This is a genomic window from Klebsiella sp. MISC125 (genome assembly GCF_051131775.1).
In the GTDB taxonomy this organism is placed as follows: Bacteria; Pseudomonadota; Gammaproteobacteria; order Enterobacterales; family Enterobacteriaceae; genus Klebsiella.
In genome coordinates this window covers 4,930,773-4,988,075 of sequence record NZ_CP180448.1, presented here as the reverse complement: position 1 = coordinate 4,988,075, position 57,303 = coordinate 4,930,773, and the positions used below count along the sequence as shown (strand labels likewise).

The following is a 57,303-nucleotide window of genomic DNA, read 5'->3' as shown; positions in this document are numbered from 1 at the left end:
GGTTCCCAGGTTACTTCTTGATCGTTATGGAGTTTATCCAGTGGTCGAAAGATAACGGCGTGCCGGTAGGTCCTGGGCGAGGCTCCGGTGCGGGTTCGCTGGTGGCCTATGCGCTGAAAATTACCGACCTGGACCCGCTAGAGTTTGACCTGCTGTTCGAACGTTTCCTTAACCCGGAACGTGTTTCAATGCCCGACTTCGACGTTGACTTCTGTATGGAGAAACGTGACAGGGTTATCGAACATGTGGCGGAGATGTACGGTCGTGACGCGGTCTCGCAGATTATTACCTTTGGTACGATGGCGGCGAAAGCGGTTATCCGCGACGTGGGCCGCGTGCTGGGACATCCATACGGGTTTGTTGACCGCATATCCAAGCTAGTGCCGCCCGATCCGGGTATGACCCTGGCAAAAGCTTTTGAGGCTGAACCACAGCTTCCGGAAATTTACGAAGCCGATGAAGAAGTCAAAGCACTGATCGATATGGCGCGTAAGCTGGAAGGGGTCACGCGTAACGCGGGTAAACATGCCGGTGGTGTCGTTATCGCGCCGACTAAAATTACCGATTTCGCTCCGCTATATTGCGACGATCAGGGGCAAAACCCGGTTACTCAGTTCGATAAAAACGACGTGGAATACGCGGGGCTGGTGAAGTTCGACTTCCTTGGCTTGCGTACGCTGACGATCATCGACTGGGCGTTGAAAATGATCAACCCACGTCGGGCGAAGCAGGGCCTGGAGCCGATAGATATCGCGGCTATCCCGCTCGACGATAAAAAAAGCTTCGATATGCTGCAGCGCTCGGAAACCACAGCGGTATTCCAGCTTGAATCCCGCGGCATGAAAGACTTGATCAAACGCCTGCAGCCCGACTGCTTCGAAGATATGATAGCCCTGGTGGCCCTGTTCCGTCCGGGCCCGCTGCAGTCGGGCATGGTAGATAACTTTATCGACCGTAAGCACGGCCGTGAAGAAATCTCCTATCCAGACGTGCAGTGGCAGCATGAGTGTCTGAAACCGGTACTGGAGCCGACTTACGGTATTATCCTGTACCAGGAACAGGTTATGCAGATTGCCCAGGAACTGTCCGGTTACACCCTCGGCGGCGCAGATATGCTGCGTCGTGCGATGGGTAAGAAAAAGCCGGAAGAGATGGCCAAGCAGCGCGGCACCTTTGAAGAGGGTGCGAAGAGTCGCGGCGTGGACGGTGAACTGGCGATGAAAATCTTTGACCTGGTGGAGAAATTCGCGGGTTACGGATTTAACAAATCGCACTCTGCCGCTTATGCGTTAGTTTCCTATCAGACGCTGTGGCTGAAGGCGCACTATCCGGCTGAGTTTATGGCAGCGGTAATGACTGCGGATATGGACAACACCGAGAAAGTGGTCGGTCTGGTTGATGAGTGCTGGCGCATGGGATTGAAAATCTTGCCGCCGGACATTAACTCTGGCCTGTACCATTTCCACGTCAATGACGATGGCGAAATCGTTTATGGTATCGGCGCCATCAAAGGCGTTGGTGAAGGCCCGATTGAAGCGATCATTGAAGCGCGTAACCAGGGCGGTTATTTCCGTGAGCTGTTTGATCTTTGCGCGCGAACTGATATCAAAAAGCTAAACCGTCGGGTACTGGAAAAACTGATTATGTCCGGGGCGTTTGACCGCCTCGGCCCGCATCGCGCGGCGTTGATGAATTCGTTGAGCGATGCGCTGAAGGCTGCCGATCAGCACGCCAAAGCTGAAGCGATTGGCCAGGCTGATATGTTTGGCGTTCTGGCAGAAGAGCCGGAACAAATTGAACAATCCTACGCTAACTGCCAGCCGTGGCCGGAACAGGTGGTGTTGGAGGGCGAAAGGGAGACCCTGGGGCTGTATCTGACCGGGCACCCGATTAACCAGTATCTGAGAGAGATCGAACGCTATGTTGGCGGCGTACGACTCAAAGACATGCATCCGACCGATCGTGGTAAAGTGACCACGGCGGCGGGGCTCGTTATTGCGGCGCGGGTCATGGTCACCAAGCGCGGCAATCGTATCGGCATCTGTACGCTGGATGACCGTTCCGGGCGTCTGGAGGTGATGTTATTCACCGATGCCCTGGATAAATACCAGCAATTGCTGGAAAAAGACCGCATACTTATCGTCAGCGGACAGGTCAGCTTTGATGACTTCAGCGGGGGGCTTAAAATGACCGCTCGTGAAGTCATGGACATTGACGAAGCCCGGGAAAAATATGCTCGCGGGCTTGCTATCTCGCTGACGGACAGGCAAATTGATGACCAGCTTTTAAACCGACTCCGTCAGTCTCTGGAACCCCATCGTTCGGGAACCATTCCAGTACACCTCTATTATCAGAGGGCGGATGCGCGCGCGCGGTTGCGTTTTGGCGCAACATGGCGCGTCTCTCCGAGCGATCGTTTACTCAACGATCTGCGTGGCCTTATCGGCTCGGAGCAGGTGGAACTGGAGTTTGACTAATACAGGAATACTATGAGTCTGAATTTCCTTGATTTTGAACAGCCGATTGCAGAGCTGGAAGCGAAAATCGATTCTCTGACTGCGGTAAGCCGCCAGGATGAGAAACTGGATATTAATATCGATGAAGAAGTGCATCGCCTGCGCGAAAAAAGTGTAGAGCTGACGCGCAAGATCTTCGCCGATCTTGGCGCATGGCAGGTCGCTCAGCTGGCACGCCATCCACGTCGCCCATACACCCTGGATTATGTTCGCCTGGCTTTCGACGAATTCGACGAACTGGCTGGTGACCGTGCTTACGCTGACGATAAAGCTATCGTCGGTGGGATTGCGCGTCTGGACGGGCGTCCGGTGATGATTATCGGCCACCAAAAAGGGCGCGAAACCAAAGAGAAAATTCGTCGCAACTTCGGGATGCCGGCACCAGAAGGCTATCGTAAGGCGTTGCGCCTGATGGAGATGGCTGAGCGTTTTAAAATGCCCATCATTACTTTCATCGACACTCCAGGGGCTTACCCGGGAGTGGGAGCGGAAGAACGCGGCCAGTCTGAAGCGATTGCCCGTAACCTGCGTGAAATGTCACGCCTGAGCGTACCGGTTATCTGCACCGTGATTGGTGAAGGTGGTTCCGGCGGCGCGCTGGCTATTGGCGTGGGCGATAAAGTGAATATGCTGCAGTACAGCACTTATTCCGTTATCTCCCCGGAAGGCTGTGCTTCCATTCTGTGGAAGAGCGCCGACAAAGCGCCGCTGGCCGCTGAAGCGATGGGTATCGTCGCTCCGCGTCTTAAAGAGCTGAAGCTGATTGACTCTATCATTCCGGAGCCGCTGGGCGGCGCGCATCGTAATCCGGAAGCGATAGCGGCGAGCTTGAAAGCGCAACTGCTGGCTGACCTGGCAGACCTCGACACTCTGAATGAGGAAGAGCTGCTCAACCGTCGCTATCAGCGTCTGATGAGCTACGGTTACGCCTGATTATCAATATCATTTTTTATCTCTAAGGGTCGGATTTTCCGGCCCTTTTTTTATGTGTTGTTAACTGATGCGAGATGAGATCAGTGAGAGGTAATGTGATTAGCAGATGATGCCGTTCTTCCCTAAAACTGCAGCAACTGCCAGGTATTGCGACCCGGCAGGCAGTTAACAAGGATAAAGGAGAAATACTATGGCATTGTATAAAACCGTCGCGTTGAGCGCCGTGGCCGCAGGGATCATGTTAAGCCTGGGGGCCGCACAGGCCGCACCGTTACTTGGTGCAACAGAAGCGACAACCATTAAAGCGAGCGATCTGAGCGCTAAAGAAAAAGCATTAACCGACTTCCCACTGATGGATGCGGTAAAATCATCCATTCAGACGCTGTCTAATAGTGAAGTTGAAAAAATTGAACCGGGTCTTTCAACCAACCCGGCAAACGTTAAACGTGTTGAGGGTATGCTATCTGAGCAAGATTGGGACTATCTGTTCCCGATGCGTGCTCCGGAATATACTTACTCCAACTTCCTCAAAGCGGTTGGTAAATTCCCTGCTGTTTGCGGTACCTATACCGATGGCCGCGACAGCGATGCTATCTGCCGTAAATCTCTGGCAACCATGTTTGCTCACTTTGCGCAGGAAACCGGTGGCCATGAAAGCTGGCGTGATATTCCTGAATGGCGTCAGGCTCTGGTCTATCTCCGCGAAGTTGGTTGGGTAGAAGGGCAGAAAGGCGGCTACAACGGCGAATGTAACCCGGATATCTGGCAGGGTCAGACCTGGCCGTGTGGTAAAGACAAAGATGGCGATTTCCTTAGCTACTTTGGTCGCGGGGCGAAACAGCTCTCCTACAACTACAACTATGGCCCATTCTCTGATGCCATGTACGGCGGCGACGTTCGTCCGCTGTTGGATAAACCGGAACTGGTTGCTGATACCTGGATGAACCTGGCGAGCGCCGTCTTCTTCTTCGTTTACCCGCAGCCGCCGAAGCCATCTATGCTGCACGTTATTGATGGTACCTGGCAGCCAAACGATCACGATAAAGCAAACGGTCTGGTCACGGGCTTTGGCGTGAGCATCCAAATTATCAACGGCGGCGTAGAGTGCGGTGGTGCGGAAGAGAACGCCCAGTCTCTTAACCGTATCGCTTACTACAAAGAGTTTGCTAACTATCTGAAAGTACCGATTGCCGATGACGAAGTTCTCGGCTGTAAAAACATGAAGCAGTTTGATGAAGGCGGCGCGGGCGCACTGCCAATCTACTGGGAAGAAGATTGGGGATGGAGCGCAGAGACCTCTGATGGCAAAACGAATGCTTGCCAACTGGTTGGCTATCAGACGCCATATACTGCCTTTAAAGCGGGTGACTATGCGAAATGCGTCCAGGGCCACTTCAACGTCAACATCGTAGACGACAACGGTCAGGCTGAAGACTCGACAACTGATACCACTCCGGTTACGCCCGAAGATACCACGCCGGCGCAGGAGACTAATGTTGCGCCAGTTGCCCGTATCTCTGGCCCGATCGGCGCTATCGAAGCCGGTGCCCAGGTTTCTCTGAGTGCTGAAGGCTCTACCGATGCTAATGGCGACAAGCTGAGCTACACCTGGATGTCTCAGGATGGTCAAACTATTAGCGGTCAGGATAAAGCTGTTGTCACTTTTACCGCTCCGGAGAAAGATCAGGATGCGCAGTACGTTGTCAGCCTGACGGTAAGTGATGGCTTGCTGTCCAGCACGACGACTTACACGCTGAACGTGAAGGCCAAAGCGGCTGCTGCAGATGAAGCTACAGATGGCAAAGATAGCGGCACCATCAGCTATCCTTCCTGGAGCAGTACTCAGACCTGGAAAGCGGGCGATATTGTTAATAGCCACGGCGCACTGTATCAGTGTAAACCGCTACCGGAAGGTGCATGGTGTAACGTTGCGCCGACTTACTATGAACCTGGTGCTGGTATTGCCTGGGGTGATGCCTGGAAAGCGTTGTAATATAGATAAATCCGCCAGTGCTAAGCACTGGCGTGATTGTTATGATGCTTCCCTCAGGTAAATTCCAGGAGGAAAGCGTGAATATCATCGCCATCATGGGCCCCCATGGCGTCTATCACAAAGACGAACCGATCAAAGAACTGGAAGCCGCCCTGCAACGGCAAGGCTTCCAGACCATCTGGCCGCAAAACAGCGCCGACCTGTTGCAGTTTATCGAACATAATCCGCGGATCTGTGGGGTTATCTTTGACTGGGATGAGTACAACGTTGATTTGTGCAGCGAGATTAACCAGCTGAATGAATACCTGCCGCTATACGCCTTTATCAACGCGCATTCGACGATGGATGTCAGCGGTCAGGATTTACGTATGACGCTGTGGTTTTTCGAATATGCGCTTGGGCTGGCGGAAGAGATCGCGACCCGAATTGGCCAGTACACCCGCGAATACCTCGACAACATCACGCCACCGTTTACTAAAGCATTATTCAACTATGTGCAAGAGGGAAAATATACCTTCTGCACCCCTGGGCATATGGGCGGCTCTGCCTATCAAAAAAGCCCGGTAGGTTGCTTGTTTTATGATTTCTTCGGCGGTAATACCTTAAAGGCCGATGTTTCTATTTCGGTGACGGAGTTGGGGTCGCTGCTCGACCATAGCGGCCCACATCTGGAGGCTGAAGAGTATATTGCGCGTGCTTTCGGCGCGGAACAAAGCTATATGGTGACCAACGGGACTTCAACGTCGAACAAAATTGTCGGCATGTATTCCGCTCCGGCGGGAAGTACCCTGCTTATCGATCGCAACTGCCATAAATCGCTGGCGCATTTACTGATGATGAGTGACGTTGTGCCGTTATGGTTAAAACCGACGCGCAATGCGCTGGGGATCCTCGGCGGTATTCCGAAGCGCGAGTTTACCCGCGATGTGATACAGCAAAAGGTAAATGCTGCGGGTGGTGCTGGATGGCCTGTACATGCGGTGATCACCAACTCCACCTATGACGGACTGTTGTACAACACCACCTGGATTAAAGAAACCCTCGACGTGCCGTCTATTCACTTTGACTCTGCCTGGGTACCCTACACCCATTTTCACTCGATCTATCAGGGAAAAAGCGGCATGAGCGGCGATCGCATTGCCGGGAAAGTTATCTTTGAAACGCAGTCGACGCATAAAATGCTGGCGGCGCTGTCGCAGGCTTCGCTTATCCATATTAAAGGCAGCTACGACGAAGATACCTTTAATGAAGCTTTTATGATGCATACCTCGACCTCGCCGAGCTACCCGATTGTCGCCTCCATCGAAACGGCTGCGGCGATGCTACGTGGTAACTCCGGCAGGCGCCTTATTCAGCGTTCAATTGAACGGGCGCTTGATTTTCGCAAAGAGGTGCAGCGGCTACGTGAAGAGTCTGACGGTTGGTTCTTTGATATCTGGCAGCCGGAAGAGGTGGGGGAAGCGCAGTGCTGGCCAGTCGCACCGGGTGAACAGTGGCACGGCTTTCAGGATGCCGATGATGACCATATGTTCCTCGACCCGGTGAAAGTGACCATTCTGACGCCCGGAATGGATGAGCAAGGTAACATGGATAATGAGGGTATCCCAGCCTCGCTGGTGGCGAAATTCCTCGATGAGCGCGGTGTGGTGGTTGAAAAAACCGGGCCGTATAACCTGTTGTTTCTCTTCAGTATCGGCATTGATAAAACCCGCGCAATGGGACTGCTGCGTGGGTTGACGGAATTTAAGCGCTCTTACGATCTGAATCTGCGAGTGAAGAATATGTTGCCGGATCTCTATGCTGAGGATCCGGATTTTTATCGCAACATGCGCATTCAGGAACTGGCTCAGGGTATTCATCGCTTGATTCGCCAGCACCAGCTTTCTCAACTGATGCTGCGTGCCTTTGATGTTCTACCTGAGATGAAAATGACACCTTACCGAGCCTGGCAGCGGCAAATTAAAGGTGAAGTGGAGACCATTGAGCTGGAGAATCTGGTCGGACGCATTTCAGCCAATATGATCCTGCCGTATCCACCGGGAGTTCCGCTGCTGATGCCTGGGGAAATGATTACCGAAGAGAGCCGGGCGGTACTCGATTTCCTGTTAATGCTGTGTTCGATTGGGCGCCATTATCCGGGTTTTGAAACCGACATCCACGGGGCGAAACGTGATGAAGACGGCGTGTATTGGGTTCGAGTCTTAAAAAATGACTAAGTGCTTGCGCGATTACGGGTGGCGCGAGTAACTTTGCAGGCTTCAACAGGAGGGGTTTTACGATGCTGGGTTTAAAACGGGTTCACCATATCGCCATCATTGCGACGGATTATGCGAAGAGTAAAGCTTTCTACTGCGACATTTTGGGATTTACTCTCCAGGGGGAGTTCTACCGTGAAGAGCGCGATTCGTGGAAGGGCGATCTGGCGTTAAATGGCGAATATGTCATTGAACTGTTTTCTTTCCCGTTTCCTCCTTCGCGCCCAAGCCGTCCTGAAGCCTGCGGATTACGTCATCTGGCGTTTAGCGTTGATGACATTGATGCCGCCGTTGCCCATCTTGAGGCGCACGGTGTCGCTTGTGAAGGCGTACGTATCGATCCGTTCACCGATAAGCGCTTCACCTTTTTCAATGATCCCGATGGCTTGCCGCTGGAAATCTATCAACAGTAATTCTTGTCAGAAGGTGTCCTGCCGGGTAACGTGCCGGACACGCTTTCCTCAGTCAGTACTCACATGATGATGATCTCAGATCTTGCGCAAACGCTCCAACCGTACCGCCAGTTTTTGCTGGCCTTCAGCGGCGGGCTGGATTCGACCGTTCTTTTGCACCGCCTGGTCCGTTGGCGTGAACAAGATCCAACCATTCAACTGCGGGCGATTCATATTCACCACGGGCTAAGCGCCAATGCCGATGGCTGGGTGGCGCACTGCCAGCAAGTTTGTCAGCAGTGGCAGGTGCCGCTTTTGGTCGAACGAGTGGTGCTCGGCGATGAGGGGCTGGGGATTGAGGCTCACGCGCGGCAAGCTCGCTATCAGGCATTCCGTATGGCGCTTTTGCCTGGAGAAGCACTCGTTACCGCACAACATCTTGATGATCAGTGTGAAACCTTCCTGCTGGCGCTTAAGCGGGGGAGTGGACCGACCGGATTATCGGCGATGTCGGGTGAATCTAACTTTGCCGGAACGAAACTATTGCGCCCGCTGCTCAATGAACGTCGCGAGTCGCTATATCAGTGGGCAATGACTCATCAGCTCACCTGGATTGAAGATGAAAGTAACCAGGATGATGCTTACGACCGTAATTTTCTCCGCCTACGTGTCGTTCCGTTACTCAGCGCACGCTGGCCGCACTTTGCTGAGGCCGTAGCCCGTAGCGCCAGCCTGTGCGGCGAGCAGGAACAACTGCTTGACGAAATGCTGGCAGCGGAGCTCGCCACGCTGATGGCGGAGGACGGTTCTCTGGCCGTCGAGCCGTTAACTACGCTGAGCGCGCCGCGTCGGGCTGCGCTGCTGCGGCGTTGGCTCGGTGCGCACAATGCGCTGATGCCTTCTCGCGATGTACCGGAGCGCATCTGGCGTGAAGTCGCACAGGCGCGAGAAGATGCATTTCCTTGCCTACGTCTTGGCGATTTTACCGTTCGTCGTTATCAGCAGCGGCTGCATTGGGTTAAGTATATTCCGGGTCAGACAGAAGCCGTGCTGAGCTGGCCCGATATTTCAGAACCGCTGTTGTTACCCGCTGATCTTGGTGAGCTGGCGTTACAACCTGGTGGGGCGTTACGTGAGCCGAATCAGGGAGATACGGTGACAATACGCTTTCGTGCCAGCGGTAATCTACATATCGTGGGCCGCCACGGTGGCCGCAAGCTGAAGAAGATATGGCAGGAACTGGGCGTAGCCCCCTGGCGTCGTGATACTACGCCGTTACTGTTTTATGGCGAAACGCTGATTGCTGCCGCCGATGACCTGTTTGTCACGCAAGAGGGGCGAGTAGAGCAAGGTAAAGGCGTACAGATGGTGTGGAGGAAAACGGGTGACCAGGGCCACCCGTTTTGATTCAGGACTCACTGACCACGACGGTACCGATTTCCGGGTGGCTGAAACTGGCGATTTTATCCAGGCGTAGCTCGCGGACGTCGCCGGCGAGTTCCACTACCAGATACTCGATGTTTTTGCGCGAGATCAGATCGTTGGCCTTCCCTTGCAGCTGTTCGCCATCTTTGAGCGCCAGCGCCAGAACTAAATGGTGCTGGCAGGCAAGTTCGAGGTTGTCATAATCATCGCAATTGATGGGTTGATAAGTATCATTCATTGACATAATCGCTCACCAGTAAGTTTGCTGCCGCATAAGCGGCCTTTTCCCTGACTGACTCAGAAAGGGCCTGATCCGCCGCAATCTCATTCAATGTTTTCAACACGCAACCGAGCGCGTCCGAAATATACCCCAGATCCCCGCTGGCTATTTCCGCATACCGCTTGCGTATTAACTCACAATATTTGTCCACATGCCCTCCTGTCAGCATCCTGACTCAACCGTGGGATGTAAGTTTAAGCCTACGAAGATAAACTCTGTTTAGCAAGGTGACTATACCATAGTCATTTAAGCAATATCAGCAGGATGAAACGGGATCCTTTGATTGCTGACAGCCTTTTGTCGTGAGTTTAGCTACAATGTACGCCATTTTTATCAGGAGTTTATTCATGGCGCTGAAAGCGACGATTTATAAAGCGACGGTGAACGTGGCTGACCTGGACCGTAACCAGTTTCTGGATGCCAGTCTGACGTTAGCTCAGCATCCGTCTGAAACCCAGGAGCGCATGATGCTGCGGCTGCTGGCGTGGATCAAATATGCCAACGAGCGTCTGCAGTTTACCCGCGGTTTGTCTTCCGATGATGAAGCGGAGCTCTGGCTGCTTAACGATCATCTGGGCGTTGATTTATGGATTGAACTGGGGCTGCCTGACGATCGGCGGATTAAAAAAGCTTGCTCACGGGCACAAGAGGTTGCGCTGTTTGCCTATAATAGTCGGGCGGCTGAAATTTGGTGGCAGCAGAATAAGAGTAAACTGGCACAGTTTTCGAAGCTGACGGTCTGGTATTTGGATGATACTCAACTGGCGCAGCTCAGTGCATTTGCCGATCGTACGATGATACTGCAGGCGACTATCCAGGATGGCAGTATCTGGTTATCCGACGCTAAGAATAATCTGGAAATTAACTTAACGGCCTGGCAAACACCCGCATGATTACCATTAGCCGCAGCGTGGCGATTGCGGATGAAGAGATCTCTCTTTCCGGTATACGTGCGCAGGGCGCGGGTGGTCAGCACGTGAATAAGGCATCAACGGCTATTCATTTGCGCTTTGATATTAAGGCATCAAGCCTGCCTGAGTATTATAAGGAACGTCTGCTTGCTGCCAGCCACCACTTAATTTCTGCTGACGGTGTGGTTATCATTAAGGCTCAGGAATATCGCAGCCAGGAAATGAATCGCGAAGCGGCGATTGCTCGCCTGGTTGCCCTAATACAAGAATTAACCGCAGTGCAAAAAAGTCGCCGGGAGACGCGACCGACTCGGGCATCCAAAGAGCGTCGACTTGCCTCTAAGGCGCAAAAATCCTCAGTCAAAGCGCTGCGTGGGAAAGTTCGTCCTTAAGGCGTGACGAACGGGTGGAATGGATTATAAGGAATTTACAGTGAAGAAAATCGTATTTTCAGTCGTGGCGGCCTGTTCGCTTTTTGCGCTGTTTGGCTGTAATCATCGTTCGGAAGTTGAAACGTTACAACCTACACCGATGGAAGAGCTCAAACCGATGCAGCAGAGCTGGCGTGGCGTATTGCCTTGTGCCGATTGTGAAGGTATCGAAACCACGCTCTTTCTGGAGAAAGATGGTACCTGGGTCATGAATGAACGCTATCAGGGGGTTAGCCGCGAGCCTTCCTCTTTTGCTTCCTACGGTATCTGGGCGCGCACTGCCGATAAACTGGTGCTGACTGATAGTAAGGGCGAGAAGTCTTATTATCGTGCAAAAGGCGACAAGCTAGAAATGCTCGATCGTGACGGTAATCCCATTGAGTCGACGCTGAATTATACGCTTGAGTCGGTCAAAGCCAGCCTGCCGATAACACCGATGGCGATGCGTGGAATGTACTTCTATATGGCGGATGCGGCGACATTTACCGATTGTGCGACCGGTAAGCGAGTGGCTGTGGCTAACAACGCTCAGCTCGAGCGTGGCTATGCTGCTGCGCGTGGTACAGATACACGTCCAGTATTGCTGGTGGTAGAAGGGCATTTTACCCTCGAAGCTAACCCTGATACGGGAGAGCCGGTTAAAGTTCTGGCGACGGATTCTGCAGGGTCGTTTTATCAAAACAAAGATTGCAATACTCGTTGATTAATTCAGCCCTACGAGGCGGCTTGTTTTAATATAGACCCCCAGCTTTAGATGCCCGGCGTACAGTAATTGTGTTTCGGGCTTAAAGGTGGAAACGTCGCCTTCGCGCATATGCAGCAGGTCTGAGGGGCTAATCCAGCCCGGCTGCGCCATTGTCAGCGGATGCCCGGCTTTAGCGAAGGCATCGCTGACAAACTCAGAACAAAACCAGGTTTTCTTATCTTCGGGAGCAATGTCGCTTAGCTGAGCTTTGGCCAGACCGTTAACGCACTGTTGGCGAAAATCTCTGGAGAAAGGATTCAGAGAACACATCTGCTTTGTCATCATAAAAGGGATGAATTCAATAATGCCGCGATAGTTATAGCCGCTGTCTTTATTTTTATAAGCGAAGTTTTTAATTTCTGCGGCCTGTTGAGGTGTGAGGTCTGGCGCCCTTAGGGCAAATAGTTTATCGCTGTGCTGCATTGCTTGCTTAAGGGATACAATCTGTACTCCAGCGCCTGTGGCTTCTGCAACCTGGCTATCCCCGAGGTAGATGGCGACGTGGCTAACGGAAGATGTGCTGAAAGCACGGATCCCCAGCGATGTGACGCCAATACTGGAAGAGAAAAGCAAGTCTCCGGGGCGCAGGTCTTTTTCGCTAATCTCAAGCAGTGCTTTATCTGTAATTGAGCCCTGACGTTGAAGTTTGATTGCCCATTGTTTTGATTGCTTGTTAATAGTCGATTCTGAAGGATCAGGCTGGCTGAGGTCCATCGTACAGGCGCAAAGCAATACAGATATGAGAAAAAGTAAGCCGTAACTTGCAGCTCGGTTAGCCATGATTACAATCCTTGTAAAAAAAGAGGCTCTGAAAAATCAGAGCCCCTTTTTGGTATTAACCTTTAATTTGTGCGACCAGGTAATCTACGATATCGCCGGTCTTGATCAACTGTTTCTCTCCGTGACGACGGTGTTTATACTCAATATCGTCGTTGTCGAGGTTGCGATCGCCCAGCACAATGGTGTGTGGGATACCAATTAGCTCCATATCGGCAAACATCACGCCCGGACGCTCTTTGCGGTCGTCCATCAGTACTTCGATACCTTGAGCGGTCAGCTCAGCGTACAGCTTCTCGGCCAGCTCCTGCACACGATAGGATTTGTGCATGTTCATTGGCAGAATAGCAACCTGGAACGGTGCAATAGCTTCCGGCCACAAAATCCCGCGATCGTCAAAGTTCTGCTCAATGGCCGCAGCCACCACACGAGTCACCCCGATACCGTAGCAACCCATGGTCAGAATCTGGTTGCGACCATCTTCGCCCTGTACGGAGGCTTTCATCGCTTCTGAGTACTTGGTGCCTAACTGGAAGATATGACCCACTTCAATACCGCGTTTAATCAACAGTGTCCCCTGACCGTCTGGGCTAGGGTCACCGGCAACAACGTTACGAATGTCAGCTACTTCTGGAGTCGCTACGTCGCGATCCCAGTTAATACCGAAGTAGTGCTTACCATCCACGTTCGCGCCAGCGGCAAAATCGCTCATTGCCGCAACGGTGCGGTCAATAACCACGGGAATCGGCATGTTGACTGGCCCAAGAGAACCTGGACCTGCTTTCACAACGGCGCGGATTTCTTCTTCGGTGGCGAAGGTTAACGGGCTGGCAACCTGCGGCAGCTTCTCGGCTTTGACTTCGTTCAGCTCGTGGTCGCCGCGAACCAGCAGGGCAACCAGAGGATATGCGCTGTCTTCTACCGCTTTCACCAGCAGGGTTTTCACGGTTTTCTCGATTGGCAGATTGAACTGCTCAACCAGTTCGGCGATGGTTTTCGCATTCGGCGTATCGACCAGCGTCATTTCTTGGGTTGCATCAGCGCGTGGTTCTTTCGGCGCAACAGCTTCGGCGAACTCAATGTTGGCCGCGTAATCGGAAGAATCAGAGAAGATCACATCATCTTCGCCGCTCAGCGCCAGTACCTGGAATTCATGGGAAGCGCTGCCGCCGATAGAGCCGGTATCAGCCTGCACCGCACGGAAATCCAGATCCATACGGGTGAAGATTTTGCTGTAGGCCTCGTACATCTTGTCATAGGTCTCTTGCAGAGATTCCTGAGAAGTATGGAAAGAGTAGGCATCTTTCATCAGGAATTCGCGTGAGCGCATGACGCCAAAGCGAGGACGGACTTCATCACGGAACTTTGTTTGAATCTGGAAGAAATTCAGCGGCAACTGCTTATAGGAGTTCAGCTCGTTGCGAATCAGATCGGTGATGACTTCTTCATGAGTCGGACCGAGTACGAAAGGACGATCGCCTCGATCAGCAATGCGCAGCAGTTCCGGGCCGTACTGCTCCCAACGTCCGCTCTCTTGCCACAGTTCAGATGGCTGAACGACCGGCATTAACACCTCGATCGCACCGGCGTTGTTCATCTCTTCACGCACGATGTTTTCGACTTTTTTCAGGACGCGCACGCCGGTCGGTAACCAGGTATACAACCCAGAGGCCAGCTTGCGGATCATCCCGGCGCGCAGCATCAGCTGATGGCTGATGACTTCGGCGTCGGCAGGTGTCTCCTTCAGAGTGGAGAGCAGATATTGGCTAGTACGCATGTTGTTACGGTTCCATTTGGGCGATCGGTACAGGCCGAAAGCCAGCCTGACACAAAAAAAGTGGTTTAGTTTACCAGTGTGGCAAAGATGCCAAAAGAGAGGAAAATAAAATTAGCGTGGTTCGAGAGAAAAGACTTCAAAACCGGACGAAATCACCCGCCAGCGCACGTTAAAATCAAGCAGCCAGACGGCATATGTTTTTCCTGCTTCTTCTTCCTTGCGATAAGCCGGTCGCGGATCTTGCGCTAGTACTTCGGTGATAAACATCTTCAGCCGTGGGTAGCGTTTTTCCAGCGTCAAAAGCTGAGCTTCTGTTTCTGGCGTGAAGCAGACCGCCATTTCCGCCAGCGGAGCCTGCTGAGCATAGCTGGCGCTGGCGTCTGGCAATGCCTCTGCAAACGGCAGGTAAGGTTTTATGTCGACCACTGGAGTTCCATCCACCAGATCCAGGCTCCCTAGCTCAAGAATAACCTGCTCTTTCTGACAGCGAATACTTTTTAGCTCAACCAGCGACATGCCTATTGGGTTAGGGCGAAAGGTTGAACGGGTGGCGAATACGCCCATCCGCGCATTTCCTCCGAGGCGAGGCGGGCGGACGGTTGGGCGCCAGCCGCCTTCCATCGTCTGATGAAAAACAAACAGCACCCAGAGATGACTGAAATCCTCCAGGCCGCGTACGGCATCGGCCTGGTTGTAAGGAGGCAAGAGGTGTAATTCGCCGCCACCATTTTTGACCAACCCAGGCTGGCGGGGGACGGCAAACTTTTCTTTATATGGCGAGCGAATCACGCCTATCTGTGCAAACTGAAAAGCACTCATTGCGCCGAAACGTTAAGAGCCGAGCCAAAGCAAACAGCCTGACGGTAGCAGCCTGGCGTACCGCTGGTGACTTCACAACGATGCAGCAAAACGGCATTCGCTTGCATTTTTGCAGCGTTAACCTGCATACGTTTACGGGCTGTCGGGATATTTGGCGGAGAGTCTTGATTCGATGCCTGACATGATTCACCGGTAACTTCGTCCAGTTCGCGGAAAGGTTTACCCACCAATTCTGCGGCATCAGTATAGATTCTTACCGGAGCCGGACGCGTCGCTTTCGGCTTTGTCGGTTCTGATTTGGCTGGCGGACTTACCATACTTTGTGCAGGGCCAACAGGAGATCTGCTTAACATCGAACAGCCGCTTAACATGAGTGCTAACAAACAGACCGGTAAAGCACGCATAGTATTTCCTCAGTAAATAATAAAACAGGGCGCTATTGAATCAGGTGCTTGCATAAATGACAAGGCGGGCATAAAGCCCGCCCTGCATGATATTACGCTGAAAAAAGATTACCAGCCTTTCACTGCGCCGCCGTTAAAGATTTTGTTAGCCGCTTCGTAAACTTCGTCACTTTGGTAGGCTTGAACAAATTTCTTAACATTTTCCGCATCTTTGTTGTCTTCACGAGCAACAATCAGGTTCACGTATGGAGAATCTTTACCTTCCACAAAAATACCGTCTTTTGCTGGCGTCAGACCAATCTGGCTGGCGTAGGTGGTATTGATAACCGCCAGGGCGATCTGTGCATCATCCAGAGAACGTGGAAGCTGTGGTGCTTCCAACTCAACAATTTTCAGGTTTTTCGGGTTTTCAATAACATCCAGAGAGGTCGGCAGCAGACCCACACCTTCTTTCAGTTTGATCAGACCAACTTGCTGCAACAGCAGCAGTGAGCGACCAAGGTTTGTCGGATCGTTAGGGATTGCGACCTGAGAACCCGGTTGCAACTCGTCCAGTGATTTGATTTTTTTCGAATAACCGGCAATGGGGTAGACGAAAGAGTTACCCACGGAAACCAGTTTGTAGCCACGGTCTTTAATCTGCTGATCAAGATAAGGTTTATGCTGGAAGGCGTTAACATCGATATCGCCTTTGCTCAGCGCTTCGTTCGGCAGAACGTAGTCGTTGAAGGTTACCAGCTCAACATCAAGGCCGTATTTTTCTTTTGCTACTTTCTGCGCGACTTCAGCAACCTGCTGTTCCGCACCGACGATAACGCCGACTTTAATATGATTTGGATCTTTTTCATCCTGACCGCAACCCACCAGAGCCAGAGAACCGATTAACGCACCGACAGCCGCAAAGGTTTTGAAATTAAAGGCCATGTTATTTCCTTCCTGTAAGATTCTGTATTGTGTGTAATGTTATTTGTGAGTCACAGCCCGGACGATACGATCGCCAGAGAATTGAATTAAATAAACCAGAATAACCAGTAATACCAGTACGGTATTCATCACGGTTGCATTGTAGCCGATATAGCCATACTGGTAGCCAATCTGCCCCAGGCCACCGGCACCCACAGCACCGCCCATCGCGGAATAGCCAACCAGGGTAATTAGCGTGATAGTTGCCGCATTCACCAGACCCGGCAGCGCTTCCGGCAGCAGGACTTTACGCACGATCTGCATCGGTGTTGCGCCCATAGCGCGTGATGCTTCGATAAGACCGGTCGGAATCTCCAATAGGGCGTTTTCCACCATACGAGCGATAAAGGGTGCGGCACCAACTGTCAACGGGACGATTGCTGCCTGCAGACCAATCGACGTCCCGACAATAATACGAGTGAATGGAATCATCCATACCAGCAAGATGATAAAAGGAATTGAGCGGAAGATGTTAACCACCGCAGACAGCGTACGGTACAGCTTCGCGTTAGCCGCAATTTGCCCTGGACGGGTGACATACAGCAGTACGCCGACCGGTAAGCCGAGAACAAAACCGAAGAAGCCGGAGACAAACGTCATGGCCAGCGTTTCCCATACGCCGCGAACCAGCAGCCAGATCATTGGTTCAGACATATCCCAGTACCTCTACTTTTACATGATGTTCCTGCAGCCAGGCGATTGCGGCCTGGGTATCTTCCTGTGTGCCGTGCATTTCGGTCAGCATAATGCCGAATTTCACACCGCCAGCGTAATCCATCTGCGCGCTAATAATGTTGTTGTTCACATTAAAGCGACGAGCGGTTTCAGAGAGAAGCGGGGCATCAACGGAATGACCAGTGAACTCCATGCGCAGCATCGGTACGCTATCAGGAAGAGCCTCAGGTTTCAGGCGAGCCTGATAATCATCCGGGATATCCAGATGCAGCGTTGATTGAATAAACTGCTGCGCCAGCGGCGTTTTGGGATGAGAGAAGACTTCGCTCACCGTATCCTGTTCAATCAGCTGACCGTTGCTGATAACAGCAACGCAGTCACAGATGCGTTTGACCACATCCATTTCATGAGTGATAAGCAGAATCGTCAGGCCCAGGCGACGATTGATATCTTTCAGCAACTCCAGAATCGAACGAGTGGTCGCTGGATCCAGGGCGCTGGTGGCTTCATCGCAGAGCAGAACCTTCGGGTTGCTGGCTAACGCGCGCGCAATGGCGACGCGCTGCTTTTGCCCGCCTGAGAGGTTCGCCGGGTAGCTATCGTGTTTGTCTTCCAGCCCAACGAGAGCAAGCAGCTCGGTAACCCGGCGCTTAATTTCATCTTTAGGCGTATTGTCGAGCTCCAGAGGCAGGGCAACGTTGCCGAACACGGTACGCGAGGCAAGCAGGTTAAAGTGCTGGAAGATCATGCCAATCTGACGGCGAGCGCGGGTCAGCTCTTTTTCGGAAAGCGCCGTTAGCTCCTGGCCATCAACTTGCACGCTGCCTTCAGTAGGGCGTTCAAGCAAGTTAACACAGCGGATCAAGGTACTTTTACCCGCGCCAGAAGCGCCGATGACGCCATAAATCTGACCAGCAGGCACATGCAGGCTGACATCGTTCAGCGCCTGTATGCTGCGGTTCCCTTGTTGGAACACTTTGGTGATATTCGAAAGTTTAATCATCAGTTATTTATTATCGTTTAGCCGTTTGCCGTGGCATTTTCTTCTGCCGTGTCCAGGCGATGCCTGTCAATGAAATGGATGTTAAGGCATCCAGACGTCTAAATCAATCTGACTCTGTATAATGAGCACTTTCTTGCGTCTGGAAACATGCGATACTAATCAGACTAGCCTTTATCAGGAGCAAACCGGTGGCAAAGTCAGTACCCGCAATTTTTCTTGACCGTGATGGCACAATTAATGTTGATCACGGATACGTGCACGAAATCGACAACTTTGAATTTATTGATGGCGTCATTGACGCAATGCGTCAATTAAAGGAGATGGGTTATGCGCTGGTGGTGGTGACCAATCAGTCCGGCATTGCCCGCGGTAAATTTACTGAAGATCAGTTTGAAACGCTGACTGAGTGGATGGACTGGTCGTTGGCTGACCGTGGCGTTGATCTGGATGGTATCTATTATTGTCCGCATCACCCGCAGGGTACTGTAGAAGAATTTCGTCAGACCTGTGACTGCCGCAAGCCGCATCCTGGAATGTTTATCTCGGCGCGCGACTATCTGCATATAGATATGGCTGCTTCATATATGGTAGGCGATAAAGTAGAAGATATGCAGGCGGCTTTGGCTGCAGATATTGGGACAAAAGTATTAGTTCGTACTGGCAAGCCAGTCACTCCGGAAGCGGAAAATGCCGCGGATTGGGTGCTTAATAGCCTGGCGGACCTGCCTGATGCCATCAAAAAGCAGCAAAAGTAAACGTTACGTATAAAAGTTGAGCGGTTGAAATAAAATTGTATTTTTCCGCTTGTCACCGCCGAAGAACTCCCTATAATGCGCTCCCACTGACACGGCAGATGTGAATCACTTCACACAAACAGCCGGGTCGGTTGAAGAGAAAACCTGAAAATAAGAGGTTGACTCTGAAAGAGGAAAGCGTAATATACGCCACCTCGCAACGGTGAGCGAAAGCCGCGTTGCACTGCTCTTTAACAATTTATCAGACAATCTGTGTGGGCACTCAAAGTGACATGGATTCTTAACGTCGCAAGACGAAAAATGAATACCAAGTCTCTGAGTGAACATACGTAATTCATTACGAAGTTTAATTCACGAGCATCAAACTTAAATTGAAGAGTTTGATCATGGCTCAGATTGAACGCTGGCGGCAGGCCTAACACATGCAAGTCGAGCGGTAGCACAGAGAGCTTGCTCTCGGGTGACGAGCGGCGGACGGGTGAGTAATGTCTGGGAAACTGCCTGATGGAGGGGGATAACTACTGGAAACGGTAGCTAATACCGCATAACGTCGCAAGACCAAAGTGGGGGACCTTCGGGCCTCATGCCATCAGATGTGCCCAGATGGGATTAGCTTGTTGGTGAGGTAACGGCTCACCAAGGCGACGATCCCTAGCTGGTCTGAGAGGATGACCAGCCACACTGGAACTGAGACACGGTCCAGACTCCTACGGGAGGCAGCAGTGGGGAATATTGCACAATGGGCGCAAGCCTGATGCAGCCATGCCGCGTGTATGAAGAAGGCCTTCGGGTTGTAAAGTACTTTCAGCGAGGAGGAAGGCATTGAGGTTAATAACCTTAGTGATTGACGTTACTCGCAGAAGAAGCACCGGCTAACTCCGTGCCAGCAGCCGCGGTAATACGGAGGGTGCAAGCGTTAATCGGAATTACTGGGCGTAAAGCGCACGCAGGCGGTCTGTCAAGTCGGATGTGAAATCCCCGGGCTCAACCTGGGAACTGCATTCGAAACTGGCAGGCTAGAGTCTTGTAGAGGGGGTAGAATTCCAGGTGTAGCGGTGAAATGCGTAGAGATCTGGAGGAATACCGGTGGCGAAGGCGGCCCCCTGGACAAAGACTGACGCTCAGGTGCGAAAGCGTGGGGAGCAAACAGGATTAGATACCCTGGTAGTCCACGCTGTAAACGATGTCGACTTGGAGGTTGTTCCCTTGAGGAGTGGCTTCCGGAGCTAACGCGTTAAGTCGACCGCCTGGGGAGTACGGCCGCAAGGTTAAAACTCAAATGAATTGACGGGGGCCCGCACAAGCGGTGGAGCATGTGGTTTAATTCGATGCAACGCGAAGAACCTTACCTACTCTTGACATCCAGAGAACTTAGCAGAGATGCTTTGGTGCCTTCGGGAACTCTGAGACAGGTGCTGCATGGCTGTCGTCAGCTCGTGTTGTGAAATGTTGGGTTAAGTCCCGCAACGAGCGCAACCCTTATCCTTTGTTGCCAGCGGTCCGGCCGGGAACTCAAAGGAGACTGCCAGTGATAAACTGGAGGAAGGTGGGGATGACGTCAAGTCATCATGGCCCTTACGAGTAGGGCTACACACGTGCTACAATGGCATATACAAAGAGAAGCGACCTCGCGAGAGCAAGCGGACCTCATAAAGTATGTCGTAGTCCGGATCGGAGTCTGCAACTCGACTCCGTGAAGTCGGAATCGCTAGTAATCGTGGATCAGAATGCCACGGTGAATACGTTCCCGGGCCTTGTACACACCGCCCGTCACACCATGGGAGTGGGTTGCAAAAGAAGTAGGTAGCTTAACCTTCGGGAGGGCGCTTACCACTTTGTGATTCATGACTGGGGTGAAGTCGTAACAAGGTAACCGTAGGGGAACCTGCGGTTGGATCACCTCCTTACCTTAAAGAACCTGCCTTTGTAGTGTCCACACAGATTGTCTGATGAAAAATTAGCAGTAAAAAATCTCTGCAGGCTTGTAGCTCAGGTGGTTAGAGCGCACCCCTGATAAGGGTGAGGTCGGTGGTTCAAGTCCACTCAGGCCTACCAAATTTGCCCTGATACTGTGTTGTGAAACGACTCGCATACGTCAGTATGCTTCGTCATTCCACGCCTTGTCTCAGGACAAATTATCGGTACAGAGATAAGTTTTTACGATGGGGTTATAGCTCAGCTGGGAGAGCGCCTGCCTTGCACGCAGGAGGTCTGCGGTTCGATCCCGCATAGCTCCACCATCCTTTTACTGCAAAAAACAAGAAAACTTCAGAGTGTACCTGAAAAGGTGCACTGCGAAGTTTTGCTCTTTAAAAATCTGGATCAAGCTGAAAATTGAAACGACACGCTGCGTCTGTTCTCCGTAATAAGAACAGCATGACGGTGTGTTCGAGTCTCTCAAATTTTTGCAGCACGAAGTGTTTTACGAAACATCTTCGGGTTGTGAGGTTAAGCGACTAAGCGTACACGGTGGATGCCCTGGCAGTCAGAGGCGATGAAGGACGTGCTAATCTGCGATAAGCGTCGGTAAGGTGATATGAACCGTTATAACCGACGATTTCCGAATGGGGAAACCCAGTGTGATCCGTCACACTATCGTTAAGTGAATACATAGCTTAACGAAGCGAACCGGGGGAACTGAAACATCTAAGTACCCCGAGGAAAAGAAATCAACCGAGATTCCCCCAGTAGCGGCGAGCGAACGGGGAGGAGCCCAGAGTCTGAATCAGTTTGTGTGTTAGTGGAAGCGTCTGGAAAGTCGCAGGGTACAGGGTGATACTCCCGTACACAAAAACACACAGGCTGTGAACTCGAAGAGTAGGGCGGGACACGTGGTATCCTGTCTGAATATGGGGGACCATCCTCCAAGGCTAAATACTCCTGACTGACCGATAGTGAACCAGTACCGTGAGGGAAAGGCGAAAAGAACCCCGGCGAGGGGAGTGAAACAGAACCTGAAACCGTGTACGTACAAGCAGTAGGAGCCCACTTGTTGGGTGACTGCGTACCTTTGTATAATGGGTCAGCGACTTATATTCTGTAGCAAGGTTAACCGTATAGGGGAGCCGCAGGGAAACCGAGTCTTAACTGGGCGTTAAGTTGCAGGGTATAGACCCGAAACCCGGTGATCTAGCCATGGGCAGGTTGAAGGTTGGGTAACACTAACTGGAGGACCGAACCGACTAATGTTGAAAAATTAGCGGATGACTTGTGGCTGGGGGTGAAAGGCCAATCAAACCGGGAGATAGCTGGTTCTCCCCGAAAGCTATTTAGGTAGCGCCTCGTGAACTCATCTTCGGGGGTAGAGCACTGTTTCGGCTAGGGGGTCATCCCGACTTACCAACCCGATGCAAACTACGAATACCGAAGAATGTTATCACGGGAGACACACGGCGGGTGCTAACGTCCGTCGTGAAGAGGGAAACAACCCAGACCGCCAGCTAAGGTCCCAAAGTCATGGTTAAGTGGGAAACGATGTGGGAAGGCACAGACAGCCAGGATGTTGGCTTAGAAGCAGCCATCATTTAAAGAAAGCGTAATAGCTCACTGGTCGAGTCGGCCTGCGCGGAAGATGTAACGGGGCTAAACCATGCACCGAAGCTGCGGCAGCGACGCTTATGCGTTGTTGGGTAGGGGAGCGTTCTGTAAGCCGTTGAAGGTGGCCTGTGAGGGTTGCTGGAGGTATCAGAAGTGCGAATGCTGACATAAGTAACGATAAAGCGGGTGAAAAGCCCGCTCGCCGGAAGACCAAGGGTTCCTGTCCAACGTTAATCGGGGCAGGGTGAGTCGACCCCTAAGGCGAGGCCGAAAGGCGTAGTCGATGGGAAACAGGTTAATATTCCTGTACTCGGTGTTACTGCGAAGGGGGACGGAGAAGGCTATGTTAGCCGGGCGACGGTTGTCCCGGTTTAAGCATGTAGGCGGATGTTCCAGGTAAATCCGGAACGTTATTCAACGCTGAGGTGTGATGACGAGGCACTACGGTGCTGAAGTAACAAATGCCCTGCTTCCAGGAAAAGCCTCTAAGCATCAGGTAACATCAAATCGTACCCCAAACCGACACAGGTGGTCAGGTAGAGAATACCAAGGCGCTTGAGAGAACTCGGGTGAAGGAACTAGGCAAAATGGTGCCGTAACTTCGGGAGAAGGCACGCTGATGGTAGGTGAAGTGACTTGCTCATGGAGCTGAAATCAGTCGAAGATACCAGCTGGCTGCAACTGTTTATTAAAAACACAGCACTGTGCAAACACGAAAGTGGACGTATACGGTGTGACGCCTGCCCGGTGCCGGAAGGTTAATTGATGGGGTTATCCGTAAGGAGAAGCTCTTGATCGAAGCCCCGGTAAACGGCGGCCGTAACTATAACGGTCCTAAGGTAGCGAAATTCCTTGTCGGGTAAGTTCCGACCTGCACGAATGGCGTAATGATGGCCAGGCTGTCTCCACCCGAGACTCAGTGAAATTGAACTCGCTGTGAAGATGCAGTGTACCCGCGGCAAGACGGAAAGACCCCGTGAACCTTTACTATAGCTTGACACTGAACACTGGTCCTTGATGTGTAGGATAGGTGGGAGGCTTTGAAGTGTGGACGCCAGTCTGCATGGAGCCATCCTTGAAATACCACCCTTTAATGGCTGGTGTTCTAACGTGGACCCGTAATCCGGGTTGCGGACAGTGTCTGGTGGGTAGTTTGACTGGGGCGGTCTCCTCCTAAAGAGTAACGGAGGAGCACGAAGGTTAGCTAATCCTGGTCGGACATCAGGAGGTTAGTGCAATGGCATAAGCTAGCTTGACTGCGAGCGTGACGGCGCGAGCAGGTGCGAAAGCAGGTCATAGTGATCCGGTGGTTCTGAATGGAAGGGCCATCGCTCAACGGATAAAAGGTACTCCGGGGATAACAGGCTGATACCGCCCAAGAGTTCATATCGACGGCGGTGTTTGGCACCTCGATGTCGGCTCATCACATCCTGGGGCTGAAGTAGGTCCCAAGGGTATGGCTGTTCGCCATTTAAAGTGGTACGCGAGCTGGGTTTAGAACGTCGTGAGACAGTTCGGTCCCTATCTGCCGTGGGCGCTGGAGAATTGAGGGGGGCTGCTCCTAGTACGAGAGGACCGGAGTGGACGCATCACTGGTGTTCGGGTTGTCATGCCAATGGCATTGCCCGGTAGCTAAATGCGGAAGAGATAAGTGCTGAAAGCATCTAAGCACGAAACTTGCCCCGAGATGAGTTCTCCCTGACTCCTTGAGAGTCCTGAAGGAACGTTGAAGACGACGACGTTGATAGGCCGGGTGTGTAAGCGTAGCGATACGTTGAGCTAACCGGTACTAATGAACCGTGAGGCTTAACCTTACAACGCCGAAGATGTTTTGGCGGATTTGAGAGAATTTCAGCTTGATACAGATAAACAGAATTTGCCTGGCGGCGACAGCGCGGTGGTCCCACCTGACCCCATGCCGAACTCAGAAGTGAAACGCCGTAGCGCCGATGGTAGTGTGGGGTCTCCCCATGTGAGAGTAGGGAACTGCCAGGCATCAAATTAGCAAGTGAAACCGGGGCATTAAACCGGTGGTTGTAAAGAAATTCGGTGGAGCGGTAGTTCAGTCGGTTAGAATACCTGCCTGTCACGCAGGGGGTCGCGGGTTCGAGTCCCGTCCGTTCCGCCACTTATTAAAAGCCCTGAGCATTTGCTCAGGGCTTTTTCTTTTCTTGTCGTTTAATTATTGCTGATTTAGCAAAAATCCTCTGCATATAGCGATCTTTTTCCCGCTCCTTTCATTCGCCATAATTGTCCTCGTTAACCGATATTGATAAATAAAGAGGAAAATCATGACAATCCCTGCATTTGGTCTTGGCACCTTCCGCCTTAAAGATGATGTGGTAATCGCTTCTGTAAAAACGGCGCTGGAGCTGGGCTATCGCGCCATTGATACCGCACAAATCTATGATAACGAAGCGGCTGTAGGTCAGGCCATTGCTGAAAGTGGCATCGCGCGTGATGAGCTGTTCATCACCACCAAGATCTGGATTGAAAACCTGGGTAAAGACAAGCTGATCGCCAGCCTGAAAGAGAGTTTGCAGAAGCTTCGTACCGACTATGTCGACCTGACGCTGATCCATTGGCCGTCACCGAATGATGCTGTTGCAGTCGAAGAGTTTATGGCCGCCCTACTGGAAGCGAAGAAAGAGGGGCTGACCTGTCAGATTGGTATCTCTAACTTCACTATCCCGCTGATGGAGCGTGCAATTGCTACTGTCGGTGCGGAGAATATCGCGACCAACCAGGTCGAACTGTCTCCGTACCTGCAGAACCGTAAAGTGGTCGATTGGGCGCGTGAGCACGGTATCCATATCACTTCTTATATGACGCTGGCCTACGGTAAAGCTCTGAAAGATGAAGTGATTGCCCGTATCGCCGCTAAACATAATGCGACCCCGGCTCAGGTCATCCTGGCATGGGCGATGGGCGAAGGTTATGCGGTTATCCCATCTTCCACCAAGCGTGAAAACCTGGCGAGCAACCTGAAAGCGCTGGATCTGAAGCTGGATGATGAAGATCGTCAAGCGATCGCTGCGCTGGATTGCAACGACCGCCTGGTAAGCCCGGAAGGCCTGGCGCCGAAGTGGGATTAATCCACGGCCTCCGGCACGGCGGTTTACGCCGCTGCCGGAAGACAGTCTCTTACAGCTCCTTCGGGAGCTGTTTGACGTGCTCACTAAGAAAATCAATAAATGCCCTGATGCGCGTGCTTACGGCCCTGTCGCTGTAGTACACCGCGCTGAATGGCATCTCGACCGGCAGGCGTTTGTCGGCAAGCAATTCAACAAACTCCCCGCTGGCAATCTCTTTATCCACCATATAATCCGACAGGCAAGCGATGCCGTTACCTGCGAGGCAAAGTTGTTTGAGTGTTTCTCCACTGTTAGACGATATTTCACATTCAACCTCCAGCAGTTGGCCATCACAGCAGGAAACGGGCCATGTATTCAATGACAAGGGTTCGCTAAAACCCAGGCACTGGTGATTTTTTAAATCGGCTACGTTTTGCGGTGTACCGAAACAAGCAAGATACTCCGGTGAGGCGATAATTTTGCGGTAGCTATTAAACAACGGTCTGGCGCGCAAACTGGAGTCAGTCAGGGTACCCGCGCGGATGGCAACATCAACTTTACGCTCAATCAGATTTATAAACGTTTCTGAGGAGACCAAAGCAAGACTCATCTCCGGGTAGCGTTCGCGAAAAGGTTTTATCAAAGGCATTAGAAAATGCAGCATCACTGGTGTTGCGGCATCAACACGTAATAATCCTCTTGGCGTCGTCCGACTTTCCAGAAGCTCATTCTCAGCCGCTGCCATTTCCTGAAGCACCACCTGTACACGGCGAAAATAACGCTCCCCCTCTTCGGTCAAACTTAGTTGACGAGTGGTACGGTTAAGCAGGCTAACACCGAGTTTTGACTCCAGCTTTTTCACGGCCCGGCTCACGGCAGAGTTGGCTTGTCCTAACTGTTCAGCCGCGCGACTGAAGCTACCACTCTCTACTACGGCGACAAAGATGGCGATTTCTTCTGAGGTAGCTCTCATTATTGCACCTGTGGCAAAATTCTATTGATATTTTGACTATTTTTGTTATTAAAACATCTCTTCATACTACGTGTCATCTTAATCCTGATGATACGGAGTAAATTATGCCACTGGCGCTACTTGCCTTGACGATCGGTGCCTTTGCTATCGGCACGACTGAATTTGTAATTGTAGGTCTGGTACCTGCAATTGCTGAACAGCTGTCTATCTCATTGCCCTCTGCGGGTTTGCTGGTTTCTATCTACGCGTTAGGCGTGGCGATTGGGGCCCCGGTACTCACCGCATTGACCGGTCGTATGCCGCGTAAGCAGCTACTACTGGCATTGATGGTACTGTTCACCGCTGGTAATCTTTTGGCATGGCAGGCACCAGGCTATGAAACTCTCGTTCTGGCCCGCCTTTTGACAGGTCTGGCACACGGCGTATTCTTCTCGATAGGTTCGACAATTGCCACCAGCCTGGTGCCAAAAGAGAAAGCAGCTTCGGCGATTGCAATTATGTTTGGTGGTCTGACTGTTGCTTTGGTGACCGGTGTTCCGCTAGGCACTTTTATTGGCCAACATTTTGGCTGGCGTGAGACATTCCTGGCGGTATCGATCCTTGGAGCAATAGCGTTAGTTAGCAGCCTGATTCTGGTACCGAATAATATCCCTGGCCGCGTCAGCGCTGGCCTACGTAATCAACTTAAGGTCCTGACTCATCCACGTTTACTGATTATTTATGCTATTACTGCACTTGGTTATGGTGGCGTATTTACCGCTTTTACCTTCCTGGCACCGATGATGCAAGATCTGGCCGGTTTTAGCCCATCAGCAGTGAGTTGGATTTTATTGGGGTATGGTGTTTCGGTCGCAATTGGTAACGTGTGGGGCGGTAAACTGGCAGATAAACATGGCGCCGTTGTAGCGCTGAAGTTTATCTTTGCTGCCCTGGTTGTTCTGCTGTTGGTATTTCAGTTCACGGCAAGTATTCACTATGCCGCGTTAGCGACGATACTGGTGATGGGTATTTTTGCTTTCGGTAATGTTCCTGGTCTACAGGTGTACGTAGTCCAAAAAGCGGAGCAATATACTCCCGATGCGGTTGATGTCGCCTCCGGCTTGAACATTGCAGCATTCAATATTGGTATTGCGTTAGGTTCCGTAATTGGTGGACAGACGGTGGAACATTATGGTTTGGCTCAGACGCCCTGGATTGGCGCGCTGATTGTGCTGGTTGCGTTGTTATTGGTGGTTATTAGCGGTCGGTTCGATAAGCCTCAGCGCTGTGCTACGGGCCTTTCCGTAGAAGGATAACGGTTTCTGGCAAATTGCATTGAAAGTGTATACAAAAATCCCTATAACAGAAGGACCAGCCGCAGTCGGGCTGGTTTCCTGTTATCGAGGTTTGATGCCTAAATTGCGAAAGAATACCTATGCCATGCGCTATGTCGCCGGACAACCCGCGGAGAGAATTTTACCTCCGGGGTCGTTTGCAGGCATTACTCCGGCTTTCCCTTCTGGGGTGCCGTTAAGCTCGGATGAAAAAATCCGCGTACTGGTGTGGAATATCTTCAAACAGCAGCGCGCCGAGTGGAAATCCGTTCTTAATAATTTCGGCAAAGATGCCCACCTGGTGCTGTTACAGGAAGCGCAAACCACGCCTGAGTTAGTAAAATTTGCTACGTCCAATTATCTGGCCGCCGATCAGGTGCCGGCGCTGGTACTGCCTCAGCATCCTTCTGGCGTGATGACGTTAGCCTCTGCTCATCCGATATACTGCTGCCCTCTGCGTGAACGCGAGCCGATCCTGCGGTTGGCGAAGTCAGCGCTAGTGACAGTGTATCCGTTACCAGATGCCCGTTTGCTGATGGTGGTGAATATTCACGCGGTCAATTTCAGCCTTGGCGTCGATGTCTACAGCAAGCAGCTGTTGCCGATAGGCGATCAGATAGCCCATCACAGCGGACCGGTGATTATGGCGGGTGATTTCAACGCCTGGAGCCGTCCGCGAATGAACGCTTTGTACCGCTTTGCGCGGGAAATGTCGCTGCGTGAAGTCCGCTTCTCTGACGATCAGCGCCGTCGCGCTTTTGGTCGTCCGCTTGATTTTGTGTTCTATCGAGGCTTGAGCGTACACGACGCTTCCGTATTGGTGACGCGCGCCTCCGACCACAACCCTCTACTAGTTGAATTCAGTCCCGGCAAGCCTGATTAATTAAGGTATGTCAGGCCTGCCATGGGGCAGGCCTGCGCAAGTATGGTTCTGCCTTTATTACTCAAACAACCGAAGGACAAAGCAATGACAACACGCTCTCATCACGACAATGTCGAAAAACAGTTTGGCTCGCAGGCTAGCGCTTATCTGACTAGTGCTGTACACGCATCCGGGCGCGATCTGCAACGTCTGGCAGAAAGGTTAGCCGATTTTCCGCAGGCTCACGTGCTGGACATGGGATGTGGCGCCGGTCATGCCAGTTTTGCAGCTGCAGGACAGGTTGCACAGGTGGTGGCGTATGATTTATCCAGCCAGATGCTGGAGGTTGTAGCTCAGGCCGCTTCGGATAAAGGGTTTGTTAATATTGCGACTCAGCAGGGTTATGCCGAATCACTGCCTTTCGCTGATGCCAGTTTTGATGTGGTGATTAGCCGCTATTCTGCACATCATTGGCATGATGTCGGTCAGGCATTACGCGAAGTCAAGCGGGTGCTGAAACCGGGAGGAGCCGTAATTATCATGGACGTCATGTCGCCAGGGCATCCGGTTCGTGATGTTTGGCTGCAGACCGTTGAGGCTTTGCGCGATACTTCTCATGTTCGCAATTACTCAAGCGGTGAATGGCTGGCAATGGCGAATGAGGCGGGATTAGTGACGAATAATTTGCTGACCGATCGCTTGCCGCTGGAATTCGGCTCATGGGTTGCCCGGATGCGGACACCAGCGCCTTTGGTGGAGGCTATTCGCCTGTATCAGGAGAGCGCATCGGCAGAGGTTAAGGCTTACTTTGCACTGGAGCTGGATGGATCTTTTACCAGCGATACAATTATGTTTGAGGCTCATAAAGCGATCTAGAGCAGACAAAACAAAAGGCACCACATGGGTGCCTTTTAAAATGAATCCTGGGCTATCAGGATTCAGGTCTGTCGCTGTTTTTCACAAACAGAGTTAACTGATCGCCAGGTTTCAGGTTGCCGGTATCGTTATTCCAGCGCATCACATCGCGAATGTTCACGCCATGGCGTTTTGCAATACTCGATAGCGAGTCGCCTTTGCGCACGCGATAAGTGATGCTATCGCTATTGTTTGCCAGACGCTCTGCACTGCTACCTGCACCGATTACGAGACTCTGACCCACTTTCAGGTTTGATCCGCGAATACCATTCCATTGCTGCAGATCTCTCGTTGATACACCGAGTCGAGATGCTATACCGGAGATAGTATCTCCAGAACGCACTTTGTAACTACGACTGGTCAACGGTCTGTTGTCCGCAAGCTGAGTCGGCTGCACGGCAGCAATGTCACCGGAAGCCAAAGACTCACGCAATTGAGCTGCATGTTTCTGCGGCACCAATACATAGTTAGGCCCATTAGCGCCCAGGGTCGAACCCTTAACACCTGCGTTGAACGTCTTCAGCTTACTAACCGGCATTCCTGCCATATCGGCTAGCTGTGAAATCTCAACCGGGTTGTCGAGGCGTACACGTGCCAGCGCTCGGCTTTCGTCTGCTGTGGGCAGTTTTACGCCATACTGCTTGCTGTTCTTGAGAATATCACTCAAAGCCAGCATTTTAGGTACGTAGATTTTGGTTTCCTGAGGTAATGAGAGTGACCAAAAATCTGTGGGTTTTCCACGTGATTTGTTGGCTTTAATTGCCTTCATTACCCGGCCTTCGCCGCTGTTATATGCTGCGACAGTTAACAACCAGTCGCCGTCGAACATTTTGTTCAGACGTTGCATCATATTCAGCGCTGCAGTTGTTGAGGCGACGATATCACGACGCGCATCATAACTGCGGGTTTGCTTCAGACCATAATTGCGCCCGGTGCTCGGAATGATCTGCCAAATACCTGCGGCATTGGCACCAGACGTTGCATGCGGGTCAAAAGCGCTCTCCACTATGGGTAGTAATACCAGTTCCATAGGCATGTTACGTTTCTTAACTTGCCCGGCTATCCAGTACATATACGGCTCTGCCCGTAAAGTTACATCGTGGAGATAGCTCTTATTTCTCAAATATTTCTGTTTTTGTTCGCGAATCCGGACATTTTCCGGAATTCCCATCTTCAGCTCGTCGCCAATGGAAGCCCACAGATCCTGGTCTTGCGCGTAGAAGGTTCCATCATCTAACCAGCGCGCTTGACTTGTGAACTTACCTGCTTCCCCTTGACTCGCTGCAGAAAGGCTCTGTGCGTGCTGTTGAACGGTGCCATCGTGTTTAGACGCCTGGCACCCTACCAGCAGGACAGAGACGAGTAAAATCGCTCGTGCCTTCATGTGTGTGTCAATAGTTGCTTAAAAGACGAGCAAGAATAACGGTGAAGTCGACCGAAGACAAGAATTAAATATCAGAAGACGTCTTTCTTTGACCTTAACCATGCAAATCTCTCAATAGAGTGTTGCAAATTTGTTTCTTTGGAAATTTCTTTAATTAAATCATCATCATCTGTGCGTAAAAATAAATTTATACGACGCTCATTTTTCAGAATTACGGGCAGTGTATTTTGTTTTTTTGCACGTAACTCATTAACTTTGTGGTAGTAATCATTTATATCCCTATCCAGGGGCAGGATGCTTAATGCAAACTTCATGTTTGCTAAAGTGTACTCATGTGCGCAACATATTAACGTTTCATCCGGAAGAGCGCTGATCTTCATAAATGATTGATACATCTGCTCTGGTGTGCCTTCAAATAACCTACCGCAGCCACCTGAAAACATAGTGTCGCCGCAGAACAGATAAGGTTTCATGAAGAAACAGATGTGTCCTAAAGTGTGACCCGGAGTGGCGAAAATAGAAAATTCACGCTCTAAAACGGAGATGCTATCGCCATCAGCCACAAGGTGAGTGGTTCCCTTATCCAGGGTTTCTGCCGGCCCGTAAACCACGATTGTAGGAAATTTCTCGCGAAGTTGTTTTACTCCGCCAACGTGATCGTGGTGGTGGTGAGTCAATAGAATAGCTTCTGGTTGCCAGTGGTTCTGTTCTATTGCGGTCAACACGGGGGCCGCTTCGCCAGGATCGACTATCAGACAGCGTCCACTATCCTCAGCAAGAACCCAGATGTAGTTGTCCTGAAATGCGGGAATACTGATAAGATTCATAAATTACCTCTCAAAGCATAGCGGAAGGTTGTGATGAAGCCGGCAAGGATACCTCATACAGTGGCAGCGCCCGAGCATTGGTCCAGCATGCCGTGGGGTGAATACTATCGCGAATCACTAGAACGGCAGATGAAACCGTGGCTGGCTAAATTATATGGTTTTCATTTACTTAAAATTGGCAATCTGAGCGCGGAAATCAATACCGAATCCTGCGCTATTTCTCATCAGGTGAATGTTTCTTTGCAGGGTAACCCGATACAGGTGAAAGCCGACCCATTGTATTTACCTTTTGCCGAGAAATCAGTTGATGCCTGTTTACTGGCTCATACTTTGCCATGGTGTAGCGATCCGCACCGCCTGCTGCGGGAGGCGGACAGGGTGCTGATTGATGATGGCTGGATTATTTTAACCAGTTTCAATCCAATGAGTCTGATGGGGTTACGTAAGCTAGTACCCGTGTTACGCAATAAGACCCCGTATAACAGCCGGATGTTTACGTTGACGCGCCAGCTAGATTGGCTGGCGTTGCTGAACTTTGAAGTGCTCCACTGTGGTCGCTATCAGGTGCTACCCTGGTCCCGTCATGGGGGGAAAATGCTTAGTACGCATTTACCCGCTCTGGGCTGCTTACAGCTGATTATTGCTCGTAAACGCACCATACCCTTGACGCTAAACCCGATGAAATCGGGTAAAGCAAAAAACCGGATACGGCAGGCTGTCGGCGCCACACGACAGTGGCGCAAAGGGCAGAATTAACTTTCTGCCTTATAACCGGTATCGTCCTGGGTGGGGTTAGAGGCTGCTGCGCGTGCCAGTTCGTCGCAGCGTTCATTTTCCGGATGGCCGGCATGGCCTTTGACCCATTCCCATTTTATCTTGTGTTGGCCCAGCGCTGTGTCCAGTCGCTGCCAGAGATCGACGTTTTTGACTGGTTTTTTGTCCGCGGTTTTCCAGCCGCGTTTTTTCCAGTTATGGATCCACTGAGTAATCCCCTGGCGAACATACTGGCTGTCGGTGCTGAGAATCACTTCGCACTGTTCTTTCAGCGCTTCCAGAGCGACAATTGCCGCCATCATCTCCATGCGGTTATTAGTCGTAAGATTAAAACCTTCGCTAAAGGTTTTCTCTTTCCCCCGATAGCGTAAAATTGCACCGTAACCGCCTGGGCCTGGATTTCCCAGACAAGAGCCATCGGTGAAAATTTCTACCTGTTTGAGCATCTCTGGTAGACTTCCTGTAATTGAAATCGATACGTAAAACGGTAAGTCTGACATAAATGACCGCTATGAGCACTGCAATTACACGACAGATTGTTCTCGATACTGAAACCACCGGTATGAACCAACTCGGTGTTCATTATGAAGGGCACAAGATAATCGAGATCGGCGCGGTGGAGGTGATTAACCGCCGCCTGACCGGGAATAACTTCCACGTCTATTTAAAACCAGATCGGCTGGTGGACCCTGAAGCATTTGGTGTTCACGGTATTGCTGATGAATTCCTGATGGATAAGCCAGTGTTTGCTGATGTTGCCGATGAGTTTATGGATTACATCCGCGGTGCGGAACTGGTCATCCATAACGCATCGTTCGATATCGGCTTTATGGACTATGAGTTTGGCAAGCTTAAGCGTGGAATTCCGAAAACCGATACGTTTTGTAAGGTCACCGATAGCCTGGCCCTGGCGCGTAGAATGTTCCCGGGCAAGCGTAATAGCCTTGATGCACTTTGCTCGCGTTATGAAATAGACAACAGTAAGCGAACGCTGCACGGGGCGTTGCTCGATGCCCAGATTCTGGCTGACGTTTATCTGATGATGACCGGTGGCCAGACAACAATGGCTTTCTCGATGGAAGGGGAAGGGCAGCAGCAGGCCGGAGAAATAGGAATACAGCGCGTTGTTCGGGCTGCCAGTAAATTACGTGTGCTTTATGCATCGGACGAAGAGCTGATGAACCATGAATCGCGGCTCGATCTGGTACAAAAGAAAGGCGGGAGCTGCCTGTGGCGGGCCTGAATTGTCGGAATATGCATGAAAAATAGTCCGATGGGCGATTTTTGCAGCAAGCGATTCATAAATGAAGAAAAACCATTGACGGAGTAGAGGGGAAACCGTAGTATCTGCCTCGTTCCCAAGGGAACAGTAAGTGGAGCGGTAGTTCAGTCGGTTAGAATACCTGCCTGTCACGCAGGGGGTCGCGGGTTCGAGTCCCGTCCGTTCCGCCACTATTCAGAAAGCCTGAATCAGCAATGATTCAGGCTTTCGTCGTTTTAGGCCTGTGCAATTTTATGAATCAGATCTTCAGGCACTCTTCCATACACTCGACAAAGACCTGCATCGCCGGGCTGACAACTTTGCCCGCGTGATACCCGCATACCGCATTAATAGTCAGCGGTTTTTTACTGAAAGGCAGTTCCGCCAGTTTACCTTCACGCAATTCTTGTTCTACGGCAAATCGCGGCAGGTAGCTTACGCCGAGATTACCCGCCACGCATTGCTTGATACTTTCGATACTCCATAGCTCAATCGTATTTTCCAGGGTAATGCCGCGCTTGCGCAACTCGCTTTCAAATATTTGTCGGAAAATGCACTGTGGCTCATTGATGATAAAACTCAGCGGAATGTGTTGGTCCCGGCGCATAAAGTTAACCGGATCGTGTTCCGGCGAAGCGACCAGTACCAGTTGCTGATCGCCAAAGTAGTGAATTTTCAATGCTTCATCATTACCGACACGGTAAAACACCCCGAGATCGACATCATCATCCAGCAGGGCATCGCGAATCGAATAGCAATTTAACGATTGCAAAGATAAACGAACCTTTGGCGCCCGCTGCTTAAAGCGTTGTAAAACGGCGGGGATTTTATATGCCAGCAGCGTTTCCCCCGTGGCAACACGGAGCTCTCCACTCGGCTCCTGATCCTGCCTGGCGGCATGGCGAATGGACTCCATCACTTTTATCAGCTCGTGGATGTGGGGAAGAATATTTTTCCCGGCTGTAGTCAGGCACATCCGGCGGCCGATTTTTTCAAAAAGCTGGATAGACAGCTCTTGCTCAAGTTGTTGAATGTGAAATGTCACTGTTGATTGCGTACAGCATAGTTTCTGCGAAGCGCGTAAAAAGGAGCCCTCCTCAACAACCGTTTTGAGCGTGACAAAGCGACGTAAGTCCATCATGACCTCAATGTATCGAAATTATCGAATTTAGAATGAAATAATATTCATTTTTTTAAATGATTTATATCGGGTACTGTCGGCTAAAAAACAGGAGAAGACAAGTGACCCCAGCCCTGATAAGCGCATTTTTAACCTACACCCTGATAACCGCATTGACCCCCGGGCCGAATAACATTCTTGCGCTGAGCAGCGTAGCTTCACATGGGTTGCGCAAAAGTATGTTCGTGCTGGCCGGGATGAGCGTGGGGTTTATTATTACGATGCTTATTTGTGCTGGCCTGACGTTTTCGTTAGTTATGCTCGATGAGGGATTATCCCGGACACTGAGTTGGATTGGTGCTGCCTATATTCTTTGGTTAGCGTGGCAAATAGCGAAGAGTAAACCCGCTGGTAATGACCTCAGCGGCAAACCGGTAAGTTTTTGGATGAGCTTGGGCCTACAGTTTGTGAATGTTAAAATTATCCTTTATGGGATTACGGCACTATCGACCTTTGTACTGCCGGTGACGCGTGATCCTGTTTGGCTGGTGAGCGTGAGTTTGCTTCTTGCGGCAATTGGGACTTTCGGCAACGTGTGTTGGGCGCTGGCCGGGCATCTGTTTCAGCGCTTATTCCTGCATTATGGGCGTCAGGTAAATTTCCTTTTAGCTTTGTTACTGGTCTACTGCGCAGCAAGGATCTTGTTTAAAATATAGAAAAGGGAGCATTGGCTCCCCTTTATTTGCATTAGTTGAGTGTGAAAGGGTCCGCATCCTGCCAGGCCGGAAACTTTTCGCGGTACTCTTTAAGCGCTGTTAATGACAGTTCAGCATCCAGGCGCGTAGCCTGATGCGGTTCGGCGGTGGCGATTATCTCTCCTTGTGGGGTGATAATTCGGCTGTCTCCCCGATAGTGATGGCCGTTGCCGTCGGTACCTACGCGGTTACAACCGGCGACGTAGGCCTGGTTTTCAATTGCTCGGGCGACCAGTAATGCCTGCCAGTGGGTGGAGCGCGGTGCTGGCCAGTTGGCAACGTAAAGTGCTAAATCATAGTCATTATGGTTACGTGACCACACCGGGAAGCGCAAGTCGTAGCATACCAGCGGCAGAATTCTCCAGCCGCGCCATTCAAAAATCACGCGTTCGCTACCTGCCTCATAATGATGATGCTCATCCGCCATGCGAAACAGGTGTCGTTTATCATAAAAATGCGTTTTACCATCAGGCTCAACTAACAGAAAGCGGTTAACGGGCCCGCGTTCCGTTTGCAGTGCTGCACTGCCTGCGATTAGCGCGTTGGTTTGCGCTGCCTTCGCTTCCATCCAGGCAATAACATCCTCTTGCGCCAGTGACTGCTTTGCCGCCTCCATCGCGAAACCAGTAGTGAACATTTCCGGTAGAACAATCACATCACGCCCGGTAATTCCTTCCAGTTGACGATCGAAATGGCGCAGGTTGGCGGGACCGTCCATCCACACCAGCGGTTGTTGTAAAAGGGTAATTTTCAGTCCGGGCACAGTGATGAACTCCAGTATCAAGAGAGGCTTATTATTACTTTAACACCATATCAGCCAGTGGATGGCTGGCGGAATATTTTGTTAATAAAATGATAAGTTGGGAGGCGGGCAAAAAAATGAGGCGGGGGAGCCCGCCTCGATCGTGATGTTGTTATATTATGGTTTTTTATGCCGCTTCAATCTTGCGTACTTTCTCCGGCAGCTTTACCGGGCGGGTCGCCAGCTCATCCGGGGCGAAGTCGTCGACGTTAATACTACGCAGGCGACTGGTTTCGGCACGAACCAGAATATCAGCCTCATCCTGATTAATTAACCCTTTGGCCAGCGCGTTATGGGCCAGTTCGTCAAGACGGGTAAACGACAGGTTCTTACCCAGCTCTTTGCAAATACGCTGGTGGATGGGGTCGGCTGCCATAACATCGAGCAGCGCCTCTTCCAGTAATCCAACCGGGTTATGCTCGCTCGGCGTCAAGTATTGACCGCGACCGATACGAGAACGAGTCGCGCTCGGAACCTGCAGAATTTTCGCTACTTTATGATCCAGCTTATCTGAAGGAGCCAGATAATGACGCCCGGTCGGGAAGATGGCTACGCGAAGCGCTCCGGCCACCAGACGATTTGGGAAGTTGACCAGCAGATCATCAATGGCCTGTTCTGCCTGATACAGTGCATCCTGCACGCCCCAGTGAACCAGCGGCAAATCTGCTTCGTTACGCCCTTCATCGTCATAGCGCTTCAGCACCGCAGAGGCCAAATAGAGCTGGCTCAGTACATCGCCCAGGCGCGCTGAAATACGCTCGCGACGTTTCAGACTACCGCCCAGTACCGCCATTGAGACATCGGACAGCAGGGCCAGGTTGGCGCTCAGGCGATTCATATGCTGATAGTAGCGGCGAGTGGCATCGCGGGTCGGTGAACTGCTGGTGAGGCCGCGAGTCAGACCCAGCCAGAAGCTGCGTACTTTGTTGCTACCCACATGACCGATATGTTTGAACAGCAGCTTATCGAATGCGTTAACATCGTTATTCTGCGCGGCGGCCATTTCATCCAGCACGTACGGATGGCAACGAATCGCCCCCTGACCGAAGATCATCATGCTGCGGGTGAGGATATTCGCCCCCTCCACGGTGATAGCGATTGGTGCGCCCTGATAGGCTCGCGCCAGGAAGTTACCGCTGCCGAGCATAATGCCTTTACCGCCGGTAATATCCATTGCGTCAATGATCGAGCGCTGGCCGCGATGGGTACAGTGATATTTCACAATTGCCGATAGTACCGCCGGTTTTTCACCGAGCATAATACCGTAGGTAATCAGCGAGGCTGCGGCATCCATCACGTAGGCGTTACCTGCAATACGCGCCAGCGGTTCTTCAATCCCTTCCATTTTACCGATAGAGATTTTGAACTGGCGGCGAATATGCGCGTAGGCGCCGGTAGCCATGGCGACGGATTTCAGGCCGCCCGTGGCATTGGACGGTAACGTGATGCCGCGGCCCACGGATAAACATTCAACCAGCATCCGCCAGCCCTGACCGGCCATCGACGGGCCGCCAATGATGTAATCGATAGGAACAAAAATATCTTTACCCTGGGTCGGGCCATTCTGGAACGGAACGTTCAGCGGGAAGTGGCGACGACCGATCTCAACGCCTGGTGTGGCTGTTGGGATCAGGGCACAGGTGATACCCAGCTCTTCTTCACCACCCAGCAGGCGGTCGGGGTCGGAGAGTTTAAACGCCAGTCCCAGTACCGTGGCGATTGGCGCAAGCGTGATGTAGCGTTTGTTCCAGGTCAGGCGCATACCCAGTACCTGTTGGCCCTGCCATTCGCCCATGCAGACCACGCCGGTGTCCGGAATGGCCCCAGCATCTGAGCCTGCTTCCGGGCTGGTCAGCGCGAAGCACGGAATTTCCTGACCGCGCGCCAGACGTGGCAGATAGTGATTCTTCTGCTCTTCGGTGCCGTAATGCTGCAGCAGTTCGCCTGGGCCTAATGAGTTAGGTACACCGACGGTAATCGCCAGAATCCCGGAAACGCCGGACAGTTTTTGCAGCACGCGTGCCTGGGCGAAAGCAGAAAACTCCAGGCCGCCGTACTCTTTCTTGATGATCATCGCGAAGAAGCGATGCTCTTTCAGATAAGCCCACAGCTCCGGCGGTAGATCGGCCATCTCGTGGGTAATTTCGAAGTCGTTCGCCATGCGGCAGGCTTCTTCAACAGGGCCGTCAATAAAGGCTTGTTCTTCAGCGGTCAGGCGCGGCTGCGGGTAGTTGTGCAGCTTCTGCCAGTCAGGGTTACCGCGAAACAGGTCGCCTTCCCACCAGGTGGTACCGGCATCAATGGCTTCTTTTTCAGTACGCGACATCGGCGGCATAACCTTGCGGAAAGCGCGAAATGCAGGAACTGAAATCATTGATTTACGCATTGGCGCAAAGTTAAACGGCAGGAGAATGATAGCCAGCGGTACCAGTAGCCAGATATTCCACAGTCCAGCAACGCCGAGTGCCGCAGTCCAGGCAAGCAAAATCGCGCTGCTAAGCAGCAGATTGATTCGGTGATAGAAGAGCGCACCGAGTAAAACAACGGTTGCAACAATACTCAAAATCATCATAAAGAAATGCTCCCTGTCTTGTAGGAGGTCTGACCACTTGTGATGATATGGTTGTAGTGGATGTAATTTGTTTTAGCAATATGTTTACAAAATAATTACAACATTGCTCACATTGTTGTACGGAAATGCGGCACATAAAATCAAAACCGCAGGGGATAGATCCGTCTGCTGCTTCTCGCTTCGGCGGCTATCCGGTAAACTGCCTGAGTTATCCCACAAATACTGAAGGATTATCCTCATGTACCAGGATCTTATTCGTAACGAACTGAACGAAGCGGCGGAAACGCTGGCTAATTTTCTGCAGGACGATGCCAACATTCATGCTATTCAGCGTGCAGCGGTGCTGCTGGCAGATAGCTTTAAGGCTGGCGGCAAAGTTCTTTCCTGCGGTAATGGCGGTTCTCACTGCGATGCGATGCATTTTGCGGAAGAACTGACCGGGCGTTATCGTGAAAATCGCCCGGGCTATCCGGCAATTGCGATTTCAGACGTGAGCCATCTCTCTTGCGTCAGTAATGATTTTGGCTATGAATATGTTTTTTCTCGCTACGTTGAGTCGGTGGGCCGCTCAGGCGACGTGTTGCTGGGGATTTCTACTTCCGGTAACTCTGGCAACGTTATTAAAGCGATTGAAGCCGCTCGCGCTCAGGGGATGAAAGTCATCACTCTGACCGGCAAAGATGGCGGTAAAATGGCGGGCTCTGCGGATGTTGAAATTCGCGTACCGCATTTTGGCTATGCCGATCGCATTCAGGAAATTCACATTAAAGTGATTCATATCCTGATTATGTTGATTGAAAAAGAGATGGTTAAAGCCTGATAAATCGCGGGGGTGACTCCCGCATTGTTGTATGAGGTGATCTATGTGCGAATTGCTCGGGATGAGCGCGAATGTGCCAACAGATATTTGCTTTAGTTTTACCGGGCTGGTGCAGCGCGGTGGCGGAACTGGGCCGCATAAAGACGGCTGGGGCATTACCTTTTATGAAGGTAAGGGCTGTCGCACATTTAAAGATCCACAGCCTAGCTTTCAGTCACCGATTGCTAAGCTGGTACAGGACTATCCCATTAAATCATGTTCAGTCATCGCCCATATTCGCCAGGCTAACCGGGGGATCGTCGCGCTGGAAAATACTCATCCGTTTACCCGTGAACTCTGGGGACGTAACTGGACCTACGCGCATAACGGCCAGTTAGAAGGATATGAGTCTCTGGAGACGAGAAATCTGCAGCCAATTGGCGAGACGGACAGCGAGAAAGCCTTCTGCTGGTTACTGCATAGCGTAACTGAACGCTATCCCAATACGCCGGATGATATGGTCGAGGTGTTTAGATTTATCGCTACGCTTGCCGGAACGCTGCGCGAAAAAGGCGTGTTTAACATGCTGCTGTCCGATGGACGCTATGTGATGGCGTTTTGCTCAACCAATTTATACTGGATCACGCGACGCGCGCCGTTTGGTGTAGCAACGTTGCTGGATCAGGATGTGGAAATCGATTTTCAACGCGAGACCACACCGAATGATGTGGTCTCCGTGATCGCCACTCAGCCGTTAACTGGCAACGAAACCTGGAATAAGATCATGCCAGGCGAGTGGGCATTATTTTGCCTCGGGGACCGTGTAGTTTGATGCGAGCTGCGGCTGGACAACTTCGTGGCTGAGCGGCTTGCTTACCACGTAGCGGCCATCGGCCACTGAGACTACCGGCGGCTTGTGCGTCTGCTGGAAGTAATCATAGCCAGGTTTCAGCTGTTTCCAGAAATCGGTGAAATAGGAAAACTTGTGACGGGCCATGTTGGCATCGGTCATGCGGAAAGGATAAATGCTGACCTGGACGCTGGACTGACCGAAGACTAGCGCCCCGGTGACGAACTGGAAAATCTCATCAATACCGGTATCGGTCATGGCATAACAGCCGACTGATACGCACGCGCCGTGAATCATCAGGTATTTACCTTCATAACCATGCGCACGATCGTAGGCGTTCGGGAAGCCGATATTGATTGCTTTATAGAAGCGACTGTCAGGTTTTAGCTGATTGCGGGAAACGTTATAGAAACCTTCCGGGCTCTTAAAATCGCCCTGACGCTGCTTGGGTCCGAGACCACCGGAGTAGTTGCAGATCCGGTAGCTATCGAGAAGCTGATAGGTTTCGCCCATTTTGACGTAAAGATCGAGCATGCGCTCTTCTTTAAAGATCTCAATGTAGACCGGTGAGCCCATTAATTGCTGCTTATATTCTTTGCTCATCGGTGTTGTCGAGCTATTACTGCTGAGTAACCCTGCGAATGACACGCATGGCAACAGAAGCATCGCAATAAATAATGCGATTTTGCGCATACTACTTGTTCCTTGATAAAACAAATAACCACATTGCCAGGACGGCAAGAGAGATCCGAAATCAGAGTTTTCTGGATTTAGAGCGCTCACATTAGCATCACGGCAGTTTTTCGCAAGCACGACGTGCTGCGTTTACGTTTTAGTTTCCTGTTATAGCGAATCTCACGGCAAAGCGCAGTCAGAACTTTGCGTAATAGCTCGCAATTTAGAACGACTTAATGGCGGTTTGTCTACAGGCGCTGCTCACGAAATGTTACACTTGGTCTGCTAAATGATCAGGGTAAGAAAGGATGCTTCTCTCCCATCTTGTGAATCACCAGGACTATGGTGTTCCTTTCTTCCTCTTATTTTTCCATCAATGATGCTGGCCTCGGCCTGATGCCGGGGTTTAAGTAACGGATACCTGCTAACGATATGATTAAAATCACGAAAGGGCTAAATCTGCCCATAGCTGGCATGCCATCACAGCAAATTTCTTCTAAGACTGCGGTCAAACGCGTTGCGCTGTTAGGTGAAGAGTATATCGGTATGCGCCCCTCGATGGCGGTGCGTGAAGGCGACCGGGTGCAAAAAGGCCAACTCCTGTTCGAGGATAAAAAGAACCCTGGCGTGCGTTTTACCGCCCCCGCGAGCGGAATCGTTAGCGCCATTCACCGCGGCGAGCGACGGGTTCTGCAATCGGTTGTTATCGATGTCGAGGGAGAGGAGGCCATTCATTTTCCCCGTTATGAACCCGCTGACTTTGCTGGATTAACGCGTGAGAGCGTGCAGCAACAGCTGCTGGAGTCCGGGCAGTGGACTGCATTTCGTACCCGTCCTTTCAGCAAAATTCCGGCTCCGGGCAGCGTGCCAGCGGCGATTTTTGTAACTGCGATAGACACCAACCCGCTAGCAGCCGAACCTCAGCCCATCATCCTGGCCCAGCGCGACGCTTTTGATGCCGGGCTGACGGTGCTGACGCGTCTGACTGACGGTCAAGTTCACGTGTGTCAGGCCAGCGGCGGCAAGCTTGGTGGGCATCCTGTTGGGCAGGTGACTTTCAACCAGTTCACCGGGCCACATCCGGCAGGGCTACCCGGAACGCACATCCATTTTCTGGAGCCGGTTAGCCTGAAAAAGCAGGTCTGGCATCTAAACTACCAGGACGTCATCGCTATCGGCAAATTATTCCTCGAAGGGGAAATATATAGCGAACGCATTATTGCTCTCGGTGGTCCGCAGGTAAAAGAGCCTCGTCTGTTAAAGACTTGCTTAGGTGCCAGCCTCGATGAGCTGCTTGTCGATGAGCTGCTTGATGATGAAAACCGCGTTATTTCGGGTTCAGTTCTCAGCGGAACCCATGCCTATGGACCCCATGCTTTCCTTGGGCGCTTTCATTTACAGGTCAGCGTGGTGAAAGAGGGGCGTGAAAAAGAACTGTTCGGCTGGGTGATGCCGGGGAAAGATAAATTCTCCATTACCCGCACCACGCTTGGTCATTTCCTCAAGCATAAGCTGTTTAACTTCTCGACGGATACCCACGGCGGCGAGCGGGCTATGGTGCCAATTGGTAACTATGAGCGCGTGATGCCGCTGGATATTTTGCCCACGATGTTGCTGCGAGATTTGCTGGCGGGTGATACCGATAGCGCGCAGGCGCTGGGCTGTCTGGAGCTGGATGAGGAAGACCTGGCACTGTGCACCTACGTATGCCCCGGCAAATATGAATTTGGCCCGGCGTTGCGCAGTGTGTTAACCCAGATTGAGCAGGAAGGATAAGTGATGGGCTTAAAGCAAATTTTTGACAAACTTGAGCCGCACTTTACGCATGGCGGCAAGCTGGAAAAATACTATCCGCTGTTCGAAGCGACGGCGACGCTGTTTTACACTCCGGGGCAGGTGACGCGCGGTGCGGCGCATGTCAGAGACGCCATCGACCTCAAGCGGATGATGATTCTGGTGTGGTTTGCGGTTTTCCCGGCGATGTTCTGGGGAATGTATAACGTTGGTCAGGAAACCATCCCGGCACTGCATAAATTATACGGTGCTGAACAACTGCAGCAGGTTATCGCCGGGAACTGGCACTACAGCATTGCACAATGGCTGGGGGTGAACTTCACTGCTGATGCCGGTTGGCTCAGCATGATGACGCTGGGGGCGATATTCTTCCTGCCCATCTACATCACGGTGTTTCTTGTCGGCGGATTCTGGGAGGTTCTGTTTGCTATCGTGCGTAAGCACGAAATAAACGAAGGCTTCTTCGTTACCTCAATCCTGTTCGCATTGATAGTGCCGCCTACTCTGCCGCTGTGGCAGGCTGCATTGGGGATCTCATTTGGCGTTGTTATCGCCAAGGAGATTTTTGGCGGCACCGGGCGCAACTTTCTTAACCCGGCGCTGGCTGGGCGCGCTTTTTTATTCTTTGCCTACCCGGCGCAAATTTCTGGCGATCTGGTGTGGACCGCGGCGGATGGTTTCTCCGGCGCAACGCCGCTGTCTCAGTGGACGAGCGGTGGTGGTGAATCACTGGTTAACGTTATTACCGGCCAGCCGATCGGTTGGATGGACGCCTTCCTGGGCAATATTCCTGGCTCGATTGGCGAAGTCTCGACGCTGATGATTCTCATCGGCGGTGCAATTATCATCTTCGGTCGCGTGGCCTCCTGGCGCATTGTCGCTGGGGTGCTGATCGGTATGGTTGCCACCGCGACCCTGTTTAATTTCATTGGCTCTGATACCAACCCGATGTTTGCCATGCCGTGGTACTGGCATCTGGTGCTTGGCGGTTTCGCCTTCGGCATGATGTTTATGGCCACGGACCCGGTATCCGCGTCGTTTACGGATAAAGGAAAATGGAGTTATGGCCTGCTTATCGGCGTGATGTGCGTGCTGATTCGCGTGGTCAACCCGGCCTATCCGGAAGGGATGATGCTGGCGATCCTCTTCGCCAACCTCTTCGCTCCGCTGTTTGATTACCTGGTGGTGCGAGCCAATATTAAGCGGAGGAAGTCGCGTGGCTGAGAATAAAAGTAACGATAGCATCGGCAAAACGCTGCTGGTGGTGCTGGTGCTTTGTCTGGTCTGTTCCATCGTGGTCGCCGGTTCTGCCGTGGGGCTGAAGTCGCGCCAGCAGGAGCAGCGCGCGCTGGATAAACAGCGCAATATCCTGGCGGTTGCAGGGCTGATGAAGCAGGGGATGAATGCAGATGAAGTGGCTGGCATTTTTAATGCCCGCATCTCTCCACGATTAGTCGATTTAGCCACTGGTGAACTGCTGGATAAAGATCCGAGCAAGTTTAATCACTCCCAGGCGCTGAAGGATCCGCAGCAGAGCATACAGTTGGAAGCCAGTCAGGACCCGGCCGGAATCAAACGCCGCAGCAATATTGCCGAAATTTATCTGGTGCGCGATGAGAAGCAGCAGGTTCAGGAAGTCGTATTGCCAATTTACGGTAACGGCCTGTGGTCGGTGATGTATGCCTTTGTTGCGCTGGAAACCGATGGCCGTACGGTTAAAGGGATTACTTATTACGATCACGGTGAAACGCCAGGGCTGGGCGGGGAAATAGAAAACCCGAACTGGCGTCAGCAGTTTGTTGGTAAACAGGTACTTGACGACAAAGGCATGCCAGCGCTGAAAATAGTAAAAGGCGGTGCGCGCCCGGGTGACGTTCATGCTGTTGATGGTCTGTCAGGCGCAACGCTGACCGCGAACGGTGTCCAGCATAGCTTTGATTTCTGGATGGGCAAACTGGGCTTTGGTCCATTCCTGAATAAGGTGCGCGAAGGGGAGCTGAATAATGGCTGATTTGGGCGACATGAAAGAAATGAAGCGTGTGCTGGTGGGGCCGCTTATCGCTAATAACCCCATTACTCTGCAGGTTTTGGGCGTATGTTCTGCACTGGCTGTAACCACCAAGCTGGAAACCGCTTTTGTTATGACCATCGCAGTAACGCTGGTTACGGCATTCTCCAGCATGTTTATCTCTATGATTCGTCACCATATTCCTAACAGCGTGCGCATCATTGTACAGATGGCGATTATCGCCTCACTGGTTATTGTGGTTGACCAGCTGCTACGTGCCTTTGCCTATGAGACCTCGAAACAGCTATCAGTGTTTGTCGGGCTTATCATCACTAACTGTATTGTAATGGGGCGGGCGGAAGCCTATGCCATGAAGTCGCCGCCGCTGGCGAGTTTTATGGACGGTATCGGCAACGGTCTGGGATATGGTGCGATTCTGTTGATTGTCGGCTTCCTGCGCGAACTTATTGGCAGCGGCAAACTGTTTGGCATCACTGTGCTGGAAACGGTGCAGAACGGCGGCTGGTATCAGCCAAATGGTATGTTCCTTTTGGCACCGAGCGCATTCTTCATTATCGGTTTGTTGATTTGGGCCGTGCGCAGCTGGAAGCCTGAACAGCAGGAAAAGGAGTAACCGATTATGGCTCATTACATTAGCCTGTTTGTCCGCGCTGTGTTTGTTGAAAACATGGCGCTGGCCTTCTTTCTGGGGATGTGTACCTTCCTCGCGGTATCGAAAAAAGTCTCGACCTCCTTTGGGCTTGGCGTTGCAGTAACGGTCGTGCTTGGGCTGGCCGTGCCTATCAATAACCTGGTGTATAACCTGGTGCTACGCGACAGCGCATTGGTGGAGGGTGTTGACTTAAGTTTCCTCAACTTCATCACCTTTATCGGGGTTATCGCAGCGCTGGTGCAGATTCTGGAAATGATCCTTGATAAGTACTTTCCGGCGCTCTACAACGCGCTGGGGATATTCTTACCGCTGATCGCCGTTAACTGCGCGATTTTTGGCGGTGTCTCATTCATGGTGCAGCGTGACTATAACTTCACCGAATCCATCGTGTACGGTTTTGGCTCTGGTATTGGCTGGCTGTTGGCGATTGTGGCGATGGCCGGCATCCGTGAAAAAATGAAATACGCAAACGTGCCCGCAGGCCTGCGCGGGTTAGGGATCACCTTTATTACCACGGGTCTGATGGCGCTAGGCTTTATGTCATTCTCCGGTGTGCAGCTATAAGGGCGGAAAGTATGGAAATTATTCTTGGCGTTGTGATGTTCACGCTGATCGTCTTGGTGCTATCAGGGTTGATACTGGCCGCGCGTTCAAAACTGGTGAATGCTGGTGATGTGGTCATCGAAATTAATAACGAGGCGGATAAACAGATCCGTACTCCGGCGGGTGATAAATTACTCAACACACTCTCCAACAACGGTATTTTCGTTTCATCCGCCTGCGGTGGCGGTGGTTCCTGCGGTCAATGCCGGGTGACGGTGAAAGAGGGCGGCGGCGATATTCTGCCAACTGAACTTTCTCATATCACCAAACGTGAGGCGAAAGAAGGCTGCCGCCTGGCCTGTCAGGTAGCGGTGAAGCAGAACATGAAAATTGAGCTGCCGGAAGAAATCTTCGGAGTTAAGAAGTGGGAATGCGAGGTTATCTCTAATGATAATAAAGCTACTTTTATCAAAGAGCTGAAGCTGCGCGTGCCGGATGGCGACGAGGTTCCATTCCGCGCGGGTGGTTATATTCAGATTGAATGTCCTTCGCACAAGGTCGCTTATGCCGACTTTGATGTACCGGACGAGTATCGCGGCGATTGGGATAAATTTAACCTCTTCCGCTACGTTTCTGATGTAAAAGAGCCGACTTTGCGCGCTTACTCAATGGCTAACTATCCGGAAGAGAAAGGCATTATCATGCTTAACGTGCGTATCGCGACGCCGCCGCCGAAAGTACCTGACGCGCCACCGGGTATCATGTCCTCGTATATCTGGTCGCTGAAAGCGGGCGATAAGGTGACGATTTCCGGGCCTTTTGGTGAATTCTTTGCCAAAGAGACGGACGCGGAAATGGTCTTCATCGGCGGCGGTGCTGGAATGGCGCCGATGCGTTCGCATATTTTCGATCAGCTTAAGCGTCTGCACAGCACGCGTAAAATTAGCTTCTGGTACGGTGCGCGTTCTCTGCGTGAAATGTTCTATGACGATGAATTCGAACAGTTGGCGCGTGAAAATCCGAATTTCACCTTCCATGTAGCGCTGTCCGATCCGTTGCCGGAAGATAACTGGACCGGCCATACTGGCTTTATTCACAACGTCCTGTATGAAAACTATCTGCGCGATCATCCGGCACCGGAAGACTGTGAATTTTATATGTGTGGCCCGCCGGTCATGAACGCTGCGGTGATTAAAATGCTCAAAGATCTCGGCGTTGAAGATGAAAACATCATGCTGGATGACTTTGGAGGCTGATGATGTTGACGGTATTTGTGGCGACCTTTGTTATTTTCGCGCTGGTTATTCTGGGGATGTCGCTGGGATACTTGATCAAGCGTAAAAGTATTCAGGGCAGCTGTGGCGGGATCTCCTCGCTGGGGATAGAGAAAGTCTGTGACTGCCCTGAGCCTTGCGATGCGCGTAAACGGCGAATAGCGCGTGAAGAGCAACGCCAGCAGAACCGAATTCTGTAATTTCTTCAGTTTCCACCCGGCCGAGCGTAGCGACGCCGGGTTATTCCTCATCACGATGTTCATCGCCGCTTACAACACATCTCTTCTCAATATCTCGATTTTTGCTGTATACTTGTCCAGTGGTCAGTGAGGGCTAACTATGCGCAAAATCATCCATGTTGATATGGACTGTTTCTTCGCGGCAGTGGAGATGCGTGACAATCCGGCGCTGCGCGATATTCCTATCGCCATTGGCGGTAGTCGGGTACAGCGTGGCGTTATCAGTACCGCCAACTATCCGGCGCGTAAATTCGGCGTGCGCAGCGCCATGCCGACGGCCACTGCTCTCAAACTTTGCCCGCATCTGACCCTGCTACCCGGTCGTTTCGATGCTTACAAAGAAGCCTCAAATCATATCCGGGAGATTTTTTCCCGCTACACTTCGTTAATCGAACCGTTATCTCTGGATGAGGCCTATCTTGACGTCAGCGACAGCGTACTTTGCCTGGGCTCAGCGACGCTGATGGCGCAGGAGATCCGTGAAACCATTCATCGTGAACTAAATCTGACCGCCTCCGCCGGAATTGCGCCGGTAAAGTTCCTCGCTAAAATCGCCTCGGATCTTAACAAACCCAACGGCCAATTTGTCATTGCGCCGCATCAGGTGGCGGAGTTTGTCAAAACGTTGCCGCTGTCGAAAATCCCTGGCGTCGGCAAAGTTTCTGCCGCGAAGCTGGAAAGCATGGGGCTGCGAACTTGTGAAGATGTGCAAAACAGCGATCTGGCGATGTTGCTTAAGCGCTTTGGTAAATTTGGCCGGATATTATGGGAGCGCAGTCAGGGCATCGATGAGCGAGAGATCAACAATGAGCGGCAGCGTAAATCAGTTGGCGTCGAGCGCACTTTGGTGGAGGATATCCACGAGTGGGCGGAGTGTGAGTCGATTATTGAAAATCTCTACCCTGAGCTGGAACGACGTCTGGCGAAGGTAAAGCCGGATTTGCTGATTGCCCGCCAGGGAGTCAAACTGAAGTTTAATGATTTCCAGCTCACCACGCAGGAACATGTCTGGCCCCGGTTGAATAAAGATGACTTGATCAGCACTGCTCACAAAGCCTGGCAAGAGCGACGAGGTGGCCGGGGAGTGAGGCTGGTGGGGCTGCATGTGACGCTTCTTGACCCACAGCTTGAGAGACAATTAGTTCTGGGATTATAACGATTCTGAAAATAAGACCTTACGAGGCGCATGATTTTTCCGCGCTATGCGCCATCTTTTTACGGGCCGTTAAAGAGACCGCCAGCGCTGATTATTCCTCACAGCAAATTGCCGCCTGGGCGCAGGTTGATGAAGTTCGCTGGCGACAGAAAATAGCCACCTCTCAGGTGCTGGTGGCGGTAAAAAATGAATCGCCCGTTGGGTTTATTACTGCCGTTGATGACTATATCGATTTACTGTTTGTCTCGCCTGACTATAGCCGCCAGGGAATTGCCAGCACGCTGCTCAATGCATTGTTTATACAGTTTCCTGAACGCATTTGGACGGTGGAAGCCAGTATTACAGCAAAACCCTGCTTTGAACGTCATGGTTTCAGCGTTGTAGAGAAACAAGTGATAGAAGCACGCGGTGAATGTTTTCTTAATTATCTGATGCGGCGACAAATCGTCTTGCAATAAAAATTGCGCCTGATTACTATACGTGCGCTTTCACCTAATTTATTAACTGCAAAGGAGGTTCACCATGAAAATACATTCTCAGAACGCACTTTGCAGACCTTCCCAGGAATAACTCTCTTTTTTTGCCCTGGTAACGTCTGCCACATCCTTTATTTATTTTTATACCCAAATAATTCGAGTTACACGTAACTAACGCGCATGTAGCCTGGAGTATGACGGTTATATATGGATTGGTATATGGGCAATAATGTTCATTATACGTCTGATAATATTTCTTATATTACGTCAGACGATCTGTGGATCGAAGGTTTAGCGATCCAACAATTACACACGACGGCAAATTTACCCCACATGCATCGCGTGGTGGGAATGCCTGACTTACATCCTGGTCGCGGTTATCCGATTGGCGCGGCCTTTTTCTCTCTCGGTCATTTCTACCCGGCTCTGGTGGGGAACGATATCGGCTGCGGTATGGCGCTGTGGCAAACCGATATTCTTGGGCGGAAATATAACGCGGATAAGTTTGAGAAAAAACTGGCCGCTATGGATGACGTTGCTGAAGAGCTCTGGCTGGATGAACACCTGCCGGAAAATCTTATCGCGCACCCCTGGCGCAGCGCGCTGGGCTCCATTGGCGGCGGCAACCACTTCGCCGAACTGCAACAGGTGGATCAGGTCGTCGATAGCGAGCGCTTCCAGCGGGTCGGTCTTGATGCTCAGCATCTGCTGCTGTTGGCGCATAGCGGCTCTCGCGGACTGGGGCAATCTATTCTGCAACGCCATATCACGTCTTTTTCGCACGATGGTTTACCCGAAGGGAGCGTGGCGGCGGCGGATTATCTGGCGGAGCATAACGATGCCCTGGCTTTTGCTCGAGTCAATCGCGAACTGATTGCTACCCGTATTTTGCAGCAGGTTCGCGCGACCGGGCAGCGCGTGCTGGATGTTGCGCATAACTTTGTCGAGCCGTGTTCTGTTAGCGGACAACAAGGCTGGCTACATCGCAAAGGGGCGACGCCGGACGGTAGTGGTCTGGTGATTATTCCGGGTTCACGCGGCGACTACAGCTGGCTGGTTCAGCCGGTTATCAGTGAGGAAACGCTGCATTCGCTGGCCCATGGGGCGGGGCGTAAATGGATGCGTACCGAATGCAAAGGGCGGCTATCCGCCAAATACAGCCCGGTGCAGATGGCACGTACCGAACTGGGAAGCCGAGTGATTTGCCGCGATCGACAGCTGATCTACGAAGAAGCGCCGCAGGCATATAAATCAATTGAAAGCGTACTGGAGTGCCTGGTGCAGGCTGGGCTGGTTGAGCCGGTCGCTCGTTTGCGTCCTCTGCTGACGCTGAAAACCAGTGGAGGGAAAGGCGCATGATTTTATTGCAGCTCTCTTCTGCCCAGGGGCCAGATGAATGTTGTCTGGCCGTAAAAATGTCGTTGGATCGGCTAATGCAGGAAGCAACTGAGCAGCGGGTTTCTCTGACGCTGCTGGAAAGCGAGCCGGGTCGGCATTCCGGTACGCTGCGTTCGGCTCTGCTTTCGCTGGATGGCGACGCCGCGTTTGCCTTAAGTGAAAGCTGGTGCGGCACCCTACAGTGGATTTTCCCCAGTCCGTTTCGGCCCAATCACGGGCGTAAAAACTGGTATGTTGGCGTAGGACGTTTTTCCAGTGACGAGCAGGAGCGGTCCGGAGAGATTCGCTTTGAAACGCTACGTTCTTCCGGCCCCGGTGGGCAACATGTGAATAAGACCGACTCTGCAGTGCGCGCCACGCATCTGGCGAGCGGGATCAGCGTGAAGGTGCAGTCGGAACGGAGTCAACATGCCAATAAACGGCTGGCGCGATTGTTAATTGCCTGGAAGCTGGAACAGCAGCGGCAGGATGATAGCGCAGCGTTGAAATCTGAACGGCGAATGTTTCATCATCAGATTGAGCGCGGCAATCCAGTGCGGACGTTTAGCGGGCGGTAATTAGCTAGTCAGTATGAACAAAAAGGTCCACACCCTGCGGTGTGGACCTTTTTTTGACTTATTTCGCTGGAATGGCTTTCAGCAGTTCAGTCAGCAGCGTCCAGTACTGACCAACGCTTTCGATATGAACCTGCTCATCCGGAGAGTGCGGACCGGTAATGGTCGGCCCGATAGAAACCATGTCCATTTCCGGATACGGTTTTTTGAACAGACCGCATTCCAGACCCGCGTGGATAATCTGGATGTTCGGCGTCTTGTTGAACAGACGCTGATAGGTCTCACGCACCAGATGCATCACCGGAGAGTTGGCGTCCGGCTGCCAGCCAGGGTATGCGCCTTTGGCTTCGGTTTTTGCACCCGCCAGCTTGCCCAGAGAGTCCAGCATGCTCACGACATAGTCTTTACCGCTGTCGATCAGCGAGCGAATCAGGCAGTGAATCTGCACGTTGTCGTCGGTCATGGTGACAACGCCGACGTTCAGGGAGGTTTCCACCACGCCTTTCGCCACGTCAGAATTGCGGATGACGCCGTTCGGCGTAGCGTTCAGCAGGCGCACAAAGCTATCGCGGGATTGTGCAGTCAGCGCCGCCTGGTCGTTGCTGACCGACTCCAGCAGGATAACCAGATTTTTTTCTTTGGCTGCCAGCTCGTTTTGCAGGATTTCCTGGTATTCGTTGACCAGCGCCTTCAGTGCATCTGTTTTATCTGCCGCGACGGCCACGGTGGCAAAAGCTTCACGCGGGATGGCGTTACGCAGGGTGCCGCCGTTGAAATCGACCAGACGCAGATCCAGCTCTTCTGCATGGCCCGCCAGGAAGCGCGCCAGCAGTTTGTTGGCATTACCCAAACCAACGTGGATTTCGCCGCCGGAGTGACCGCCTTTCAACCCTTTTAACGTCAATTTAAAGCTCTGGAAACCAGCCGGCACGGCTTCGCGGGTCAGCGGCAGGTTAGAGGTGAAATCGATCCCCCCCGCACAACCCATGTAGATTTCACCCTCTTCTTCAGAGTCAGTGTTAATCAGGATATCCGCTTGCAGCCAGTTGGCCTGCAGACCAAATGCGCCGTCCATACCGGCTTCTTCAGTCATGGTCAGCAGCACTTCCAGCGGACCGTGGACCACGTTGTCGTCAGCCAGTACCGCCAGTGCGGAGGCCATGCCGATACCGTTATCAGCGCCCAGCGTTGTACCGCGCGCTTTGATCCACTCGCCGTCGATATAGGGCTGAATGGGGTCTTTAGTGAAGTCGTGGACGGTATCGTTATTCTTCTGCGGCACCATATCAAGGTGTGCCTGCAGAACAACCGGCTTGCGATTTTCCATACCGGCGGTAGCGTTTTTACGAATCAGAATGTTGCCAACCTGGTCGCGTTCTGCGTGTAAGCCTTTTTCTTTTGCCCAGCCCATAATGTGCTCAGCGAGCTGTTCTTCGTGATAGGACGGATGGGGAATTGAGCAGATTTTGGCAAAAATATCCCACAGTGGTTGCGGGGATAACTGAGACAGTTCAGACACGATGAGTCTCCTTACGAGCGCCTGCAAAAGTCGTTTACAGGTCGGGGGTTAGCAATCAAGTACACTACAAGCCAGGGCTTGCGCGATGGGGTTGAGAATACCACTTTCCGCGTACTCCGGTAGTGTAAACCACGCAAAAAGAGTCGCGATGGCTGCTTAACGCTGGTTTTTAACGCCCCAGATCTCTATAATCTCGCGCAACCATTTTTCCCCTCGAACACAATTTAAGCCGTATTACATAGGCTGGGACACTTCACATGAGCGAAAAGTACGTCGTCACCTGGGACATGTTGCAGATTCACGCCCGCAAACTGGCTACTCGTCTGCTGCCGGTTGAACAATGGAAAGGCATTATTGCCGTTAGCCGTGGCGGTCTGGTACCGGGAGCTTTACTGGCGCGTGAACTGGGTATTCGTCATGTTGATACCGTTTGCATCTCCAGCTATGACCACGATAACCAGCGCGAACTGACCGTACTGAAACGTGCTGAAGGCGATGGCGAAGGCTTCATTGTCATCGACGATCTGGTCGATACCGGCGGTACCGCGGTAGCTATTCGTGAGATGTATCCAAAAGCGCATTTTGTCACTATCTTCGCTAAACCGGCAGGACGTCCGCTGGTTGATGATTATGTAGTTGATATTCCGCAAGAAACCTGGATTGAACAACCGTGGGATATGGGCGTGGTGTTCGTACCGCCTATCGCAGGTCGTTAATTTTCAGCGTAAATGCTAATTACCACGCCCGGTTTTGCCGGGCGTGGTTTTTTTTACCCTTGTGCAGGTTACAATAGTCTCAGTGGCAACATGATGGAGGCTGCACATGTCCCAGGCTAACCTTAGCGAAACGCTGTTTAAACCCCGATTCAAACATCCGGAAACCTCAACGCTGGTGCGTCGGTTTTCCACTGGATCGCAACAACCGATTCAGACCGCGCTGAGCGGCAATAATGTTGATCACTGGTACCGACTCATTAACCGCTTGATGTGGATTTGGCGTGGCGTGACGCCGCAGGAGATCCTCGACGTGCAGGCGCGCATCGTCATGAGCGATGCAGAACGCACTGACCCGGAGCTTTACGATACGGTGGTCGGCTATCGCGGCGGTAACTGGATCTTTGAGTGGGCCAAACAGGCGATGGATTGGCAGCAAAAGGCTGGTCAGGAAGAGGATCTTCTGGTTAGCGGCCGTCACTGGCTCCATGCGGCAAACCTGTACAGCATTGCCGCTTATCCGCACATTAAGGGCGATGAGCTGGCTGAGCAGGCGCAGGTCCTGGCGTATCGTGCTTATGAAGAAGCGGCCCAGCGGCTGCCGGGTAAGCTGCGCGAACTGGAGTTCTCCATCCCCGGCGGAGCACCGATAACCGGTTTCTTGCATATGCCGCCAGGCGATGGTCCCTTCCCTACGGTGCTGATGTGCGGCGGATTAGACGCGCTACAGACCGATTATTACAACCTGTATGAGAACTATTTTGCACCATTGGGTATCGCCATGTTGACCGTGGATATGCCTTCTATTGGTTTCTCATCAAAATGTAAGCTGACCCAGGACACCAGTTTGCTGCACCAGTATGTATTGCAGCATCTGTCTAATGTCCCTTGGGTCGATCATACCCGCGTGGCCGCATTTGGTTTTCGTTTCGGCGCCAATATTGCGGTGCGGCTGGGCTATCTTGAGTCGCAACGCCTGAAAGCTGTAGCCTGCCTTGGGCCGGTGGTGCATGGTCTGCTGGTTGATCCTCTTCATCAGGGGCGGGTACCGGAAATGTATCTTGACGTTCTTGCTTCGCGTCTGGGGATGCATGATGCTTCCGATGAGGCGCTGCGCGTTGAGCTGAGCCGCTATTCGTTAAAAGTTCAGGGATTGCTGGGCCGCCGCAGCCCAACACCGATGCTCTCGGGTTACTGGAAGGACGATCCGTTCAGCCCGGAAGAGGAGTCACGTTTGATTACCTCATCATCAGCCGATGGCAAGCTGATGGAAATTCCTTTCAACCCGGTTTATCGCAACTTCGATCACGCCTTGCGGCAGATCGCCCGTTGGATTAGCCATAGATTTAGTTAATATATTGCTAAATTCTATTGATTTGGTAACGTCATTGCATCACTAAAGGAGATCGCAATGACGTTACCGAGTGGACACCTAAAGAGTAAGCTGATTAAGAAATTCACGGCTCTTGGACCTTACATCCGTGAGGAGCAGTGTGAAGACAACCGCTTCTTTTTCGATTGCCTGGCAGTTTGCGTCAACGTTAAACCGGCGCCGGAAAAACGCGAGTTCTGGGGATGGTGGATGGAAATGGACGCAGAGAAATCACGCTTCGTCTACAGCTATCAGTTTGGTTTATTTGATAAAGAAGGGGTCTGGCGCGCAGTTGCTATTGACGATCCTGAAGTCACTGAAAAGCTCGAAAAGACGCTACGCGGCTTTCACGAACGAGCCGAGGCGCTGCTGGCGACGTTCAGCCTGAAGCTGGAACCTGCCGATGATTTCAGCGAGCCGGTGAAACTGCGAGCCTAATCAGACTCTTAATCTCATCTTCAGAAAAAATCCACGTCCTGGCAGCGTGGATTTTTAAATTTGCTCTATAGTTACAACATTCTTTAGGCTCAGTTGCATTGTTGCGGATTAAATCTACTAAACCCCAATACACATGTATTTGATTTCTAAATAATCCTCTATGCCGTACTTCGAGCCTTCGCGGCCCAGTCCGGAAGATTTCACGCCGCCGAAAGGAGCGACTTCGGTAGAGATAATCCCGGTGTTGATGCCGATGATGCCGTACTCCAGCGCTTCGCCGACGCGGAATACGCGGCTTAAGTCGCGAGCGTAGAAATAGGCTGCCAGGCCAAACTCGGTGTCGTTGGCCTGCTTTATCACGTCGGCTTCATCTTTAAAGCGAAATAGCGGGGCGAGCGGGCCGAAGGTCTCTTCTTTGGCGACTTTCGCATCGCCGGGCACGTCTACCAGAATCGTCGGCTGGAAGAAATTCCCGCCCAGCTCGTGGGCTTTCCCACCGGTCACTACCCGCGCGCCTTTGTCTAACGCATCGCTAATATGCTCCTGCACTTTGGCAATGGCCTTCTCGTCAATCAATGGCCCGATGGTGATATTGGGCTGTAGGCCGTCGCCAATTTGCAGTTTACTTACCGCTTGCTGGAGTTTTTCGGCAAAGCGGTCATAGACGCCGTCCTGGACGTACAGGCGATTGGCGCAGACGCAGGTCTGCCCGGCGTTGCGAAACTTAGAGGCCATTGCGCCTTCGACGGCTTTATCTAAATCGGCGTCATCAAAGACGATAAACGGCGCGTTGCCGCCCAGCTCCAGTGAGACCTTTTTGATGTCCTTCGCGCACTGTTCCATCAGCTGGCGGCCAATCTCCGTCGAGCCGGTAAAGGAGAGTTTACGCACCAGCGGGTTGCTGGTGAGCTCATTGCCGACCGCGCTGGCGGAACCCGTAACGACGTTAAATACCCCTTCGGGGATCCCGGCGCGGTTCGCCAGCTCCGCCAGCGCCAGCGCGGAAAACGGCGTCTGGCTGGCGGGCTTGAGCACCATCGTGCAGCCTGCGGCCAGCGCCGGACCCGCCTTACGGGTGATCATCGCCGAGGGAAAATTCCACGGGGTGATGGCGGCGGTTACGCCAATCGGCTGCTTAATCACCAGCAGCCGCTTATCGGCCTGATGACCCGGGATCGTGTCGCCATAGATGCGCTTCCCCTCTTCGGCAAACCACTCAATAAAAGAAGCGGCGTAGCTGATTTCGCCCTTGGCTTCCGCCAGCGGTTTACCCTGTTCCAAAGTCATCAGGCGCGCTAAATCGTCCTGATGCTCCATCATTAAATCGAACCAGCGGCGCAGAATATTGGCCCGCTCTTTGGCAGTCAGAGCGCGCCAGGCGGGCAGGGCGAGGTTGGCGGCATCGATGGCCTCGCGGGTTTCCTCGGTGCCCATTTTGGGTACGCTGCCCAGCTGCTGGCCGTTGGCAGGGTTGGTCACCGCGAGGGTTTCTCCACTGGAGGCGTCGCGCCAGCGTCCGTTGATTAATGCCTGTTGGCGAAAAAGGGTGGGGTCGTTAAGTTGCATGGTTGCGTCCTGTCTTAATCGGGAATATGCCTG

52 protein-coding genes, 4 tRNA genes and 3 rRNA genes (1 of these 59 cut by a window edge) are annotated in these 57,303 nt (G+C 52.0%); 40 read left to right on the top strand and 19 right to left on the bottom strand.

What is annotated here, in order from left to right; genetic code table 11:
* The 6 genes from dnaE to tilS form a co-directional block, all read left to right on the top strand.
* Positions 1–2,477: the 3' portion of a DNA polymerase III subunit alpha gene (gene dnaE / locus ACMYSL_RS23435; protein ID WP_182236460.1), read on the top strand. It extends 1,006 nt beyond the left edge of the window; only the last 2,477 of its 3,483 coding nucleotides appear in the window; the start codon falls outside the window, past its left edge; its stop codon occupies positions 2,475–2,477.
* A 12-nt stretch (positions 2,478–2,489) separates the two neighbouring features.
* The gene (gene accA / locus ACMYSL_RS23430; RefSeq protein WP_181483496.1) at positions 2,490–3,449 is read left to right on the top strand and encodes an acetyl-CoA carboxylase carboxyl transferase subunit alpha; all 960 of its coding nucleotides are present in this window, start codon (positions 2,490–2,492) and stop codon (positions 3,447–3,449) included.
* Between the two features lie 190 nt (positions 3,450–3,639).
* Positions 3,640–5,442, top strand: a complete 1,803-nt coding sequence (locus tag ACMYSL_RS23425) for a chitinase (RefSeq protein WP_182236462.1) — start codon at positions 3,640–3,642, stop codon at positions 5,440–5,442.
* A gap of 77 nt (positions 5,443–5,519) precedes the next feature.
* Positions 5,520–7,658, top strand: coding sequence for a lysine decarboxylase LdcC (locus ACMYSL_RS23420; protein ID WP_182236463.1), 2,139 nt, complete (start codon positions 5,520–5,522; stop codon positions 7,656–7,658).
* A 62-nt stretch (positions 7,659–7,720) separates the two neighbouring features.
* Positions 7,721–8,110, top strand: a complete 390-nt coding sequence (locus tag ACMYSL_RS23415; protein ID WP_112215840.1) for a VOC family protein — start codon at positions 7,721–7,723, stop codon at positions 8,108–8,110.
* A gap of 69 nt (positions 8,111–8,179) precedes the next feature.
* Positions 8,180–9,496 carry a tRNA lysidine(34) synthetase TilS gene (gene tilS / locus ACMYSL_RS23410; protein WP_434664234.1) on the top strand — a complete coding sequence of 439 codons (1,317 nt, stop codon included), beginning with the start codon at positions 8,180–8,182 and terminating at the stop codon, positions 9,494–9,496.
* 1 nt (position 9,497) lies between these two features.
* Here tilS and rof read toward each other — a convergent pair whose 3' ends face one another.
* Positions 9,498–9,758, bottom strand: a complete 261-nt coding sequence (rof, locus tag ACMYSL_RS23405; protein WP_110272453.1) for a Rho-binding antiterminator — start codon at positions 9,756–9,758, stop codon at positions 9,498–9,500.
* A complete protein-coding gene (locus ACMYSL_RS23400) occupies positions 9,745–9,945 on the bottom strand; it encodes a YaeP family protein (RefSeq protein WP_110272452.1) in 201 nt (66 codons plus the stop codon). The genes rof and ACMYSL_RS23400 overlap by 14 nt, the downstream gene beginning before the upstream one ends.
* Positions 9,946–10,141: 196 nt before the next feature.
* Here ACMYSL_RS23400 and ACMYSL_RS23395 point away from each other — a divergent pair, with 196 nt between their 5' ends.
* Genes ACMYSL_RS23395 through nlpE form a run of 3 tightly spaced genes read left to right on the top strand, consistent with a single transcriptional unit; the run spans position 10,142 to position 11,839 of the window.
* The gene (locus ACMYSL_RS23395; RefSeq protein WP_112215841.1) at positions 10,142–10,687 is read left to right on the top strand and encodes a YaeQ family protein; all 546 of its coding nucleotides are present in this window, start codon (positions 10,142–10,144) and stop codon (positions 10,685–10,687) included.
* A complete protein-coding gene (arfB, locus tag ACMYSL_RS23390; RefSeq protein ID WP_110272450.1) occupies positions 10,684–11,097 on the top strand; it encodes an alternative ribosome rescue aminoacyl-tRNA hydrolase ArfB in 414 nt (137 codons plus the stop codon). Before ACMYSL_RS23395 ends, arfB begins: the two co-directional genes overlap by 4 nt.
* 40 nt (positions 11,098–11,137) lie before the next feature.
* Positions 11,138–11,839 (top strand): envelope stress response activation lipoprotein NlpE, encoded by a 702-nt coding sequence (gene nlpE / locus ACMYSL_RS23385; protein ID WP_110272449.1) that lies wholly within the window; start codon positions 11,138–11,140, stop codon positions 11,837–11,839.
* Here the strand turns inward: nlpE and ACMYSL_RS23380 are convergent, their stop codons facing one another.
* The 7 genes from ACMYSL_RS23380 to metN all read right to left on the bottom strand — a co-directional run bounded on the left by ACMYSL_RS23380 (position 11,840) and on the right by metN (position 18,299).
* The gene (locus tag ACMYSL_RS23380) at positions 11,840–12,661 is read right to left on the bottom strand and encodes a YaeF family permuted papain-like enzyme (RefSeq protein WP_142512265.1); all 822 of its coding nucleotides are present in this window, start codon (positions 12,659–12,661) and stop codon (positions 11,840–11,842) included.
* 55 nt (positions 12,662–12,716) lie between these two features.
* On the bottom strand, positions 12,717–14,435 hold the full coding sequence (proS, locus tag ACMYSL_RS23375) for a proline--tRNA ligase (protein ID WP_112215843.1): 1,719 nt from the start codon (positions 14,433–14,435) through the stop codon (positions 12,717–12,719).
* Positions 14,436–14,546: 111 nt separating this feature from the next.
* Positions 14,547–15,254: a tRNA (N6-threonylcarbamoyladenosine(37)-N6)-methyltransferase TrmO gene (gene tsaA, locus ACMYSL_RS23370; protein WP_182236465.1), complete on the bottom strand. Its 708-nt coding sequence runs from the start codon at positions 15,252–15,254 to the stop codon at positions 14,547–14,549.
* A complete protein-coding gene (rcsF, locus tag ACMYSL_RS23365) occupies positions 15,251–15,658 on the bottom strand; it encodes an Rcs stress response system protein RcsF (RefSeq protein ID WP_110272445.1) in 408 nt (135 codons plus the stop codon). Before rcsF ends, tsaA begins: the two co-directional genes overlap by 4 nt.
* A 108-nt stretch (positions 15,659–15,766) precedes the next feature.
* The gene (gene metQ / locus ACMYSL_RS23360; protein WP_110272444.1) at positions 15,767–16,582 is read right to left on the bottom strand and encodes a methionine ABC transporter substrate-binding lipoprotein MetQ; all 816 of its coding nucleotides are present in this window, start codon (positions 16,580–16,582) and stop codon (positions 15,767–15,769) included.
* Positions 16,583–16,621: 39 nt separating this feature from the next.
* A complete protein-coding gene (locus ACMYSL_RS23355; protein ID WP_110272443.1) occupies positions 16,622–17,275 on the bottom strand; it encodes a methionine ABC transporter permease MetI in 654 nt (217 codons plus the stop codon).
* The gene (gene metN / locus ACMYSL_RS23350) at positions 17,268–18,299 is read right to left on the bottom strand and encodes a methionine ABC transporter ATP-binding protein MetN (RefSeq protein ID WP_182236466.1); all 1,032 of its coding nucleotides are present in this window, start codon (positions 18,297–18,299) and stop codon (positions 17,268–17,270) included. The genes ACMYSL_RS23355 and metN overlap by 8 nt, the downstream gene beginning before the upstream one ends.
* 188 nt (positions 18,300–18,487) lie before the next feature.
* Between metN and gmhB the strand changes: the two genes are divergently transcribed.
* The 8 genes from gmhB (at position 18,488) to dkgB (ending at position 25,686) form a co-directional block, all read left to right on the top strand.
* On the top strand, positions 18,488–19,054 hold the full coding sequence (gene gmhB / locus ACMYSL_RS23345) for a D-glycero-beta-D-manno-heptose 1,7-bisphosphate 7-phosphatase (protein ID WP_434660060.1): 567 nt from the start codon (positions 18,488–18,490) through the stop codon (positions 19,052–19,054).
* A 368-nt stretch (positions 19,055–19,422) separates the two neighbouring features.
* Positions 19,423–20,961: ribosomal RNA gene (locus tag ACMYSL_RS23340) — 16S ribosomal RNA — on the top strand.
* 71 nt (positions 20,962–21,032) lie between these two features.
* Positions 21,033–21,109: transfer RNA gene (locus ACMYSL_RS23335), tRNA-Ile, on the top strand.
* A gap of 109 nt (positions 21,110–21,218) precedes the next feature.
* Positions 21,219–21,294: transfer RNA gene (locus ACMYSL_RS23330), tRNA-Ala, on the top strand.
* 206 nt (positions 21,295–21,500) lie between these two features.
* Positions 21,501–24,405: ribosomal RNA gene (locus ACMYSL_RS23325) — 23S ribosomal RNA — on the top strand.
* A 65-nt stretch (positions 24,406–24,470) separates the two neighbouring features.
* Positions 24,471–24,586 (top strand): 5S ribosomal RNA (gene rrf / locus ACMYSL_RS23320).
* Together the 16S, 23S and 5S rRNA genes with 3 tRNA genes alongside form the textbook arrangement of a ribosomal RNA operon.
* 56 nt (positions 24,587–24,642) lie before the next feature.
* Positions 24,643–24,719: transfer RNA gene (locus ACMYSL_RS23315), tRNA-Asp, on the top strand.
* A 163-nt stretch (positions 24,720–24,882) separates the two neighbouring features.
* Complete coding sequence (gene dkgB, locus ACMYSL_RS23310; RefSeq protein ID WP_434660059.1) at positions 24,883–25,686, top strand: 2,5-didehydrogluconate reductase DkgB; 804 nt, start codon at positions 24,883–24,885, stop codon at positions 25,684–25,686.
* Between the two features lie 49 nt (positions 25,687–25,735).
* Here the strand turns inward: dkgB and yafC are convergent, their stop codons facing one another.
* The gene (yafC, locus tag ACMYSL_RS23305) at positions 25,736–26,638 is read right to left on the bottom strand and encodes a DNA-binding transcriptional regulator YafC (protein WP_304256353.1); all 903 of its coding nucleotides are present in this window, start codon (positions 26,636–26,638) and stop codon (positions 25,736–25,738) included.
* Between the two features lie 104 nt (positions 26,639–26,742).
* Between yafC and ACMYSL_RS23300 the strand changes: the two genes are divergently transcribed.
* The 3 genes from ACMYSL_RS23300 (at position 26,743) to ACMYSL_RS23290 (ending at position 29,689) form a co-directional block, all read left to right on the top strand.
* On the top strand, positions 26,743–27,933 hold the full coding sequence (locus ACMYSL_RS23300; protein WP_434660058.1) for an MFS transporter: 1,191 nt from the start codon (positions 26,743–26,745) through the stop codon (positions 27,931–27,933).
* A gap of 103 nt (positions 27,934–28,036) precedes the next feature.
* The gene (locus ACMYSL_RS23295; RefSeq protein WP_181486486.1) at positions 28,037–28,834 is read left to right on the top strand and encodes an endonuclease/exonuclease/phosphatase family protein; all 798 of its coding nucleotides are present in this window, start codon (positions 28,037–28,039) and stop codon (positions 28,832–28,834) included.
* A gap of 84 nt (positions 28,835–28,918) precedes the next feature.
* A complete protein-coding gene (locus ACMYSL_RS23290) occupies positions 28,919–29,689 on the top strand; it encodes a class I SAM-dependent methyltransferase (RefSeq protein WP_304256357.1) in 771 nt (256 codons plus the stop codon).
* Between the two features lie 55 nt (positions 29,690–29,744).
* Here the strand turns inward: ACMYSL_RS23290 and mltD are convergent, their stop codons facing one another.
* Both mltD and gloB read right to left on the bottom strand, forming a co-directional pair.
* Positions 29,745–31,112, bottom strand: a complete 1,368-nt coding sequence (gene mltD, locus ACMYSL_RS23285; protein WP_112213997.1) for a murein transglycosylase D — start codon at positions 31,110–31,112, stop codon at positions 29,745–29,747.
* Between the two features lie 71 nt (positions 31,113–31,183).
* A complete protein-coding gene (gene gloB, locus ACMYSL_RS23280; protein WP_434660057.1) occupies positions 31,184–31,939 on the bottom strand; it encodes a hydroxyacylglutathione hydrolase in 756 nt (251 codons plus the stop codon).
* A 33-nt stretch (positions 31,940–31,972) separates the two neighbouring features.
* Here gloB and ACMYSL_RS23275 point away from each other — a divergent pair, with 33 nt between their 5' ends.
* A complete protein-coding gene (locus ACMYSL_RS23275) occupies positions 31,973–32,695 on the top strand; it encodes a class I SAM-dependent methyltransferase (RefSeq protein WP_182236480.1) in 723 nt (240 codons plus the stop codon).
* Here the strand turns inward: ACMYSL_RS23275 and rnhA are convergent.
* Entirely contained in the window at positions 32,692–33,159 is a 468-nt protein-coding gene (gene rnhA / locus ACMYSL_RS23270; protein WP_182236483.1) for a ribonuclease HI, read from the bottom strand. The genes ACMYSL_RS23275 and rnhA overlap by 4 nt on opposite strands.
* Before the next feature lie 65 nt (positions 33,160–33,224).
* On the opposite strand from rnhA, the gene dnaQ reads away from it, so the two are divergent.
* Positions 33,225–33,956, top strand: a complete 732-nt coding sequence (dnaQ, locus tag ACMYSL_RS23265; RefSeq protein WP_434660056.1) for a DNA polymerase III subunit epsilon — start codon at positions 33,225–33,227, stop codon at positions 33,954–33,956.
* A 132-nt stretch (positions 33,957–34,088) separates the two neighbouring features.
* Positions 34,089–34,165: transfer RNA gene (locus ACMYSL_RS23260), tRNA-Asp, on the top strand.
* 68 nt (positions 34,166–34,233) lie between these two features.
* Here the strand turns inward: ACMYSL_RS23260 and ACMYSL_RS23255 are convergent.
* Positions 34,234–35,112: a LysR family transcriptional regulator gene (locus ACMYSL_RS23255; RefSeq protein ID WP_434664229.1), complete on the bottom strand. Its 879-nt coding sequence runs from the start codon at positions 35,110–35,112 to the stop codon at positions 34,234–34,236.
* Between the two features lie 104 nt (positions 35,113–35,216).
* Here ACMYSL_RS23255 and eamB point away from each other — a divergent pair, with 104 nt between their 5' ends.
* Positions 35,217–35,810 (top strand): cysteine/O-acetylserine transporter, encoded by a 594-nt coding sequence (gene eamB, locus ACMYSL_RS23250; RefSeq protein ID WP_304256367.1) that lies wholly within the window; start codon positions 35,217–35,219, stop codon positions 35,808–35,810.
* 31 nt (positions 35,811–35,841) lie between these two features.
* On the opposite strand, the gene ACMYSL_RS23245 is transcribed toward eamB, so the two are convergent.
* Both ACMYSL_RS23245 and fadE read right to left on the bottom strand, forming a co-directional pair.
* The gene (locus ACMYSL_RS23245; RefSeq protein ID WP_304256369.1) at positions 35,842–36,612 is read right to left on the bottom strand and encodes an amidohydrolase; all 771 of its coding nucleotides are present in this window, start codon (positions 36,610–36,612) and stop codon (positions 35,842–35,844) included.
* Between the two features lie 166 nt (positions 36,613–36,778).
* On the bottom strand, positions 36,779–39,223 hold the full coding sequence (fadE, locus tag ACMYSL_RS23240) for an acyl-CoA dehydrogenase FadE (protein ID WP_182236499.1): 2,445 nt from the start codon (positions 39,221–39,223) through the stop codon (positions 36,779–36,781).
* A 238-nt stretch (positions 39,224–39,461) separates the two neighbouring features.
* Here fadE and lpcA point away from each other — a divergent pair, with 238 nt between their 5' ends.
* Positions 39,462–40,043 carry a D-sedoheptulose 7-phosphate isomerase gene (gene lpcA / locus ACMYSL_RS23235; protein WP_123755557.1) on the top strand — a complete coding sequence of 194 codons (582 nt, stop codon included), beginning with the start codon at positions 39,462–39,464 and terminating at the stop codon, positions 40,041–40,043.
* A gap of 43 nt (positions 40,044–40,086) precedes the next feature.
* Positions 40,087–40,854, top strand: a complete 768-nt coding sequence (locus ACMYSL_RS23230; RefSeq protein WP_434660055.1) for a class II glutamine amidotransferase — start codon at positions 40,087–40,089, stop codon at positions 40,852–40,854.
* On the opposite strand, the gene dpaA is transcribed toward ACMYSL_RS23230, so the two are convergent.
* Positions 40,825–41,565, bottom strand: a complete 741-nt coding sequence (gene dpaA, locus ACMYSL_RS23225; protein WP_112214007.1) for a peptidoglycan meso-diaminopimelic acid protein amidase — start codon at positions 41,563–41,565, stop codon at positions 40,825–40,827. The genes ACMYSL_RS23230 and dpaA overlap by 30 nt on opposite strands.
* 414 nt (positions 41,566–41,979) lie before the next feature.
* Here dpaA and ACMYSL_RS23220 point away from each other — a divergent pair, with 414 nt between their 5' ends.
* From ACMYSL_RS23220 to prfH, 11 genes are all read left to right on the top strand, one after another.
* Entirely contained in the window at positions 41,980–43,323 is a 1,344-nt protein-coding gene (locus ACMYSL_RS23220) for a Na(+)-translocating NADH-quinone reductase subunit A (RefSeq protein ID WP_434660054.1), read from the top strand.
* 3 nt (positions 43,324–43,326) lie between these two features.
* On the top strand, positions 43,327–44,565 hold the full coding sequence (locus tag ACMYSL_RS23215; protein WP_434660053.1) for an NADH:ubiquinone reductase (Na(+)-transporting) subunit B: 1,239 nt from the start codon (positions 43,327–43,329) through the stop codon (positions 44,563–44,565).
* Positions 44,558–45,352 carry a Na(+)-translocating NADH-quinone reductase subunit C gene (locus ACMYSL_RS23210; protein ID WP_182236508.1) on the top strand — a complete coding sequence of 265 codons (795 nt, stop codon included), beginning with the start codon at positions 44,558–44,560 and terminating at the stop codon, positions 45,350–45,352. The genes ACMYSL_RS23215 and ACMYSL_RS23210 overlap by 8 nt, the downstream gene beginning before the upstream one ends.
* Positions 45,345–45,983, top strand: a complete 639-nt coding sequence (locus ACMYSL_RS23205; RefSeq protein ID WP_110273895.1) for an NADH:ubiquinone reductase (Na(+)-transporting) subunit D — start codon at positions 45,345–45,347, stop codon at positions 45,981–45,983. The genes ACMYSL_RS23210 and ACMYSL_RS23205 overlap by 8 nt, the downstream gene beginning before the upstream one ends.
* A gap of 6 nt (positions 45,984–45,989) precedes the next feature.
* Positions 45,990–46,586, top strand: coding sequence for an NADH:ubiquinone reductase (Na(+)-transporting) subunit E (gene nqrE, locus ACMYSL_RS23200; RefSeq protein ID WP_110273894.1), 597 nt, complete (start codon positions 45,990–45,992; stop codon positions 46,584–46,586).
* 11 nt (positions 46,587–46,597) lie between these two features.
* On the top strand, positions 46,598–47,821 hold the full coding sequence (gene nqrF, locus ACMYSL_RS23195; RefSeq protein WP_182236510.1) for an NADH:ubiquinone reductase (Na(+)-transporting) subunit F: 1,224 nt from the start codon (positions 46,598–46,600) through the stop codon (positions 47,819–47,821).
* Positions 47,822–47,823: 2 nt separating this feature from the next.
* Positions 47,824–48,039, top strand: coding sequence for a (Na+)-NQR maturation NqrM (gene nqrM / locus ACMYSL_RS23190; RefSeq protein ID WP_167492892.1), 216 nt, complete (start codon positions 47,824–47,826; stop codon positions 48,037–48,039).
* A gap of 139 nt (positions 48,040–48,178) precedes the next feature.
* Positions 48,179–49,234, top strand: coding sequence for a DNA polymerase IV (gene dinB / locus ACMYSL_RS23185; RefSeq protein WP_110273891.1), 1,056 nt, complete (start codon positions 48,179–48,181; stop codon positions 49,232–49,234).
* A gap of 5 nt (positions 49,235–49,239) precedes the next feature.
* Positions 49,240–49,692 carry a GNAT family N-acetyltransferase gene (locus ACMYSL_RS23180; RefSeq protein ID WP_434664225.1) on the top strand — a complete coding sequence of 151 codons (453 nt, stop codon included), beginning with the start codon at positions 49,240–49,242 and terminating at the stop codon, positions 49,690–49,692.
* Positions 49,693–49,929: 237 nt separating this feature from the next.
* Positions 49,930–51,069 (top strand): RNA ligase RtcB family protein, encoded by a 1,140-nt coding sequence (locus ACMYSL_RS23175; protein ID WP_434660052.1) that lies wholly within the window; start codon positions 49,930–49,932, stop codon positions 51,067–51,069.
* Positions 51,066–51,665 (top strand): peptide chain release factor H, encoded by a 600-nt coding sequence (prfH, locus tag ACMYSL_RS23170; protein ID WP_434660051.1) that lies wholly within the window; start codon positions 51,066–51,068, stop codon positions 51,663–51,665. Before ACMYSL_RS23175 ends, prfH begins: the two co-directional genes overlap by 4 nt.
* A gap of 58 nt (positions 51,666–51,723) precedes the next feature.
* Here the strand turns inward: prfH and pepD are convergent, their stop codons facing one another.
* Entirely contained in the window at positions 51,724–53,181 is a 1,458-nt protein-coding gene (pepD, locus tag ACMYSL_RS23165; RefSeq protein ID WP_181483452.1) for a cytosol nonspecific dipeptidase, read from the bottom strand.
* Between the two features lie 257 nt (positions 53,182–53,438).
* Here pepD and gpt point away from each other — a divergent pair, with 257 nt between their 5' ends.
* From gpt to crl, 3 genes are all read left to right on the top strand, one after another.
* Positions 53,439–53,897, top strand: a complete 459-nt coding sequence (gpt, locus tag ACMYSL_RS23160) for a xanthine phosphoribosyltransferase (protein ID WP_110273886.1) — start codon at positions 53,439–53,441, stop codon at positions 53,895–53,897.
* Between the two features lie 106 nt (positions 53,898–54,003).
* Positions 54,004–55,248, top strand: a complete 1,245-nt coding sequence (gene frsA / locus ACMYSL_RS23155) for an esterase FrsA (protein WP_110273885.1) — start codon at positions 54,004–54,006, stop codon at positions 55,246–55,248.
* Between the two features lie 57 nt (positions 55,249–55,305).
* A complete protein-coding gene (crl, locus tag ACMYSL_RS23150) occupies positions 55,306–55,704 on the top strand; it encodes a sigma factor-binding protein Crl (protein ID WP_181483450.1) in 399 nt (132 codons plus the stop codon).
* A gap of 117 nt (positions 55,705–55,821) precedes the next feature.
* Here crl and gabD read toward each other — a convergent pair whose 3' ends face one another.
* Positions 55,822–57,270, bottom strand: a complete 1,449-nt coding sequence (gene gabD, locus ACMYSL_RS23145; RefSeq protein ID WP_434660050.1) for an NADP-dependent succinate-semialdehyde dehydrogenase — start codon at positions 57,268–57,270, stop codon at positions 55,822–55,824.
* Positions 57,271–57,303: the final 33 nt, after the last annotated feature.

What these genes read in the sequence shown, in the direction of transcription:
- accA (WP_181483496.1), top strand. Translation starts at nt 2,490, where the DNA reads ATGAGTCTGAATTTCCTTGATTTTGAACAGCCGATTGCAGAGCTGGAA.
- ACMYSL_RS23425 (WP_182236462.1), top strand. Translation starts at nt 3,640, where the DNA reads ATGGCATTGTATAAAACCGTCGCGTTGAGCGCCGTGGCCGCAGGGATC.
- ACMYSL_RS23415 (WP_112215840.1), top strand. Translation starts at nt 7,721, where the DNA reads ATGCTGGGTTTAAAACGGGTTCACCATATCGCCATCATTGCGACGGAT.
- tilS (WP_434664234.1), top strand. Translation starts at nt 8,180, where the DNA reads ATGATCTCAGATCTTGCGCAAACGCTCCAACCGTACCGCCAGTTTTTG.
- rof (WP_110272453.1), bottom strand. Translation starts at nt 9,758, where the DNA reads ATGTCAATGAATGATACTTATCAACCCATCAATTGCGATGATTATGAC.
- ACMYSL_RS23395 (WP_112215841.1), top strand. Translation starts at nt 10,142, where the DNA reads ATGGCGCTGAAAGCGACGATTTATAAAGCGACGGTGAACGTGGCTGAC.
- arfB (WP_110272450.1), top strand. Translation starts at nt 10,684, where the DNA reads ATGATTACCATTAGCCGCAGCGTGGCGATTGCGGATGAAGAGATCTCT.
- ACMYSL_RS23380 (WP_142512265.1), bottom strand. Translation starts at nt 12,661, where the DNA reads ATGGCTAACCGAGCTGCAAGTTACGGCTTACTTTTTCTCATATCTGTA.
- proS (WP_112215843.1), bottom strand. Translation starts at nt 14,435, where the DNA reads ATGCGTACTAGCCAATATCTGCTCTCCACTCTGAAGGAGACACCTGCC.
- tsaA (WP_182236465.1), bottom strand. Translation starts at nt 15,254, where the DNA reads ATGAGTGCTTTTCAGTTTGCACAGATAGGCGTGATTCGCTCGCCATAT.
- rcsF (WP_110272445.1), bottom strand. Translation starts at nt 15,658, where the DNA reads ATGCGTGCTTTACCGGTCTGTTTGTTAGCACTCATGTTAAGCGGCTGT.
- metQ (WP_110272444.1), bottom strand. Translation starts at nt 16,582, where the DNA reads ATGGCCTTTAATTTCAAAACCTTTGCGGCTGTCGGTGCGTTAATCGGT.
- ACMYSL_RS23355 (WP_110272443.1), bottom strand. Translation starts at nt 17,275, where the DNA reads ATGTCTGAACCAATGATCTGGCTGCTGGTTCGCGGCGTATGGGAAACG.
- metN (WP_182236466.1), bottom strand. Translation starts at nt 18,299, where the DNA reads ATGATTAAACTTTCGAATATCACCAAAGTGTTCCAACAAGGGAACCGC.
- dkgB (WP_434660059.1), top strand. Translation starts at nt 24,883, where the DNA reads ATGACAATCCCTGCATTTGGTCTTGGCACCTTCCGCCTTAAAGATGAT.
- yafC (WP_304256353.1), bottom strand. Translation starts at nt 26,638, where the DNA reads ATGAGAGCTACCTCAGAAGAAATCGCCATCTTTGTCGCCGTAGTAGAG.
- ACMYSL_RS23300 (WP_434660058.1), top strand. Translation starts at nt 26,743, where the DNA reads ATGCCACTGGCGCTACTTGCCTTGACGATCGGTGCCTTTGCTATCGGC.
- ACMYSL_RS23290 (WP_304256357.1), top strand. Translation starts at nt 28,919, where the DNA reads ATGACAACACGCTCTCATCACGACAATGTCGAAAAACAGTTTGGCTCG.
- mltD (WP_112213997.1), bottom strand. Translation starts at nt 31,112, where the DNA reads ATGAAGGCACGAGCGATTTTACTCGTCTCTGTCCTGCTGGTAGGGTGC.
- gloB (WP_434660057.1), bottom strand. Translation starts at nt 31,939, where the DNA reads ATGAATCTTATCAGTATTCCCGCATTTCAGGACAACTACATCTGGGTT.
- ACMYSL_RS23275 (WP_182236480.1), top strand. Translation starts at nt 31,973, where the DNA reads ATGAAGCCGGCAAGGATACCTCATACAGTGGCAGCGCCCGAGCATTGG.
- rnhA (WP_182236483.1), bottom strand. Translation starts at nt 33,159, where the DNA reads ATGCTCAAACAGGTAGAAATTTTCACCGATGGCTCTTGTCTGGGAAAT.
- dnaQ (WP_434660056.1), top strand. Translation starts at nt 33,225, where the DNA reads ATGAGCACTGCAATTACACGACAGATTGTTCTCGATACTGAAACCACC.
- ACMYSL_RS23255 (WP_434664229.1), bottom strand. Translation starts at nt 35,112, where the DNA reads ATGGACTTACGTCGCTTTGTCACGCTCAAAACGGTTGTTGAGGAGGGC.
- fadE (WP_182236499.1), bottom strand. Translation starts at nt 39,223, where the DNA reads ATGATGATTTTGAGTATTGTTGCAACCGTTGTTTTACTCGGTGCGCTC.
- lpcA (WP_123755557.1), top strand. Translation starts at nt 39,462, where the DNA reads ATGTACCAGGATCTTATTCGTAACGAACTGAACGAAGCGGCGGAAACG.
- ACMYSL_RS23230 (WP_434660055.1), top strand. Translation starts at nt 40,087, where the DNA reads ATGTGCGAATTGCTCGGGATGAGCGCGAATGTGCCAACAGATATTTGC.
- dpaA (WP_112214007.1), bottom strand. Translation starts at nt 41,565, where the DNA reads ATGCGCAAAATCGCATTATTTATTGCGATGCTTCTGTTGCCATGCGTG.
- ACMYSL_RS23220 (WP_434660054.1), top strand. Translation starts at nt 41,980, where the DNA reads ATGATTAAAATCACGAAAGGGCTAAATCTGCCCATAGCTGGCATGCCA.
- ACMYSL_RS23215 (WP_434660053.1), top strand. Translation starts at nt 43,327, where the DNA reads ATGGGCTTAAAGCAAATTTTTGACAAACTTGAGCCGCACTTTACGCAT.
- ACMYSL_RS23205 (WP_110273895.1), top strand. Translation starts at nt 45,345, where the DNA reads ATGGCTGATTTGGGCGACATGAAAGAAATGAAGCGTGTGCTGGTGGGG.
- nqrE (WP_110273894.1), top strand. Translation starts at nt 45,990, where the DNA reads ATGGCTCATTACATTAGCCTGTTTGTCCGCGCTGTGTTTGTTGAAAAC.
- nqrF (WP_182236510.1), top strand. Translation starts at nt 46,598, where the DNA reads ATGGAAATTATTCTTGGCGTTGTGATGTTCACGCTGATCGTCTTGGTG.
- nqrM (WP_167492892.1), top strand. Translation starts at nt 47,824, where the DNA reads ATGTTGACGGTATTTGTGGCGACCTTTGTTATTTTCGCGCTGGTTATT.
- dinB (WP_110273891.1), top strand. Translation starts at nt 48,179, where the DNA reads ATGCGCAAAATCATCCATGTTGATATGGACTGTTTCTTCGCGGCAGTG.
- ACMYSL_RS23175 (WP_434660052.1), top strand. Translation starts at nt 49,930, where the DNA reads ATGGGCAATAATGTTCATTATACGTCTGATAATATTTCTTATATTACG.
- prfH (WP_434660051.1), top strand. Translation starts at nt 51,066, where the DNA reads ATGATTTTATTGCAGCTCTCTTCTGCCCAGGGGCCAGATGAATGTTGT.
- gpt (WP_110273886.1), top strand. Translation starts at nt 53,439, where the DNA reads ATGAGCGAAAAGTACGTCGTCACCTGGGACATGTTGCAGATTCACGCC.
- frsA (WP_110273885.1), top strand. Translation starts at nt 54,004, where the DNA reads ATGTCCCAGGCTAACCTTAGCGAAACGCTGTTTAAACCCCGATTCAAA.
- crl (WP_181483450.1), top strand. Translation starts at nt 55,306, where the DNA reads ATGACGTTACCGAGTGGACACCTAAAGAGTAAGCTGATTAAGAAATTC.
- gabD (WP_434660050.1), bottom strand. Translation starts at nt 57,270, where the DNA reads ATGCAACTTAACGACCCCACCCTTTTTCGCCAACAGGCATTAATCAAC.